Raw genomic sequence first — 53,874 nt, 5'->3', positions numbered from 1 at the left:
CTGGGCCTGCATCTCGCCCATGTCGGCGGCGATGGTCTCCTTGCCGGGACGGCCCTCGAACACGGCGCGCTGGGCGCGGTAGATGTGGACGGCGGCGTATTCCCCGGCGTGGTCGACGCGCAGGATCTCGGCCCGGCGACGGCGGCTGGCGCCCCGGCCGGGATGCGGCAGGCGGACGGGGCGCGTCGACGCGGCTTCGGGCGAAGGGTCGCGAATGGGGTCAGGGGCGCGGGGCGCGGGCATCCTTGGGCCTCTTGGCGGCGAGCAGGCTGAACACGGCCAATGCGACGGAGATCAGCACGTTCCATCCTGCCATGGACAGGCCGAGGAAGCGCCACGTCACCGCGTCGCAGAGGACAGGTCGCTCGACCGGGCCGGTGCCGAAGGCGATGGCGGCCAGCTTCTCGAGATCGACGTCGCCGCCGCCGGCGCAGGCCGCCGGCAGGGTCCACCACTGGTTCTCGCCGCCCATGTGGAACAGGGCCGTGATCGCCCCGGTGGTGAAGACCACGGCCAGCAGGAAGGCGGCGATGCGCGGCGTGCCGCGGCTGCCCCGGCTGACGAGGTGCCAGACGGTGGCGACGAGAGCGATGGCGACCGCGCCCCAATAGACCTCGCGCTGCTTGAGACAGAGGTTGCAGGGCGCGAGGCCGCCGAAGCGCTCGAACGCATGCGCCGCCGCCAGCATCGCCAGCGAGGCGGCGAGGGCGAAGGCGGTCCACCACCGCGTCAGGAGTCGATACAGGCGTCTCATCGGACGTTGTTCATAGCGGCGCTGGAGGCCGGCGTCGATGCTATCCTCCCCCAGCGTAGCGCCCGGGGGATAGGGACCGCCGAAGGGTGTTGGAGGGAAGTTGAAAAGGGCGCCGGAGCCCGCCGCAGGCCCCCTCCACCGCGTCGCGGTCCCCCGCCCCCAAAGGGGAGGATCTAGAGCATCTTCACCGCCACCACCGCGCCGACCAGCACGACGATGCCGATGATGCTCCACATGGCGAGACGCTTCTCGACCTGGGCCAGCACGGCCGGCCCGAAACGCTTCAGCACCCAGGCCTCGGCGAAGAAGCGGCCGCCCCGGGTAATGGCGCAGAGGGCAACGAAGAGGGGGAAGTTGAACTGGAAAATGCCCGAGGCGATGGTGATCAACTTGAACGGGATGGGGGTGAGGCCCTTGATCAGGATGACCCAGGCCCCGTGCTGCTGGAACAGGACCTTGGACGCCTCGAAGGTGTCGGCCTTGCCGAGCCAAGACAGGATCAGCATGCCGACATCGGTCAGATAGTAGCCGATGGCGTAGCCCAGCATGCCGCCGAGCACCGAGGCGACAGTGCAGACCGTGGCGTAGAAATACGCCTTCTCCGGCCGGGCCAGGATCATCGGCGCCAGCATCACGTCGGGCGGCACCGGGAAGAAGGAGCTTTCCGTGAAGGAGACCACGGCGAGGGCGGGCGTGGCGTGTTTGCTGCGGGCCAGAGAGAAGACCCAGTCGTAAAGCTTGCGGAGCATGGAGTTCCCGACCTCGGCCCCGGAGGGCGGCAGACCCCGCCTCTAGCAGGGGTCGCCGCGCCGCGCACCTGCCGAAACAGGGCGTGAGTCGCGGTCGCGGCCATCGGTCGCTATAGAGGCCGCCTCCCGCCTCTCCCCAAGGACCGGAAGACCATGCGCTATCTGCACACCATGGTCCGCGTGACGGACATCGACGCCTCGCTGCGCTTCTACGTCGACCTGCTGGGTCTGGAGGAGGTGCGCCGGATGGAGAACGAGGCCGGCCGCTTCACCCTGATCTTCCTCGCCGCCCCGGCCGATCGGGCCCGCTCCGACGCCGAGCGGTCGCCGGAGCTCGAACTGACCTTCAACTGGGACCCGGAGACCTACGACGGCGGACGCAATTTCGGGCATCTGGCCTACAAGGTCGCGGACATCTACGCCGCCTGCCAGAAGCTGATGGACGGCGGCTTGGCGATCAATCGCCCGCCGCGCGACGGCCGCATGGCCTTCGTCCGGTCGCCGGACGGCATTTCGATCGAACTGTTGCAGGAGGGCGAGCCGAAGCCGTCCGCCGAGCCTTGGGCCTCGATGCCCAACACCGGGAGTTGGTAAGCTGAGACTTCCTCTTTCCGCCGTGCTGGCGCTGACGGGCCTGACCCTCGCCGCCTGCGCCTCGACCTCCGAGACCAATCCGTCGCGGACCGCCACCGAACAGCTGCTGGTGGCCCGCGCCGCCGACCGCGCCGTCGAGGGCCTGACGCTGCCGATCCCGCGCGGCACGCGGGTGTTCGTCGACGACGCCTATTTCCGCGCCGAGAACGCCCCCTATGCGGTCAGCGCCATTCGCGCGGCCCTGTCCGAGGCGGGCTATTCGCTGGCCGCGTCGAAACAGGACGCCGCCGCGGTGCTGGAGCTGCGGGCCGGCGCCCTGTCGCTGGAGCAGATGCGCCGTGTGTTCGGGCTCCCGGAGATGCGGGTGCCGATCAACGACAATTTCAACGTCGTCTCCCTGCCGGAGCTGTCGGTCTACAGCCGCCGCGACCGGGTCGGCGTGGCCGAGTTCTCGGGCTTCCTCTACGAGCCGACCACCGGCGCGCCGCTGGGCGCCGTCATGCCGATGACCGGCGAGTTCCGCATCCGCAGCCACAAGCTGCTGATGATCGTGGCGTGGGGCCAGCAGCGGGTCGATCCCGGCGAGCGCGATCCGGGCGACAGCTGGCGGGAGTTCTAAGGGAGAGCCACCTGAGGCCGCCGTAGCTTGCGCCGCGCCGCGCCAGCGACGATGGTCCCGGGCTGAAGTTTCCGGGAGGGTTTCCATGCGTCGTCTGCTCGTCTCCACCGTCGCCGCGGTCGCCGTTCTGGCGGGCGCGCCCGTCGCGGTCCTGGCGCAGGAGGCGGCCGCCCCGGCGGCCGCCGCCCAGAGCGAGGACGCGCGGTTGGCGGCCTTCTTCGAACAGGCGTTTCAGGAGCAGATCGCCCTGTCGCCGCAGACGATGACGGCGCTGGGCATCAAGCGGGACTACGACAAGCTGAACGACACCACCGACGCGGCGGCGGAGCGGTCGCTGGCCCTGTCGGAGCGGCAGCTGGAACAGCTGAACGACCGGTTCAATCCGCGCACGCTGAGCCCGGAGAGCCGGATGTCGTGGCGGCTGTTCGAATACGGCGTGGAGCAGGCCCGGCTGGCCAACCGCTGGCGCGACTGGGGCTATCAGTTCGCGGCCAACGGCAATCCGACCACCGGCCTGCCGGTGTTCATGATCAACAACCACCGGGTCGACAGCGTCAGCGACGCCGAGGCCTATGTCTCGCGGCTGAAGGAGTCGGAGCGGGTCATGGGCGAGATCGCGGCCGAGCTGCGCGACCGGGCCTCGAAGGGCGTGATCTCGCCGAATTTCGTGTTCGAGCCGGCGATCGACAATACCCGCAACATCATCACCGGGGCGCCGTTCGACGACGGGGCCGACAACCCGGTCTGGGCCGACTTCCAGAAGAAGGTCGCGGCGCTGGAGACCGATCAGGCCTCGAAGGACCGGCTGCTGGCCGAGGGCCGGGCGGCGCTGACGGGCGAGTGGAAGCGCGGCTACGAGCATGTGCTGGCGACCCTGGCCGAGGTGCAGGCGCAGGCCCAGGCCATGCCGGACCGGGACGGCGGGGTGTGGCGGCTGCCGGACGGCGAGGCCTATTACAACGCCCGCCTGCGGCTCTCGACGACGACCGACCTGACGGCGGACCAGATCCACCAGATCGGGCTGAACGAGGTCGAGCGCATCCACGCCGAGATGCAGACGATCATGGACGAGGTCGGGTTCGAGGGCTCGCTGCAGGAGATGTTCGCCCTGCTGAAGACCGATCCGCGCTTCCAGTATCCGAACACGCCCGAGGGCAAGGAGCAGTATCTGACCGACGCCCGCGCCTTCGTGGCCCAGGTGATGGCGGCTTCGCCCGAGTGGTTCAGCGACCTGCCCGAGGCGGCGCTGGAGGTGCGGGCGGTGGAGGCATGGCGCGAGGCGACGGCCTCGATCGCCTTCTACAACGCCCCGGCGCCCGACGGGTCGCGGCCCGGCATCTATTACGTCAACCTGTCGGACATGACACAGGTGCTGAAGCCCCAGATCGAGGGCATCAGCTATCACGAGGGCGCGCCGGGCCACCATTTCCAGATCGCCTATGCGCAGGAGATGCAGGGACTGCCGTCGTTCCGCCGCTTCGGCGGCTACGGGGCCTACGCCGAAGGCTGGGGGCTGTACGCCGAGCGGCTGGGCAAGGAGATGGGCTTCTATCAGGACCCGTACTCGGACTTCGGCCGGCTCTCGACCGAGCTGTGGCGGGCGGTGCGGCTGGTCACGGACACCGGCCTGCACGCCAAGCGCTGGAGTCGCGAGGACGCCATCGCCTATTTCCGCCAGAACTCGCTGCTGAGCGAGCGCGACATCGTCAAGGAGGTGGAGCGCTACATCACCAATCCGGGCCAGGCGACCAGCTACAAGATCGGCGAGCTGAAGATCATGGAGCTGCGCCAGCGGGCCCGCGACGCCCTGGGCGACCGCTTCGACATCAGGGACTTTCACGCCGTGGTGCTGGGCTCGGGCTCGGTGCCGCTGGACGTGCTGGAGGACCAGGTGGACAGCTGGATCGAGTCCCAGCGGTAGGGCGCTAACGCTCGCGACGCGGTCGCTCGCTGCTTGAGCGCGATTGCGCTATGAGCCGCGCCATGACCGCCCGCCCGCCCTTCACCGCCACCGTCCTGACCATGTTTCCGGAAGCGTTTCCCGGGCCGCTCGGCGTGTCGCTGATCGGCACGGCGTGGCGCGAGAAGGGGCTGTGGAGCCTTGAAACGCTTGACATTCGGGCGTTCAGCGAGGATAGGCGCGGCTTCCTGGACGACACCCCAGCGGGTGGCGGCCCGGGAGCCGTGCTCAAGGCGGACGTGGTGGCGAGGGCGCTGGACAGCGTATCCGGACCGGCGCGGCCGCTTTTGTACATGAGCGCCCGGGGTCGGCCCCTGACCCAGGCGCGCGTCAGGGAATGGGCCAATGCGGACGGGATCACCGTCCTCTGCGGCCGGTTCGAGGGGGTGGACCAGCGGGTGCTCGACGCGCGCGGGTTCGAGGAGGTCTCCGTCGGAGACGCGGTGCTCGCCGGCGGCGAGGCGGCGGCCATGGTGGCGATCGAGGCGTGCGTGCGACTGATCCCCGGGGTGCTGGGCCAGGCAGACAGCCTGGGTTCGGAGAGCTTCGAGGACGGGCTTCTGGAATATCCGCAGTACACGCGACCGCGGACGTTCGAGGGGCTGGAGATACCCGAGGTTCTGCTGTCCGGAGACCATAAAAAGGTCGCCGCATGGCGCGAGGAGCAGCGGGAGAAGACCACGCGGGAACGGCGGCCAGACCTCTGGGCGGCGCACCTGCAGAAGACCCAAGCGGGGAAAGACCCCGCCAAATCACAGGTAAAGAGCGCAAAAGCTCGAGGAGAATGACATGAACATCCTGCAGACGATCGCAGCCGAAGAAAAAGCCCGCCTTGTCGAAAAGCGCGCCATCCCCGACTTCCAGCCGGGCGACACCCTGCGCGTCAACGTGCGGATCAAGGAAGGCGAGCGCGAACGCATCCAGGCCTTCGAGGGCGTCTGCATCGCCCGCGCCGGCGGCGGCGTGAACGAGAATTTCACCGTCCGGAAGATTTCCTTCGGCGAGGGCGTGGAGCGGGTCTTCCCGATCCTGTCGCCGAACATCGAATCCATCGAGGTCAAGCGTCGCGGCGTCGTCCGGCGCGCCAAGCTCTATTACCTGCGCGATCGCCGCGGCAAGTCGGCCCGCATCGCCGAGCGCCAGACCGTCCGCGCGCCCAAGGGTGTCGTCGTCCCGGAGACCGGCAAGGCCGAAACCCCGGACGTGGCGGTCGAGAACACCGAAGGCTGATCCCTTCACGGTGCTGAGATGACGAAGGCCCCGGCGGTGACGCCGGGGCCCTTTTCATACGTCGTGGCTAATGCGGGAACAGCGGGTTGGAGGCGTCGCGCTGGCCTTCGAGGCTGTGGCGCAGGTCGTGGAGGCCCTCGCTCCCTTCACTGACGCGGGCGAAGGCGCGGCGGATCGTCTCGCGGGTGGTGGCCGAGATGTGGCTGTCCTCGAGGGCCTTTTCGAAACGGCCCCGCAGCGCATCCTCGGCGCTCTCCACCGCCCCGACCATGCCGGCCTCGTCACGCATCAGGGCGTGTTTGATATCGGCGAAGGCGCGCTGGGCCTTGGCCAGGACCGAGCCGTCGTCGGCGGGGTCGCCGCCGAGGGCGCGGACGGTGGACTGGAGCTCCTCGGCGACCTGCCGGCGTTCGTAGCTGCGCCGGCCGAACAGGTCGCGATGGCCCGGATCGGCGGCCTCCGTCGAGGCCTCGCGGTAGCCGTCGGCGCTGTCGATGGCGGTCTGGATCAGGTTGTTCAGGACGTGGATGTCGTGGCGATTGGCGTTGGACATGACGGAATCCCCGTTGGGTCTTCCGATTGAAACCCCGCCTCGCCCGTATTGGTTGCCTGTTCAGCCGGCCGGGACCTCGGCGCAGCGGGCGGCGAATTCCGCCACGGCGGCGGGTTGCACAGCCTGCAGCGGGCCGATGGCCTGGCGGCCATAGAGGGCGCTGACCGGTTCGCCGCGGACCAGACGAGCGAGCAGATCGGCGTCGGCCGGCCCGCCGGCCACGATCCCCTCGCCGGGCGCCTGCAGATCGGCGGCGAAGGCGAAGGCTTCGTCTCCGGCGCCGAGGGTCAACCGGTCCTCGCTGCCGATCCGCTCGAAGGACGGCACGGCGACTTCCATCTTGCCGTCGCTGCACGCGATCGACAGGCGAACCACGGCCCCGGCGTCAACGAAGGCGACCCGGCCCGACGCCTTGGTCGACGCCGGAGGAAGCGGGGCGGCGGGTTCCGAAATCGCGGTCGGCTCGGGCGAGGCGGCGGGGGCCGGCTCCCGGTCACACGCCGCCAGGCCCAGCAGGGCGATGGTCAGCAGGGCGGCGCGCATCAGGACCTCCTTCAGAGTTTGGTGCGTAGGGACCACAGCTCCGGAAAGCAGCGGCGCTGCAGTGTCTCGGTAAGATAGGAAACCCCCTCGGTGCCGCCCGTTCCCCGGCGACGGCCGATGATGCGTTCGACCGTGACCACATGTTTGTGCCGCCAGGTCAGCAGGGCGTCGTCGAGATCGACCAGTTTCTCGGCCAGCTGATACAGCGGCCACCAGCGGGCGGTGTCGCGATAGACCTCCAGCCATGCCGCCTCGACGGCCTCGGACGCCTGCCAGGGCTGGCTGACGTCGCGGTTCAGACTCTCGGCCGGGATCGGCAGGCCGGCGGCGGCCAGCTGGGCCAGGGCGTCGTCGTAGAGGCTGGGCGCCGCGAGCGCCGCCTTGAGCGCGGCGTGGGCCTCGGGCCGCTCCTCGTGGAAGCGCAGGAAGCGGTCGTCCTTCAGGCCCAGCATGTATTCGAAGCGCCGGAACTGGTCGCTCTGGAAGCCCGACGATGAGCCCAACACGCCGCGGAAGCGCAGATATTCCGCGGGTGTCATGGTCGCGAGGATATCCCAGCTCATGGTCATCACCGCCTGGATGCGGCTGACGCGGGCGAGGCTCTTGTAGGCGGGGACCAGGTCGCCGGCGCGGACCAGGGTCTGGGCGAGGGCCACCTCGTGCAGGATCTGCTTGAGCCACAGTTCCTTGGTCTGGTGGATAACGACGAACAGCATCTCGTCATGCTCGTCCGAGATCGGGTGCTGAGCCGCCAACAGGTCGTCGAGTGCGAGATAGCCGGCGTAGGTGAGGGTCGAGGGGCGCGGGTCGCTCGTGTCGGTCATCAGCGACCTATCGCGCGCCCGGCCCTCGCGCTCAAGGCTCGTCGTCCGGTCGCCCGCCCGGATCGAGGCTGTTGTCGACCCGTTCGTCCCAGCCCTCGCGGCTCGACTTGAAGGCCAGCGCCATCAATCCCCAGGCGAGGCCGATGATCCCGGAGAGGCACAGCACCAGGGCGATCCATCCATGCGTCGTCAGCTCGGCGCCGCCCATGGCGTTCCACGCGGCGTTGATCCCCAGCGTGGCGGCGACGGCCACCCCCACGGCGATGAGCAGGTTGCGAACGAAGCGGGTCAGGCGGGCCGACATCGTTTCAGGATAGACCCGCCCGTGGAGCGCGGCGAGGCGTCAGTGCGCCGCCGCCGCGCCCGGCAGATGGCTCTTGTCGTGCCTGCCGACCCGGTCGACGAGGGTGCGGGCCGCCTTGTTCATGCCGCTGACGTCGACCTCCGCGCCCTGGCGGCGATAGCGGAACACCACCTTGTCGACCGCCGCCACACCGGTCAGGTCCCAGAGATGAGCCCCGCTCATGTCGATCTGAACCCGGGCCGGGTGGCCGTGATATTCGAAGGCGGCGGCGAAGACGTCGGCCGAGGCGAAGAACAGGTTGCCGGTGACGCGGTAGCGCAGCACGCCGTCTTCGGGAGTCTCGATCTCCTCGACGACGATGGTCTTGCCGACCTTGCGCATGAAGAAGATGGCCGAGAGCACCACGCCCAGCACCACGCCCTTCGACAGGTCGTGGGTGAGGACGACGGTGGCGGTGGTGGCGACCATGACGATCGACGACTGCAGCGGCGTCGAGCGCAGCCGCAGCACCGAACCCCAGTCGAAGGTGCCGATCGAGACCATGATCATCACCGCGACCAGCGCCGCCATCGGGATGCGGGCGACCCAGTCCTGGAGCACGAGGATCAGGAAGAGCAGGAACAGGCCGGCCCACAGGGTCGACAGCCGCCCGCGCGCGCCGGAGGTGACGTTGATGATCGACTGGCCGATCATGGCGCAGCCGGCCATGCCGCCGAACAGCGGCGACAGGACGTTGGCGATGCCCTGGCCGCGCGTCTCGCGGTCCTTGTCGGACGGCGTGTCGGTGATGTCGTCGAGCAGGTTGGCGGTCAGCAGGCTTTCGAGCAGGCCGACGAAGGCCAGGGTGGCGGCGACCGGCCCGATGATGGTCAGGGTCTCCCAGGTCAGCGGCACATTGGGAATATGGAACATCGGCAGGGTCGACGGCATCTGGCCCATATCGCCGACGGTGCGGACATCGACGCCGCTCCAGATCACGAAGCCGCTGAGCAGGACGATGGCGACCAGCGGCGACGGCACGGCCTTCGTGATGCGAGGCAGGCCGTAGATGATGACCAGCGCCGCGCCGACCAGGGCGAAGGTCTGCCAGTTGGCGCCGATCAGCTCCGGCATCTGGGCGAGGAAGATCAGGATGGCGAGCGAATTGACGAAGCCGGTCATCACGCTGCGCGAGACGAATTTGATGTAGCGGCCGAGCCGGGCCAGGCCGACGACGATCTGGATCAATCCGCACAGCAGGGAGGCGGCGAACAGGTATTCGAGGCCGTGGTCGCGCACGAGGGTGACCATCAACAGGGCCATGGCCCCCGTGGCGGCGCTGATCATGGCCGGACGGCCGCCGACGAAGGCGATGGTCACGGCGATGACGAAGCTGGCGTAGAGGCCGACGGCCGGGTCGACCCCGGCGATGATCGAGAAGGCGATGGCCTCCGGGATCAGGGCGAGGGCGACGACGGTGCCCGCCAACAGGTCGCGGCGGGGATTGGCGAGCCATTGCTGGCGCGCCGAGGCGAAGACGGACATGACCTACAGACTGACGCTTGCGCGAGCCGGCCGGGGCGGCGGGCTCGCTCAGGTTTCCCGGCGGATCGGCGGCCGGGCTAGCCACCCGGTCGGACCGGGTCCTTGACGGCGGTGCTCTTCCACCATCGGGCCGCCGGGATCAAGCGTCGATCAGCGCCGGACCCACTGGCCTGCGGAATTCCGGTACCATTCGCCGGAGCTGATGCGCGGCAGCAACTGGCTTTCGAACATCCGCGCGCCGGCCACGGCGCCGGTGGTGCCGGCGGCCTGGCCGCGGCGGGCGTAAGCCTCGCGGCGGGCTTCGTTGGTGACGGTGACCGCCTCAACGAGAGCCGGGTCGGAGGCGGCGACCCGGAAGCCAAGGTAGCCGTCGGCCTGCTCGCCGACCACGCCTTCGACCTTGGCGTTGTCGATCATCGACTTCTGCTGCGCGGTCTGCGCGAAGGCGGCTCCCGCGGCCACGCCCAGCGCGGCGACGGCGGCGGCGACGACGAAGATCTTGCGGAAGGACATCGGGGGCGACTTTCGCATCAGAACAGGTTCGGGTTCTCGGCGAGGAGGTCCTGAAGCTCCTTGTCGAGGCGGACGCGCACATCGGCGTCCAGCTTGGCGTAAATCTGGATCGGGTCGACCTGCAGCCGGACCGTGGGCGTGCAGGCGCTCGCGCCGACGGCGGCGATCAGGCCGATCAGGGCGAAGCGCATATGCGTCCGGGTCATGGCGTGGGTCTCCGTTGGTCCACCCCCATCTAACGCGGGGCGGGGTGAATGGGTTCTGAACGGCCAGGGCGGCGCGATCAAGGTCGATCGGAAGGCTCGCCGTTGCGAGCGCGGTTGAGCTCCAGAAGGTCGCCGACCAACTGGTTCAGATTGAGGGTGGTGTCGAGCGTCAGATCAATGCCGGTGCCCGACGGCAAGGGGAGTTCCCGGTTGAGGAATTCGCGGCTGATGAACTCCGCCAGCGGGATGCGCAGTTCCTGCCGCTGGGGCGGGTCATGCCGTCCCCGGATACGGAACAGCACGCCGATACGGCCCTCGTCGAGGCTGTTGACCTGGGCGGAAAGGATGTCGAAGGACAGGTTTTCCATGGCCTGGTAGGCCAGATCCTGGACGGTGTTGGCGGACACGCCCTCGCCGCCGCCGCCGGCCTCGAGCCCGCTCAGCGCCTCGCGCTTGATCGACAGCCGGCCCGGTTGCACGGCCGCGAGAGACCCCCCCGATATCCGGATGCCCGCCTGTGGATCGGAGGTGAACGGCAGGCGGCCGGACACCACCGCGTCCAGCACAACCTTGTCGCCGAAACCCGAGCCGGCGATGATTTCGCCCAACTGGACGTTCTCCAGCACGATGACGCCGCCGAACGGCTGGCTGCGGTCCAACGGCAGGACGAAGGGCTCGATGCGCACGGTCCCGCCGGCGATGGACAGGTCGCCGCCCTCGATGGTCACACCGGCCTTGTCGAGACCAAAGGTCAGCTCGACGTCGGTCAGGGGCGCGACCGACTCCAGAACATCGGCGGTGAGGCGCTGCCCGGGCGCGGTGACCAGCGGGGCGAGGCTGGTGAAGTCGACGGTCCCCTTCAGCCCCTTGACCGGGCCGGCCGGGCTGACGAAGTCGAGACCGGGAATGGTCAGGCGGCCCGAACTGGAACCCTCGGCGTCGGCAAGCCAGTCGACGCGGCCCGCGAAAGCGACCGAGCCGGTCGCCGGCGAACCGACGAAGTCTCCGGCCAGCGGGCTGAGATCGGCCGGCTGCAGTGCGCCCTCGGCGAAGGCGATGGAGGGCGCGTTGATGGTCAGGCCGCCGGCCCCGGTGGGGCCGTCATGGGCCAGATCGAGGCGGCCGAGGGTCACGCCCTCGCGGGACAGGTTGAAGGCGCCGGTCCAGTCCTCGTCGGCGAGCCGGACCGACCCGGCGGCCTGAAGCGGATGGAAGCGCAGCGGCGTGGTGGCGTCCACGACGGTCGCCGCATCGACCCGGGTGTCTAGACCGAGCCCCGCCGGACCGCCGGTGGCCGCGAACCGGCCCCGGGCGTCGCGGAAATGCAGCGCGAGGAAGGGGGCGGTCGCGTCGACGCCCGCCAGGGCCCCGTCCGCCCGCCAGCGGCCGTCGGCGATGCTGACCAGCGGCCGGTCGATCGGACAGGCCCGTCCGGACAGGTCGACGACATCGTTCTCGCCGAGTTCGAGCCGCTCGACGGTCACCGGGGTGCACGCCGCCGCGACGTAGGTCACGCGACCGCGGGCGGAGGTCAGCCGGCCGCGGGTGTCGAGCGCGATCCCCCGCGCCAGCTCGAAATCGAGGGCGGCGCGGCCGTCGAGGTCGGCGGTGAAGCCGTCCGCCGTGAGCCGCCAGGCGGGGACGGCGAAGGTCGCCTCCGGAAGCCCGCGTCCGCGCGTCGCGGTCAGGGCGAGGGCCCCTCCTCCGCGTTGGCCGGGCGCGGCGGCGAAGATCGGAGCGGCGACCGGGCGGAGGGTCAGCACGCCGCCGTTGGCCGGGCGCAGGGTCGCGGGCCGGTCGAGCGTCACCCGCGTTCCGCCGCCGGAGACGAAGGTGAAGGCGGGCATGTCGACGGCGAAGTCGGCCAGCGCCCGCTTCATCTCCCTCAGGTCTGCGCCGTCGCCGCGCGCGGCAGGGCCGAACAGCGGCCAGGCGCCGTGGGGCCCGCGCAGGCCGCCCGAGAGGACGACCCGCAACCCCGCGTCCGAGATCACTTCAAGATCGGCCGACCCCCGGGCGGCGGTCAGCGACAGGTCGCCCCAGCCGAGTCGGTTCGCCCTCAGAGCGAGCGGACCGGTGACCTCGAAGGCGGCGCCCCGTCCCCCGGCGGTCAGGTCGCTGGAGGTCAGGGTCACGCCGGCGCCGTCCAGTCCGGCCCCGGAGGCGCGGGCGGCCGAGGCCCGGGCGGGCCCGTCGATGCGCCACACGACGCCGCTCTCGCTCCGGGCCAGGACGGCGCGGGCGTCGCTCCAGCGCAGGGCGGCAGCGGCGGCGTCGAGCCCCGGACTATCCAGCCGTGCAGCCCGGAAGTCGGCGTCGGCCGCGCCTTCGATGCGGAAGGTCTGGAGCCACCCCGTGGTCTGGCCGTCGAAGCCGATATCAGCGACAGCCCCGCGGGCGGTCATGTCGCCGACGTCGAGGCGGGCGGCGACGAGACCGATGTCCAGCCGGGCCCGGCCGTCGCCCTGGCGTTGTTCCAGATCCGGATAGGGCAGGTCGCCGGTCACGGTTAGGCGGGTCCCGGAACCGGAGACCCCCGGCAGGGACGCCTGGTCGGCCGTGGCTGCGGCGCGGAGGGCCAGCCGATCCCCGGTCGTGGTCACGGCGAGGCTGGCGGCGACGGCGCGGCCTTCGATGTCGCCGCTCTTCAGGTTGGCCGACGGCATGCGCGCGGTGAGGCGGATCAGCCTGCCGTCGTCGATGCGCGCGTCGCCGAGCACATTGACGGGGCCGTATTCCGTATCGAGCCGGACCCTGCCCTGCTCGACCAGCACCAGGGGACCGCGCGCGTCCGGCTGCGGTGGACGGCCGGTGAACCGCTCGACCAGGGGATCGAGGCTGCCGAGCGAGAACTCGCCGTCGCGGAACGAGGCCCGCAGCACCGGCCGGACCAGCCGGATGCGGGTCGGGGTGACGCCGAGGCCGGCCTTCGACCAGGGAGCGCCGATGGCGTAGTCGACCTCGACGCGTTCGACGACGGCGTCGGGATTGCGCGGATCGCCGATGCGGATGCGGGCGACGATGCCGTCCAGCTCAACGCGTTCGATCTCCATCTCGGCAGGCACGCCCTGCCGCTCCAGCCAGCCCACGAGGATCTGGCGCGTCGCGGCGCGGCGATTGAGGTAGAGCAGGCCGGCGAGCACCGCGAGCACGCACAGGGCCACGCCGAGACCGAACAGGATGCGGCGCGCAGTTCCACCCCGGCGCGCCGGCGGGGGTGCGGGCGCGATGGCGGGGGTGTCGCTCATGCCGAAACCTGGACGATGAACAAACCGGACTCCTGGAACAGCACAGCAGGCGTGACTATGGAAACACAGTAGAGTGGCGCGACGGCCACCTTGAATGCAGAGGCGACGATATCAAGGCGGAGCGGCGGATTGATCCCGAATACCCTGCCCAAACGCCATGAATACACTGTTCGCTCCCGGCGATAAGCTGAGGGAGTCAACAGTCTTTACCGTTGATAACGGCGCCGGTTAACGGTCTGTAACGATCTCCCTTCCCATGATGGGATCGACGGGTTATACGGCCTGTCTCGCGTCGGGGGCTTCTTCGGGCGCGATCCTTGCTTCTAGTGGCTTGGGCGCCGGTGGGCGTCGCCAGATTTCGGGGACCGATGGCTCAGTTCGATCCACGTCGCCAACCGATGCGTCTAGCGCCTCACGCCCTTACGGCGGTTGCAGCGCTCTCGGTGGCCCTTCTCGCCGGTCGTGTTTACCAGCCCGCGCAGGCTGAAGAGGTTCCGCCGCTGACCGCGGAACAGATGGCCCAGATCGAGGCTCGCGCCTTCGCCGCCGCCGGGACGCCCGCCGGCCTCAGCGCTCCGGAAGCCATTCCCGTCCAAATTCGCCGCGGCGAGACCTTCGAACAGGCCGTCCGCCGCACCGGCATCCCCGCCGAGGAAGCCTCGGCCATCGCCGCCACCCTCTCCAACGCCATGGACATGAGCGAGATTCGCGCCGGTCTGCGTTTCGAAACCGCCATCGCCAAACCGCGCGGCGGCCGGGGCGATCCGCGCCTGATCGGCCTGACCATGCGCACCGGGCCCGCCAGCCAGGTGACCGTGTCGCGGACCTTCGACGGCGCCCTGCGTCTGCGCGCACTGGAAGAGAAGGTCTCGCACGAGATCGTGGTCCTCAACGGCAAGGTCGAGGGCTCGCTGTCCCGTTCGGCCCAGCGCGAGGGCGTCCCCGCCGCCGTGCGCCGCAAGGCTGGCCAGCTATTCTCTCACCGGTTCGATCTGGACCGCGACATCCGAGCCTCGGACGACTTCACCTATGTCTACGGGCGGACGGTCACCGAGAACGGCCGCACCATCGGCAACGACGGCCTGCTGTACGCCGAGCTGAAGGGCGTGGCCTTCTATCGCTTCCAGCCCGAGGGCTCGAAGGAAGCGCAGTATTTCGACGCCACCGGCAAGAACACCCGCTCGGCCTTCATGCGCACGCCGCTGGAGCGCGGGTTCCGCGTCTCGTCGTCCTACGGCTTCCGCCGGCATCCGATCGCCGGCTATCGCAAGATGCACCAGGGCATCGACTTCGCCGCCGGCACCGGCACGCCGGTCGTGGCCCCCGCCGACGGCGTGGTGGTCGAGGCCCGGCGCTGGGGCGGCTATGGCAACTGGCTGCGCATCCGTCATTCGAACGGTCTCGAGACCGGCTACGGTCACCTGTCGCGCTACGCCTCGGGCATGCGCGCCGGCCAGCGGGTCCGTCAGGGCCAGGTCGTGGCCTTCGTCGGTTCGACCGGCGCCTCGACCGGCCCGCACCTGCACTATGAAATCTGGCGCGGCGGCCGGCGGATCAATCCGGCCGGCGTGAAGACCACCGAGGGCGTCGTCCTGTCGGGGGCCGACCTGGCCGCCTTCCGCGCCGAGAAGGCCCGCATCGACCGCATCATCGCCGCCGGCGGCGAGCGGCGCCCGCAGGTCCAGCAGGTCAGCGCCGAAGGCCTGCGTCCCGCCCAGGGCTGACGTCCGACATCAGCTTTCTTTAGCGGCCCCAGCCACGAGCGCGTCGTCGATCTCGCGCGCCCGGATCGCCGCCTCGCGCCCTGACAGACGCGCCGCATAAGCCGTGAAGGCATCCCGGGCGGGCAGGGTCCCGAACTGCAGGCCCCACATGATCTGGCTGCCGACGTAGACGTCGGCCGCCGAAAAGCGATCGCCCAGGATCCACGGGCCGGGCGCCATCGCCTGTTCCAGCGCGTCCACCGTCTGCTCGAAACTGCCGTAACCGGCCATGACCGCCTTGTCCGCCGGGGCCAGAAGGCCGAGCGCCTTGGCGGTCACCGCCGCCTCGAGCGGTCCGGCGGCGAAGAAGAGCCAGCGCAAATACCGCCCGCGCTCGGGGTCATCGCACGCCGGGGCCAGGCCCGACTCCGGAAAGGCGTCCGCCAGCCAGGCGCAGATCGCCGCGCATTCGGTGACCGTGACGTCGCGCCAGGTCAGCGCCGGCACCTTGCCCATCGGATTGATGGTCAGATAGTCGGGCGCCTTCATCGTCGTGCCGTAATCGAGCACCACGGTGCGGTATGGCCGGCCGACCTCCTCCAGCATCCAGCGCACGATCCGGCCGCGCGACATGGGGTTGGTGTAGAAGACGATTTCGTCGTCGGACGGCTGGATCATCTGGACCTCCCAAGGGGTTCTGGAGTCGACTTTCTGGAACGATGACGCTGTGGAACTCAGGCGAGACATTCTCAAGGGGCTGATCGGCAGCGCGACGCTGGGCCTGGGCGCGGCTTCGCCAGCATGGGCGCAGACGGGCTTCCGGTCGAGCCGCATCGTGGTCGAAACACGGGGCGAGGGGCCGGATCTGATCCTGATTCCGGGGCTCGCCTCGACCTCGGCGGTGTGGAGCAGAACGGCGGGCCAAATGTCCCGGAGCCGGCGGCTGCATCTGGTCTCGGTACGCGGCTTCGGCGACCTGTCGGCCGGGGCCAACGCCAACGGGGCCGTCATGGGCGCGGTGGCGAGGGAGGTGCGCCGCTACATCGCCGAGACCGAGCTGACGGCGCCGGCGGTGATCGGCCACTCGATGGGGGGCCAGGTGGCGCTGCGGGCCGCGGCGGACGGTCCGGGGCGGATCGGGCGACTGATGACGGTCGACGCCTCCCCCTTTTTCCCGGCCCTGATCAGTCCTGGCGCCACGGTCGGCGATGTCGAGCCGATCGCCCAGGTCGCCTATCAGGCCATCCAGTTTCTCGGTGACGAAGTCCTGAAGACCCGCGGCCGGAGCCTCGGTCTGGACCTTGGCGGCGCGGCCGATGCGGTATTCGATTCCATGGGCTGGCAGGGCGGCGACCGCCGGGTGCTGGCCCAGGCCCTCTATGAGGTGATGACGGTGGACCTGCGCCACAGGCTGCCGGACATCGCCGCCCCGGTGACGGTGGTCTACGGCTGGAGCCGGGACGAGGCCTCACCGCGCAGCCGCGCCGACCGGCTGTTCCGCGGCGCCTACGCCTCCCTGCCCCGTCCCGCCGTCTTCGAACGCATCGAAGGCGCAGAGCATATGGTCATGATCGACCAGCCGACCCGCTTCCTGGCGGCGGTGGAGCGGTTCATGAGCTAGATCGGGCAGTCGGTGGGCGGTCGAGACTCAGCCCTATGGGTGGCGCTGCCCGAAAAGCCGTTGCGGCGTGACCGCCTGCCAAAGAAGAACCGCCGCGAATAGCTCCGCGGCGGTCCCAACTCTAGTCAGATCGGCGTGTCAGTCGTCGTCGTCGTCATCATCATCGCGATCCCGACGATGCTCACGCCAGCGGCGGTCATCGCGCCGATCGTCACGTTCCCAACGGTCGTCGCGGCGACGATCCCAATGGCGATCAAGCCGGACGATCTGACCCGTCCGGGCATCGACGCGGAGCGTCACCCGGGAGCCGGAGCGATCCCGACCGACAAGGTCGTAGCCCGGCCCGCGGCGGTTCGCCGATGACACGCGGATCCCCTGGCTTTGCGCAATACGGATAGCCTGGCGCTCGGAAATGCGCTGATAACGGTCATCGTAGCGATGATCGTAGCCGTGTGAGTTGTAACCCGCATGGGTGTTGAACTGAGACTGTACAACGGCGCCGATGATGTCCGACCAGCTCTGCGCCGCGACGGTGGTTGCAGGAATGGTCAGGGCCGTTGTGGCGGCGATGAGGAGGATACGATGCTTCATGGCCTTACTCCTTTGTTTCAGACCGAACGCTTCGGAGGCTAGTGATCGCGCGGTGAACCCGATCTGAATGCAGCCGTCATCCTCTCGGCGGATCGCCGTCGGTCGCAGCCTGCTTCACCAGATCAGCGATCCGGCGCCGGAGCGGTCGGACCGAACGGCTGACATGACGCGGAAGCCGCTGGCTGCAGACGGCCTCGGGAGGTTACGCTGCCGGCCGCGTGCAGTCCGCGTCCGGCTGGTTATCCGGGTGTGCCGCGACGAAGGCCGGATGCTGCGCCGCCGCCGCGTCGATGGCCAGCAGCCGCCGGAAGGCCTCGAGCGGGACGTTGAAGCGGCGGGCCGAATAGATCTGCGGGATCAGGTAGGCATCCGCGAGGGTCGGCGACGCGCCGAAGCACCAGCCGTCGCCGTGAACGCCGACCAGTCGCTCCAGCGCCTCGAACCCGGGCGTGATCCAGCGGGCGGCCCAGGCGTCGACGGCGGCCTGGTCGGCGCCGAAGGTCTCGCGCAGGGCCTTGCCGACGCGCAGGTTGTTGAGCGGGTGGATATCGCAGCCGATCAGGGCCGCCATGGCCCGGATATGGGCGCGGCCGACCGGATCGGCGGGCAGCAGAGGCGGCGCCGGGTGGGTCTCCTCCAGCCATTCGAGGATGGCCGGGCTCTGGGTCAGGACCGCGCCGTCGACCTCCAGAGCCGGCACCATGCCCTGCGGATTGAGAGCCACGAAGGCCTCCGACCGCTGGGCCCCGGTGCGCAGGTCGACGCCGTGCTGGTCGTAGGTCAGCCCCTTGAGTTTGAGGGCGATGCGGACCCGGTAGGCGGCGCCAGAACGCCAGTAGCCGTGCAGAATCATCGCGGCCTCAGGGTGAAGTGAAGGGGTTCGAGGCCGCCGATCGACGCCTCCACCCGGTCGCCGGGCTGGAGCGGGCCGACGCCTTCGGGCGTGCCGGTGAAGATCAGGTCGCCGGGCCGGACGTCCCACAGCGTTCGCGCCTTGGCGAGAATCTCCCCGGGCGCCCAGACCATGTCATTCAGCCGCCCCGACTGGCGGGTCTCGCCATTGACCGTCAGGGTGATCGGCGCGGCGGGGTCGGGCAGGGCGCCGAGGGTCAGGGCGCCGCAGGGGGCTGACTGGTCGAAACCCTTGGCGGCGTCCCACGGGCGGCCCTTGGCCTTGGCCGCGGCCTGCAGGTCGCGGCGGGTCAGATCGCAACCGACCGCCCAGCCGGCGATGCCGCCGTCCCCGCCGATGGCGCAGACCAGTTCGACCTCGTGGTGCAGGTCGACTGTCGCGAGGGGGAACAGGGGGTCGGCGCCGTCGGCGACCAGGGCGTCGGCCGGCTTGGAGAAGAAGAAGGGCTCGGCCCGCTCATGACCCATCTCGCGGGCGTGGGCCGCGTAGTTCTGGCCGACGCAGAGGATGCGGCGGACGGGCAGCCGACCGGTCCGGCCGCTGATCGGCAAGGACGGCGTCGGGGCGGGGGGGAACAGCCATTCGGTCATGATCATTGTCTAGATCGGGCCGCGAGGTTTCGCCAGCGGGCCCCTGCCGGGCTGCGGAACCCGCATGTGACAGTAGCGTTCCGGCTCAGGGTTCCCTATTTAACCGTAGAGCTTGCAAAGCGGAGCGCGCACATGGCCACGACCAAGGCGGCACGGACAGCCGTGAAGAACGACATCAACACCCTGAAGGACGACCTCAAGACGCTGGGGGCTGAGGAGAAGGCCGCCCTGCGCGAAAAGGCGACGGCCGCCGAGACCCGGCTCCGCGCCAAGGCGGCTGAAACCGAGGCCCGCCTGCGCGAACAGTCTGAGGTCCTGCGCGAACGCGCCCGGGGTTATTACGACACCGCCCGCGTGCGCGGCCAGGAGTACTACGACGAGGCGTCCGAGCGCCTCGACGAGGCGCAGCGCTATCTGACGGAGCGGGTGCAGGAGCGCCCGATGCAGTCGACCGCCATCGCGCTCGGCGTCGGCGTCGTGCTCGGCCTGTTGCTCGCCGGCCGTCGCCGCTGATGTTGGGCGGAGGCCTGGCCCGCAAAATGGCGAGGAAGGCCGTCGCGGCCGCGGTGGCGGCCGGCGCGGCTCTCGTCGCCGTGGTCGCTTTCGGGGCCACGATCTTCTACGCCCTGTGTCTGGTCGTCCCGCCACTCGCCGCGGCGGCCCTGACCATGTTGCTGTTCGCCCTGGTCTCCCTGGCCGTGGTGATGATCGCCCTGCGGCGCGAGGCGCACGACGAAGACATCGAGGACGACGAGCCGATGGGCCTCGGCGAGCGGGCATACACCCTGTTCCGCAACCGGCCGATCCTCGGCACGGCGGCGGCGCTGGCGGGCGGCTGGATCTTCCTGCGCAACCCGGCCCTGGCGACCATGGTGGCGGCGGCCTTTACCGAGAAAGGCCACGGACGGCGTCGACGTTGAAGCGGAACGTCACTGCTGCGGGAACGTTGATCTGACAGGCGCGGCGGTCTTGAGCCGCTCCTTTGGATCAACATTCCGGGAGTACGCTCATGCTCAAGTGGGCCCTTATATTCCTCGTTCTCGCGATCGTCGCCGGCGCCCTCGGCGCGGGCGGTGTCGCGGGCCTGTCGATGAACATCGCCTATGTGCTGTTCGTCATTTTCCTGATCCTGCTGGTGGTGCACTTCGTCCAGGGGCGAAAAGGCATCACCTAGCCGGACAGGCTTGATCTCGAAGAGGGCCGCGGTCGTTGATCGCGGCCCTTTTCATGTCCGCAAGGCGCGTCAGCCGTTCGCCTGTTCCCGCCGGCCAGGGCCCGCCACAGCCGGCGCCGTCGCCTGCCGGCGGGTGTCCTGACGACGCGGCAGCCGCCAGCTCTGACCCGGTTCGAAGCGGTCGCCGGTCCAGGTGACGGCGGTGACGACGATCTCTTCCGCGTCCCAGTCGATCTGGTTGAAGCTGGGCGGCGCGCCGCGCTCGCGATGCGACAGCGTTCCGCAACCCACCGCATAGGAGCTGTGGTCGCCGAGCTCGATCGGAAGGGCGAACGGGACGTGGACGTGGCCCGTGGCGATCAGGTCGACGCCGGCCTCGGCGAAGATGTGCGCCGCCGCCTCGCCGCGCTTGACCTCGCCGGTCATCGGAGCGCCGATCATTTCGATCAAGGGGTGGTGGCAGGCGAGGATGCGCAGCGCGCCCGCCGGCGCCTGTCGCAGGGCCTCGGCCGCCTTGCGGGTCTGGCCTAGATCGATGACGCCCTTGGACCAGTTGAGCCGCGCCTGCCAGCCCCGCGCGGTGACCACCCCGCGGACCATGAGCGTGTCACTAAGGAACTGATGGTCGTGAGCGGGGTGGCCGATCGCCCGCTCGAACGCCCGCCATGGCTGGAACAGGCGTGCAGGCAGGCTCCAGTAGGGCACGTCGTGATTGCCGACGATGACGAAGGTCGGCTCGGGCATTTTCCGAATCCAGTCTCCGGCGGCCGCGAACTCGTGGGGCAATCCCTGCTGGGTCACGTCGCCGGTGATCAGGACGAGATCGCTGGGGGTGGCGTGGGCGAAATCCAGGGCAGCGGCACAGGCGTCACGGTGTTCGCGGCCGAAATGCACGTCGGAGAACTGAAGCACGCGCCCCACTAGACGCTGTCCTCCGCCGCCGCCGGGATCGGCGCCAGCGCCCGGAATGCTTCGGGGATGAAGCGCACCGTCGCCTCCTGGCGCAGCAGCAAGGGTTCGCCGTCAATGACGGCCGGCACTCTCGAACGGGCGCGAATCTGGACCAGCCGTGTCGCCCGGGTTGTGACCGCGGGGTCCTGGCGCCAGTCGTCGAGCACGGCGTGGGCGGCGAGGCGGAAGGCCTGGGCGGCGTCGGAGGGGTTCATCGCCGCGGCCTCGAGCCCGGTGTCCTCGTCCATCGCCTGCGAGATCATCGGGCTGATCAGCACCAGCGCCTCGGCGCGGCGCTGCGGCTGGGCGTCCAGACTGTATCGAATCTGGCCCGAAAACGCGCGCCTGAGGGCCCGGCGGGCATAGGCCCATGCCAGTCTCAATTGACCGACCCGGACCGCCTCGCGCGCGGGCGCCCACAGCGCCGGCGAGCCGAATATGGCAGCGCAGAAGAAGGCGCGCGTGGTGTCGCCGTCGGTCACCTCGCCCCCGGCCACCGCCTGGGGCGCGCCCTCCTCCAAGGCGACCTTCAGGGCCGCTTTCCAGTCCGCCGTGCCGTAGAGCGCCCGCGGCAGCATGTTCATGGTGCCGCCCGGCAGGGGCGCGACCAGCGGCCCGTCGGCGCCCGCACGGGACGCGATGGCGCCGGCCGTGCCGTCGCCGGCGAGAACAAAGAGCACGTCGGGGCGTGCCTCAAGCGCCGCCTCGATCTGGGCGTCGAACTGTCCCGCCTCCAGCGTCACCACCGAGGCTTCGCAGGCGTAGCGTTCGAGGATGGCCTCGGCCGCCGCGGCCGCGCCCTCGCCCACCCCGCCGGATAGCGGATTGACCAGCATCATCACCCGCCTGAGCGGCGCGTGGCGGGTCAGGACGCAGTCCTCCCCGCCCGGGGTCTCGGACCTGGCGTCCGACGCGGGCGAAGGATCGTCCGCCGGGATCAGGGTAGCGCTCATTCCGCCCGAACGCCCCGCCCGGGGCGATGTTCCGGGTCGGCCGTAGAAGCGTGGCTGTTTATTGTTTCAGTTCGTCCGAGACGGCGGCAGCGCCCGCCTGGGCCGCGTCGCCCGCCTTGGCCGCGGCGGCGCCGGCCGCCTCGCCGGCCTGGTCGGCGACCTTGGGCGCTTCGCCCCGCACCTTGGCGACGGCGCTGGAAATCCAGCCGTCCATCAAGGCTCCGCCCTCGGCCAGAGACTTCTCCTTGACGCCGAGGACGGCGGTCAGGACGCCGAACAGCGCCAGAAGCGTCACCAGCAGACTTATGAACGGATTGCCGCGTCGCCGCTTGCTGCGCGCCCACACGGGACTGTGATCGGCGTCATCCGCCATGCGGACCGGTTGAGAAAAACGCATACGAACCCCCGTCTCTGGCCACGCCGTGGGCTGCCACACCCTCCGCGCGACGTACTGCAAAGCCTGTTACAGGCTGAACCAGCAGCATAACGCGGGAACCGTCACGCTTATCCAGCATTATCACCCGTGGGGCGAACCCGAGGGATGAAGGACATACCCATGAAAAGAGCAATCATCGCCATCGCCGGCGCCGGCCTGCTGGCCTCCGCCTGCGCCAGCGATCCGTACGGCGGCACCAATCAAACCGTCCGCCAGGGCGCGATCGGCGCCGGTATCGGCGCGGTCGCCGGAGCCATCATCGGCAACAATGTCGGCGACGGCAACGCCGGGACCGGCGCGGCCATCGGTGCGGTTGTCGGCGGCGCAGCGGGCGCAGTCCGCGGCTCACAGCAGGACCGGGCCAACCAGCAGCGCTACCGCGACAGCCAGGGCCGGTACTACTACTGCTACGATAATCGGCAAACGGAATGCTATTGGGAGAACGGTCAGCGCCGTTACTAGGCGCGCCGGGCTTTCGTGAGAGATCAGGGCGGTTCGTCGAGGCGGGCCGCCCTTTTTCGTGGAAAGGACAGGGATGAAGCGGCTGATCGTGGTGATGGGGGCCCTTGTGGCGGGGTGCGCGGGGACGCCGTGGGACCGGAGCGACCTGGTGACAGAGCCGGGGCTCTGCACGCCGCAGCGGTTCGACGTCTATTTCCGGAACGGAGAGGCGGGGCTGACCGATGCGGCCCGGCACGCCATCGGCCTGACGGCGACCAAGCTGCAGGACTGCGACATCCGCAAGGTGAATGTCATCGGTCTGGCCGACGCGCGCGGCGGGTCGGAGGCCAATATGGATCTGTCCGAGCGGCGGGCGCTGGCGGTGGCGGAGGCGCTGCAGGCGGCGGGGTGGCCCTCGCCGGTGTTCAGCCTGGTGGGTGCGGGCGACTCCGGCTCGGTGACCGCCGCCGGGGCCAGCGAGCCGATGCGTCGCCGGACCGAGGTGCTGGTCGAGGCCGCTCCCCGCTGAGGCGCCGACTGGGACAGCACGCCGCGTGACGCAACCGCGCGGACATGGCTAAGGTCGCCCGGTGATCCGCCTCCTCAAGCACATTCTCATCCTGGCCCTGCTCGGGCTGCCGTCGTTGGCGGCGGCCCAGGACGGGCGCGTGCAGCGCACCGAGCGGATCGCCGCCGAACTGGTGGCGATGTCTGAATGGGCCGCGCCCGGCTCGACCGCGATCGTGGCGGTGCGACAGGACATCGAGCCGGACTGGCACACCTACTGGCGCAATCCCGGCGATTCCGGCGGGGCCACGACCCTGACCTGGACCCTGCCGGGCGGCGTCCGGGCGGGCGACATCGTGTGGCCCCTGCCCGAGCGCCAGCGGCTGGCCGGGCTGATGAACTACGGCTATTCCGGCGAGGTCTATCTGCCGGTCCCGGTGGAGATTCCGGCCTCGGCGCGGGCGGGGGCGACGCTGTCGCTGACGGTGAAGGCGCTGTTCCTGGTGTGCAGCGCCGAGATGTGCGTGCCGGACGAACTGACGCTGAGCCTGGACCTGCCGGTTCGCGACGGCGCGGCGCCGCTGGACCCGCGCCACGGCGCGGCGATCCAGTCGATCCTCGAGACCGCGCCCCGCCCCGCGGGGATCGAGGCGCGGACCGCGCTGGAAAACGGCGTGCTGACGCTGAGCGCGACCGGCGGGCCGCTGGCCGGAAGCGATCCCGGGCCGAGCTATTTCTTCCCCTTCGAGGGAGGGGTGATCGAACATCCGGCGCCGCAGAGCGGGGCCTGGGGTCCGGAGGGGCTGACGCTGCGGACGCAGGCGGGCGGCGAGCTCAGAAGCACGGGGCTGCAAGGTCCCATCTCCGGCGTGCTGGTCACGGCGCGCGGCGCCTGGGAGATCACCGCCGAGCCGGGACCCGGCCTGCCCGGAAGCGCCGGGTCTGGCGATCTGGCGCCGGCGGACGACGGTCCGGCCGAGACGGGGCCATCGGAAGGCGTAAGTCTGGCCGGCTTCGCCCAGGCGGCCCTGTTCGCCCTGTTCGGCGGCTTGATCCTCAATCTGATGCCCTGCGTCTTCCCGATCCTGGCGATGAAGGCGGCGGCCCTGACGAAATCGGCCCACGACCCGGCCCATGCGCGGCGGGACGGGCTGGCCTTCCTCGCCGGGGTGTTGACCACCTTCCTGCTGCTGGCCGGTCTGCTGCTGGCCCTGCGCGCGGCGGGCGAGGCCGTGGGCTGGGGCTTCCAGCTGCAATCGGCCCCGGTGACGGCAGGGCTGGCCCTGCTGATGCTGGCGGTGGCGCTGAACCTGTCGGGGGTGTTCCACGTCGGCGCCGGACTGCAGGGGGCCGGATCGGGACCGCTGGCGCGGCTGCCCGGCGGTCTCGGCGCCTTCTTCACCGGGGCGCTGGCCGTGGTCGTCGCCGCGCCGTGCACCGCGCCCTTCATGGCCTTCGCCCTCGGCGCGGCCCTGCTGATGCCGTGGCCGATGGCGCTGGCGGTGTTCCTGATGCTGGGCCTCGGACTCGCCCTGCCCTTCCTGATCGTCAGCCTGACCCCGGGCCTGCTGTCGCGCCTGCCGCGTCCCGGCCCGTGGATGGAGCGGCTCAAGAGTCTGCTGGCCTTCCCGATGTACGGCACGGCGGCCTGGCTGGTCTGGGTCTTCGCTCGCCAGAGCGGATCGGAGGCCCTCGGCCTGCTGCTGCTCGCCGCCGTGCTGACCGCCTTCGGCCTGTGGCTGGCCGGCGTAAATCAGGCGCGCCGGGCCGAGGGCGGAACGGCCGTGGTCAGCGCCGTCGCCGCAGCCGTCGCCCTGGTTTCCGCCTTCGCGCTGGTTGGCGTCGCCGCGCGCATGCCGCCGGAGACGGATGTCGGGGCCGCCGGCTCATCGTCCCTGCCCTCGCAGCCCTGGTCGACGGCCGCGGTCGAGGCGGCGCTGGCCGAGGGCCGGCCGGTGCTGGTCAATTTCACCGCCGACTGGTGCGTGACCTGCAAGATCAACGAGCGGGCGGCGCTCGGTTCGGCGCGGGTGGAAGCCGCCATGGAAGCCGCCGGCGCCATCTATATGGTCGGCGACTGGACCCGGCGCGACGACGCCATCACCGCCGAACTGCAGCGTCACGGCCGCTCGGGCGTTCCGCTGTATCTGTTGTATTCGCCGGAATCGACCGAACCCCGCATCCTGCCGCAGCTTCTGACCGAGGGCGTCGTCATCGACGCTTTCAATGACATCCGTCCGTGAAGGAGTCCGCCGTGATCCGTCTGACCCTGGTTGCTATCGCCGCCCTGACACTCGCCGCCTGCCAGCAACAGGCCGCCGCCCCGGAACCCGCCGACGCCCCGGCCGCGACGACCGCCAAGGCGGGGGCCCCGCCGATGGCGGGTCAGGCGGCGCCGGTCTTCACCCTCGTCGACGCCGAGGGCACGGAGCGCTCGCTGGCGGATTTCCGCGGCAAGACGGTGGTGCTGGAATGGACCAACGAGGGCTGTCCCTATGTGCAGAAGCATTACACCGGGGCGATGCAGGCGTTGCAGCGCGAGGCGGTCGCCGACGGCGTGGTGTGGCTCAGCATCATCTCGTCGGCGCCGGGGACGCAGGGGCATGTCGAGGGCGAGGACGCCCGGCGATGGAAGACCCGCACGAAAGGCGCCTCGACCCATCTGCTGCTCGATCCGACCGGCGAGGTCGGCAAGCTGTATGACGCCAGGACCACGCCCGACATGCGGGTGATCGATGGCGAGGGGCGGCTGGTCTACGTCGGCGCCATCGACGACCGTCCGACCAGCAAGGTCGAGGACCTGAAAGGCGCCGACAACTACGTCCGCGCCGCGCTGGATGATCTGGAGGCCGGGCGTCCGGTGCGGACCGCGTTCGCGACGCCGTACGGGTGCTCGGTCAAGTATCCGGAGACTGCGTAGGTCCCTCTGCCGGTGAGAGAGGGGTCAGACCTCCGGCTGCGGCGGCGCGGTGATGACCTCGACATTGTCGTTGAGCAGGTAGTGGAGTTCGTCGAGGGCGACGCGGCGTTCAGCGGCGGTGGCGGCGGCCTCGACGGCGCCGAGCTTGACCGGAATGTCTTCCGAAATGCCCCGCAGGATGCATTTCAGATCGCCGTCGGTCCCGCGCTCCCTGAGGATCACATGCCCCTGCATGTCGAGAGCGGCGAGTTCCGCGGCGCGGGTCTTGAAGCCGGCATAGTCCGGGCCGGCGAAAAAGTCGGCCCGATCCGCTGCCCCCGCGTCCATCCAGGCGCGCACTTCGCCGCGCAGCCGGCCGGAGCGGAGGACGATGTCGGCGAACAGGGGCTCTCCGGCCACGGACACCGGCGCGTCGGCGACGGCGGCCGGTCGGGCGGCGGCCATGGCCACGTTCGGATCGGAGAGCAGCAGGGAGACGGCCAGGGCGACGCCGCAGGACATGGCGAACCTCATTTGTTTGGCCGAATCACGGGTTTCGGCGTTGAACCGGCTTACGCCTGACCCGTAAACGAGGGTTTACCCTCCCTGCCGCAGAGTCCGCCGATGACCGCCCGTTCCCAGGCCCTGGACATGCTTCGCGCCGTCGCCCGCAAGGACGCCGGCACGCGCATCGCCCATCAGTTCGCTGTCGATCCGAAACGCGTTGAGCGGATGGGTGTCGAGGCGGCGGGCCTGTATCTGGACCTGTCCAAACAAAGCTGGACCGCCGAGGGGTTCGAGGCGGCGCTGGATCTCGCTCGCGCCTGCGACATCGAAGGGCGGCGCGCGGCCCTGTTCGGCGGCGAGGCGGTCAACAACACCGAGGGCCGGGCCGTGCTGCACCCCGCCCTCCGCGCCGCCGACGACGCCGACTTCCGGGCGCTGGGCGAGCCGGTGTCGGAAGAGGTGGCGGCGACCCGGCGCGAGATGGCCCGGTTCGCGGCCGACATTGGCTCGGGCGCCGAGACCAGCGGGGCCAAACAGCCGTTCTCGGCCATCGTCCATATCGGCATCGGCGGCTCGGACCTGGGCCCGCGCCTGCTGTGGGACGCGCTGCGCCCGCTCGACCCGACCATCGACCTGCGGTTCGTGGCCAATATCGATCCGCGCGACATGGGCGAGGCGCTGGCCGGGCTGGACCCCGAGACCACGCTGGTGGTGGTGGTGTCCAAGACCTTCACCACCCAGGAGACGCTGGCCAATGCCGACCTGGCCAAGGCCTGGCTGGCCGCGAACCTGTCGCCACGACGGATGGCCAAACACCTGATCGGCGTCACCGCCGCGCCGGACAAGGCCGAGACCTGGGGCTGCGGCCGGACCTTCGGTTTCCGCGACTGGGTCGGCGGACGCTATTCGCTGTGGTCGGCGGTGTCCCTGTCGGTCGCGGTGGCGTTGGGCTGGGACGTGTTCGAGCGGGTGCTGGACGGGGCCAGGGCCATGGACCAGCATTTTCTCACCGCCGATCTCGAGCGCAACGCGCCGGTGCTGCTGGCGCTGGCGCAGATCTACAACGTCGAGGGGCGGGACCGGCACGCCCGCACTGTGGCCCCCTACGCCCACGGCCTGCGCCGTCTGCCAGCCTTCCTGCAGCAGCTGGAGATGGAGTCGAACGGCAAGCGGGTGAAACGCGACGGCAGGCCCGTTGACACCGCCACCGGGCCGATCGTGTTCGGCGAACCGGGCACCAACGGCCAGCACGCCTTCTTCCAGCAGATCCATCAGGGACCGATGGTCGTGCCCGCCGAATTCGTCGTGGTGCGGCACACCTCCGACGCGGCCATGGACGACCGCGAGGGCGACGCGCCGCTGTGGTCCAATGCCTTGGCCCAAGCCCAGGCGCTGATGATCGGCAAGACCGGGGCCGAGGCGCGGGCCGAGTTGATCGCCGCCGGGGCGTCGGAGGCCGAGGCCGACCGGCTGGCCCCGCACAAGACCTTCCCGGGGGATCGCCCCTCGACGACCCTGCTGATGGACGCCCTGACGCCGGAACGGGTCGGGGCGCTGCTCGCCCTGTATGAGCACAAGACCTTCGTCGAGGGCGTGATCCAGGACATCAACAGCTTCGACCAGTGGGGCGTTGAGCTGGGCAAGGTCCTGGCGAAGGCGATCCTGACGGACGTACAGGCGGGCGAGCCGTCGGCCGGGCTGGATCCGTCGACGGCGGAGTTGATGAAGCGGCTGATGGTGTAGGCCGCGCGGCCCGACCGCTCGGCTGGTGTCGGGACGCCGGCTTCCCGACCATGGGAGTCCGGGAACGATTGACTCCCCATGGCATTTGTCCGCGATGGTTGAAGAGGGCGTTCAGACCGTTACCCTGGGCAAGCAACTCGGCGCCGCCGGCGGCATGATGCTGGTGATGACGGTCGTCCACGCCCTGGGGCTGACCGGGATTTCGAAAGTCCTCGACCTGCGCACGGAGCATCTGAAGGAGATGAGCTTCAGCCTGAAGAGCATCTCGCTGATGTCGGGGATGGGACTGCTGCTGCTGGTTCTGCACACGGTCGAGATCGGGATCTTCGCCGGCTTTTACCTGCTGATCAACGCCATGCAGACGGTGGAGGAGGCGCTGTATTACTCCGCCTCGGCCTACGCGACCCTGGGCCGGACGGCCGATTATTTTCCCTCGGACTGGCGGCTGATCGGCGCCCTGGAGGCGTTGATCGGCTTCATTCTGATCGGCTGGTCGACGGCCTTCATCGTCAGCAAGGCCAACCGGCTGATGCCGGGTTGAGACGGGCGGGCGCGCCGGCCCTCGACCCGAACCGCCCCGCCGCCCGCCCCCCAGGCATGAAAAAGACGGACCCCGTTTCCGGGGCCCGCCTTTCTCGCCCAACCCGGCCAGTACTCACGCGGCCGGGGATAAGGGAGCTGTTCTACCAGCGACGGTCGTAGCGGTAGTCGCGGTCATAGCGGCGCTCGTCACGGCGGTCGCGGCGGTCGTCCCGGCGCTCGTAGCGGTAGCGGGAATCGTAGTCGCGGCTGTTGATGCCGTGCTCGCGTTCCCAGTGACCCTGGTTCCGGTAGCAGCGCCCGCCGCGGTAGTAGCCGCAGTCGTCGCGATTGCCCGCACTGGCCCCGAGCGCGGCGCCGGCCACGGCCCCGCCGGCGATATAGGCCCCGTCGCCGCCGCCGATCAGGGCGCCGGCCAGGGCGCCGACGGCGGCGCCGATCAGCACCTCCTCGGTGCGGTCGTTGCCGCGGTCGCGGTCGCGGTAGCGGCTCTGGGCGTCGGCGGGCGTCGCGGCGGCCAGCGTCAGGGCCAGGGCGCCGACCACGGCGGAGGGGGCGGCGTATTTAACAAGCGTCTTCATGGTCGGTCCTTTCCCGGTGGTCGCGCGAGGTGCGCCGGTGAGGAGCCCTGTATGGACCATTGCGCCTGAACAGGCCGGGGGTCGCCGGTTCATCCCGCGTTCATCGGGCAGCCGGCGGCGCCAAAATTCCGCCCCCGGTCCTTGACGCTGACCGGGGCCGGGCCTAACTGCCGCTCGCGTTAGCACTCGGGGGCAGCGGCTGCCAAAGCCGCGACCGGGCGCTCAATCGAAACTGATTTGGGAGACACTGAAGATGGCGTTTCGTCCGCTCGGCGACCGCGTGCTCGTGAAGCGCGTGGAAGAGGAATCCAAGACCAAGGGCGGGATCATCATCCCCGACACCGCCAAGGAAAAGCCCCAGGAAGGCGAAGTCGTCGCCGTCGGCCCCGGCGCCCGTGACGAGACCGGCAAGGTCAACGCCCTCGAGCTCAAGACCGGCGACCGCATCCTGTTCGGCAAATGGTCGGGCACGGAGGTCAAGCTGGAAGGCGAAGACCTGATTATCATGAAGGAGTCGGATGTGCTGGGCGTGCTTTCGTAAGCACCGGCGTTTCCACGACTTTTTCCTCAGAAACATAGAATTAGGAGCAGCCCCCCATGGCCGCGAAACAAGTTCAGTTCTCTACCGAAGCCCGCGAGAAGATGCTGCGCGGCGTCAACGTCCTGGCCAATGCGGTCAAGGTCACGCTCGGCCCGAAAGGCCGCAACGTCATCATCCAGAAGTCCTTCGGCGCCCCGCGCTCGACCAAGGACGGCGTCTCGGTGGCCAAGGAAATCGAGCTGGAAGACGCCTTCGAGAACATGGGCGCCCAGCTGATCCGCGAAGTCGCCTCCAAGACCAATGACAAGGCCGGCGACGGCACCACCACCGCCACCGTCCTGGCCCAGTCGATCGTGCAGGAAGGCCTCAAGTCCGTCGCCGCCGGCATGAACCCGATGGACCTCAAGCGCGGCATCGACAAGGCCGTCCACGCCGTCATCGAGGACATCAAGGCCTCGTCCAAGAAGGTCAGCGCCAACTCCGAGATCGCCCAGGTCGGCACCATCTCGGCCAACGGCGACATCGAGGTCGGCGAAATGATCGCCCGCGCCATGGAAAAGGTCGGCAACGAAGGCGTCATCACCGTCGAGGAAGCCAAGACCGCCGAGACCGAACTCGACGTCGTCGAGGGCATGCAGTTCGACCGCGGCTACCTGTCGCCCTACTTCATCACCAACGCCGACAAGATGGAGGCCCAGCTCGAGGAGCCGCTCATCCTGCTGTTCGAGAAGAAGCTCTCCTCGCTGCAGGCCATGCTGCCGATCCTCGAGGCCGTCGTCCAGTCCGGCCGCCCGCTGGTCATCATCGCCGAGGACATCGAGGGCGAGGCCCTGGCCACCCTGGTGGTCAACAAGCTGCGCGGCGGCCTGCGCGTCGCCGCCGTCAAGGCTCCGGGCTTCGGCGACCGCCGAAAGGCCATGCTGGAGGACATCGCCGTCCTGACCGGCGGCCAGGTCATCTCGGAAGACCTCGGCATCAAGCTCGAGAACGTCACCCTCGACATGCTCGGCAAGGCCAAGAAGGTCACCATCACCAAGGACGACACCACCATCGTCGACGGCGTCGGTGAGAAGGCCGCCATCGAGGCCCGCATCTCGCAGATCAAGAAGCAGATCGAGGACACCACCTCGGACTACGACAAGGAGAAGCTGCAGGAGCGTCTGGCCAAGCTGGCCGGCGGCGTCGCGGTCATCCGCGTCGGCGGCTCGACCGAGGTCGAGGTCAAGGAGAAGAAGGACCGCGTCGACGACGCCCTCAACGCCACCCGCGCGGCGGTCGAGGAAGGCATCGTCCCCGGCGGCGGCATCGCCCTGCTCAAGGCGACCAGGGCGCTGGAAGGCCTGACCGGGGACAACCCCGACCAGACCGCCGGCATCGCCATCATCCGCCGCGCCATCCAGGCCCCGATCCGTCAGATCTCGGAAAACGCCGGGGTCGAAGGCTCGATCGTGGTCGGCAAGGTGCTGGAGAACAAGGACAAGTCCTTCGGCTTCAACGCCCAGACCGAAGAGTACGGCGACCTGGTCCAGATGGGCGTCATCGACCCCGCCAAGGTGGTCCGCACCGCCCTGCAGGACGCCGCCTCGGTGGCCGGCATCATGATCACCACCGAAGCCGCGGTCGCCGACGCGCCCAAGAAGGCCTCGGCCGGCGGCGCCGGCGGCATGCCCGGCGGCGGCATGGGCGGCATGGGCGACATGGACTTCTGATCCAGACCGGGGCGGGCGAAAGCCCGCTCCGGGACATGTTGTCATCCCGGCCCTGAGCCGGGACGGAAGAGGGCGGGTCCGGCGACGGGCCCGCCCTTTTTTTCGCCAACCGCTGACTAGCTGGTCGGAGGCTTTCCGAACTCTAGTCCCACGGGAAGCGGATGCCGCAAAAGCTAGCCAACACGCAGCTGGATCGGCGTTGTGTTGGCAATCTCAATCTCAGTATGGAGGTCCACGGTTGCATCGTCAGTCGTGATTGAGACGATCAGCGCGTAGCGGGCCTTTCGGTCCCATTGCTTGAGCGAAGTCCGATTCTTCCACCAGCCCGCAATCGGATATACGGCGACAACATTCCGGGCTGCCAGTTCTGCGCCCGGACCCTCCCAGACATCGCAATGCAGGGAACCAGCCGAGATGCTCTGGCTCCCAAAACGCCAGCGATTGTCCGAGTCTGCCTTTGGCCGGACTTCCCCCTTGACCCGTTCGCTCTCGTTGAATCTCCGGATGAAGTCACGGTTGGATTCCGTGGCTCGTTTGAGATCAAACCTAAGGCCAAATGACTGATAGCGGGAAGGCGTGACGGGAGCCAAATCGCCTAGGCTGGGCTCAATGAAGTAGGATAGAACCACCTTAAGCTGAACCTTCTTATCCGCCAGCGCCTCTAGAGCGGCTTTCGGCCAAGGTAGGTCGTAGTAGTGGGCCTCGTTCAGGGAGGGGGCGGCCAAGACCGGCTTACCGTCATCCCCCAGTTTCCTAACCCGCTTGAACGGCGTGAGTTCGCCTTGGGCGATAAGGGCGACATCGTTGCGGGCAGAGGACAGGGCGCGGTCGAGCTGTGGGACACCATAGCCGAACTGCCGAGCCTCTGTGATGCAGTCACGCTTCCTGCCTTTGCAGGCCTTCAGCCGCTCCAGCATCCGTGGGGTCCACTGAGCACTGTGCACGATCAGAGCCCGAACAGTTTCGGGCCAAAGGTCAGGATGTTCGGCCATAATGGAAGCGGCGAAGCTTGCCCCTTGGGCAGTCGCAGGACTCGTCGCCCAAATAGTGGTCAAGGGTAGCTGGTCGAACTGCCGTGCAGTTGTGAGGAGCGACAAGGAGTCCAAGCCAGCGACAATTTCGCTTCCGGACGCATTGATAGCCCTGTTTCCAGCTTCGAACACTACCTCAGGCTTTATCGGCGTGATCGAGTGAAGCCAGTCCACGGAGTTGCGGCTGAAGGGGCTCACGTCGCCTACTACAGCGGCACCCGACCACCCGTCATAGCCATTGTCACGGATATCGACCTTGTCGGTGAAACCACCGATCGAAAGCGCATTCCAAGCTTGAGCAGGGTCCTCGATCGGAAACTCGTCAGGATCCGAAATGTCATCGGGATCGGCACTGTCTTGGATGTTGCCCGCCGACACCACGAACAGGCGTCGCCGCGCTCCCGGTAGGTCATCACCGGGCATGACGCCGGCACAAATTTGATCCAGCGCCGCGCTCCAACTCGTCGGACGCTCGCCCGAGACGTCCTCATTTGTCACCGCCATGCAGTAGACCCGCGCTCTGACGGGCGCAGCGATCTCCGGCAGGGCGATTGCCGCCTGGGTGATGGCCCCATAGTTGCTCGGTTCGGCACGAACGGCTGACGGCGGCTCCAGAAACTTCACAGATTCCAAGCCGTGCAACAGTTCGACCGGCCCTGTGCTGGCAAGCGGATAGGTCAGATCGCCGTAGAGAGCAGTGCCCGCCATACCGGTCCCATGGCCGTCCCGATGATGATCATCGACCAGCCACGCCTCGTCTATCGTGTGGCAGTCAGTGAGGCTCAGACCAACGGCGAGCAATGGATGGTCGTAGGCCACACCACCGTCCAAAATGCAGACGGCTGGCGCATCCGCTGCGGGAGGGACGATCCTAGCCACGAGATCGTCAGCCCAAGCAGACTGTTCCCGGCGAAATACCGTGTTGAACACGTGCGGTGAGTCCTCCGCACGCCGAAGTTCTTCCACGGCGTCGCAGTTCTGCAGCAGGCGCTGGATCTGGGGACGAGAGGCGTAGACCGGAATCACCACGTACTCAGGGAACGTCAGCCGCCGCTCGCTGACGCGCAGGTTCAGGCCCCGCGCTGCCGCGATGAGGTTATGGACCCGATCCTTCCAGCACCAACATTCCCACCAGAGTGTCTCGTCCACGCTTGGAAGTGGGCGCTGGTCAGTCCACAGACTAGCGAGGTTGGCCGGACGGATGTTCTCCAACGGGTCCATCTTCGCTTGATGGCTTGGCTTCTTCCCTTTGGGTTCGCTGCCGTATTCCGAGACCTTGTCGAGAAGGAAGCTGGTATTTGCCAGCGGCACGAACACAGCCCCGACCTCCGAGCCGCTGTCGGTCGTCCTCACCGCGCCAATTCGAATGTCCTGACGTGACCAAGAAAGGTCGGGCAAACTGTCTTTTGCGCGCGATTCGACCTCGACATAGATGCCGGGCCGACCGGCCGCGATCTGTTCGTCACGATGAACGAACCCGGCCCGGCCGGTCATGAAGGCCTCTGTCAGGGCCTGACTTAGCTTCGGGCCATGCGTTTTGTGGTCACGCGCTACAATTGCGTCGCTAAGATCGCGGGAGGGCGGGCTGTAGGCGCCCACGACCCGCCTAGGGTCGATGCGCACATGCTTGAGGTTGTGGCGAGTGGGCTGCGAATCGGCCATGCGACGAATTCATGCACGAACTGGGCCGCTGTCGAGTTCCGATTATCGGCACCGCTACTTTTCAGTGAATGACGCCAACGTTTCGCGGACCATTCGGCGCTCAGTGAGGGCTGCAAGCAGGCTTTCGGTAGAAACTGCCTTTTGATCGTCCAGAATGGCGCCCTTGATCACTTCATCCGCAGCACGGACCAAGTCGGCTTGGCTCAAACCGTGGGCCGCCTCAACGATCTTCGACCAAGCCATTCGGGCACCCTTGAAGCGGCCAAGGCGTGCCGCAAGCACCGCCCGCACAGCGGCGTCGTCAGGCAGGCCATACTCCAACGCATCATCGAACCGCCGAAACAAAGCGCGGTCGAGGAGTTCCGGATGATTGGTAGCGCAGACAACCAAACTGTCGGTGCTGTTCGTCTCTTCGAGAAACTGGAGAAAAGAGTTGAGGACCCGCCGCATTTCCCCGACGTCGTTGCCTGCCGTGCGGTGCCCTCCGATGGCATCGAACTCGTCGAACAGATAGACACCCCGAACGCTTGCAACTTGATCGAACACCAAGCGAAGCTTGGCGGCGGTCTCGCCCATGAAACGGGTGATCAAGGTGTCCAGTCGGATGGTGAACAGCGGCAGCCTGAGTTCACCAGCCAAGGCCGATGCCGTCATGGTCTTGCCGGCTCCGGGCGGCCCAACAAACAGCAAACGGGCGTTAGGAGTCTGATCGTGAGCACGCAGGCGGTCTCGACGGCGCTGCTGCAATAAAACCCGACTCAATCGGTCCTTGAGATCGGGACGCAAAACGACATCGTCCAATCGGGTCCGTGGATAGGTGTTAGTCAGCAGGTTCTGGAGTTCACCCCGCGGGCGAGTGATCGGAATGCTGACCTCGCCTCCCGGAACGACCGCGGGAGACGCTGAACGGCGACGATCGCGCGCTGTATCAACGAGGCGCTTTAGTTCGTCGGCAACTTCCTTGCGGCCGCGGCGTGATTCCGCAGCCGCCACCTGAAGGGCAATCGAGAGGAACTGTTCCTCCTCGCCCTGAACATGGCTGTTCAATAGCGCAACGATTTGTCGAGCAGTGGCCATGCGAAACCCGAATAGTCGGCGCACCATCGGCCGCCGACCCCTAGGGTGAGGTTAACGGTTCCCGCCGCCGACAGCGAGCGCTGGTTGGGCGATTTTCGCACGCTGCTGCCAGAAATCCCGAATCCTGAGATGCGTGAACCCCCGCCCCCGCCGCACGTTGGGCGGCCATGACCAGCCCCCGCGACCCCCACACCTGCCGCCGGGCCCTGCGCGAGATCGGGGAGATCGCGGCGGTGGCGGGGCTGGAGGGCGGGCGGATGACGGACCAGGAGACGCTGGGCAGCATCGCCGCCATCGCCGAATGGGTGCTGGAGACGGCGCCGGGGGCGCGGGCGGACTGCGGCGACGTGGTGCGGCGGCTGGAGCGGATGACGGCGGGGGTCGAGGTCGAGGCGCTGGACGACCGGGCGGCGCAGGCGCTGTTCGGGGCGGTGGTGGGGGTGCTGGAGGGGTCTTCGGCCTAAGACCGGTGCGGGGGTGACAGCCCCCTCATCCGGCCCTCCGGGCCACCCGTCGTCGGATCGCATGCGACCCTCCTCCACCCCCGGTGGGGAGAAGGACAGGTTTGGCCGCGCACCTGTCCTGTGACGCTGTGCTGGCTATTCCGGGAATTATAGTCGGGTTCAGCGCGGGGAACCGTGGGAAATCCGGGGGTTGGGCGAAACTAGAATCGATCTTCCCGCCCCATGACGCGGCGGGGGCAGACTCTGCGGCTGGATGAAGCCGGCAGGGAGAGACCGCGATGGCGGGGACGACGGGGATGGAGCGGCGGCCGTATCGGCGGCGGCCGGAGAGCGAGTGGGCCGAGATCCGGGCGATGTATGTCGCGGGGGCGACGGCCAAAGCGCTGGCGGCGCGGTTCGGGGGGACGGAGCGGACCATCTATACGCACGTCAGCGAGCACGGCTGTCTGAGGCGGGACCAGGTGACGGAGGCCTGTGCGCTGGATGAGGCGGAGGTGCGGGACGCGGTGCGCGAGGCCCGGGGGTGCGAGGCGGACGCGCCGGTGCGGGCGCTGGCCGAGGGGGCGTCGCTGGGCGAGGCGGCGCGGGCGGCGGCGACCACCGCCATCGCCATGCTGAGGGATGCGCAGCCGACGCGATCCTACACCTATGCGCGGCTGGCCGGGACGCTGGAGCGGCTGGCGCGCGGGACCGTGGGGGCGGGCGAGCGCGGGGACCCGGACGGGACCCTGAGAGGGGCGCGGGCGGCGCTGGACTTTTTGCGGCGGGAGGCGGGGGCGGACTGATGGCGGGGGCTCTGGAGTGGGTGACGCCGGAGGTGCTGGGCGAGGCGATGTGGCGGAAGACGGCGCATGACGGACAGCGGGCGCCCGACGGGGACTGGCGGACTTGGGTGTTTCTGGGCGGGCGCGGAGCGGGGAAGACGCGGGCGGGGGCGGAATGGGCGTGGGAGACGGCGGCGCGGCTGGGGGACGGGGGGCGGATCGCCCTGGTGGGGCCGACGCTGCACGACGCGCGCACGGTGATGGTGGAGGGGCCGTCGGGGGTGCTGAACCTGCCGTACCGGACGGGGGCGGCGTATGAGCCGTCGCTGAGGCGGGTGCGGTTTCCGGGCGGGGCGGTCGGGCTGCTGTTCTCGGCCGGGGAGCCGGAGCGGCTGAGGGGGCCGCAGTTCCACGCCGCCTGGGGGGACGAGGTGTGCGCTTGGGCGCGGGGCGGGGAAGCGCTGGCGATGCTCAGGCTGGGGCTCAGGCTTTCGGGGCCGGTGGAGGCGAGCGCGTCTTTAGTGGGCCGCGGTCGTCGGCCCTTCGGGACCTCCCGACCCGACGCGGCCTGGGCTTCGCCACGCCTTGTTCTGACCACGACGCCCCGGCCGGGGCGGCTGATCCGGGGGGTGCTGGCCGAGGCGGGCTGCGCGCGGACCGATGCGCCGACGCGCGCCAATGCGGGGAACCTCGCGCCGGGGTTTCTGGCGGCGATGCAGGACCTGTACGGCGGCACAAGGCGCGCGGCGCAGGAGCTGGAAGGACAGCTGCTGGAGGCCGAGGGGGCCTTGTTCACGAACGCGGACCTTGTCCGCGCTCGCATTCTTGGTGGGGGCTACCGCCCTTCGGGCTACTTGAGCCCGGATATGGAGGCCGCTCTGGCCAACCCGGTGACAGGACCCTGGGAGATAGTCGTCGTGGCGGTCGATCCGCCGGCGGGGACGCTGTCCGGGCGGCCGCGGGACGCCTGCGGGATCGTGGTCGTGGGGCGGCGTCAGGGGCGGCTGAGGGTGCTGGCCGACCGGACGGCGCGGGGGCTGTCGCCCGAGGCCTGGGCGGCGCGGGCGCGGGCGGCGGCGGAGGAGTTCGGCGCCGCGCGGCTGGTGGTCGAGGCCAACAACGGCGGGGCCATGGCCGAGGCGGTGCTGCGCGCCTCGGGCTGGGGCGGGGCGATCCGGCGGGTGCACGCCTCGCTGGGCAAGGTCGCGCGGGCCGAGCCGGTCGCGGCGCTGTACGAACAGGGCCGGGTGGCGCATGCGGCGGGGCTGGAGGCGCTGGAGGCCGAACTGCTGGAGCTGGGCGGCGAGGACGCCGGCGCGGGCTCGCCGGACCGGGCCGATGCGCTGGTGTGGGCGGTGACGGACCTGATTCCCGGACGCTCCCCCGCGGGGCCGAGCGTGCGGGTGCTGTGAATCTCCCCCCTTGTAACCTTCTCGATTTCCGTGCGTTACGGCTCAGCTAGACGATGAGAGACGGCATGACGAAGCGTGAGACGGCGGGGCGGGATCAGGCCGCCCTGGGGATTCCGGGGCTGGACGACATCCTCGGCGGCGGATTGGCCCGGGACCGGCTGTATCTGCTGGAGGGGGCGCCGGGCACCGGCAAGACCACGGCGGCGATGCGCTTCCTGATGGAGGGGGCGGACCGCGGCGAGGCCTGTCTCTACATCACCCTGTCGGAGACCGAGGAGGAGCTGCGCGCCACGGCGGCGGCGCACGAATGGTCGCTGGACGGCATCGACATCTTCGAACTGGTCCCGCCCGAGAGCCTGCTGGACGAGCAGCAGCAGCAGAGCCTGCTGTATTCCTCGGACCTCGAGCTGGGCGAGACCACGCGGATGATCTTCGACGCGGTCGAGAGGGTGAATCCGAAGCGGGTGGTGGTCGACAGCCTGTCCGAAATTCGCCTGCTGGCCCAGGGCTCGCTGCGCTACCGGCGCCAGGTGCTGGCGCTGAAACACTATTTCGCCAAGCGCGGCATTACCGTGCTGCTGCTCGACGACCTGACCACCGACGTCAACGACAAGACGGTGCACAGCGTGGCCCACGGGGTGATCCAGCTGCAGGAGCTGGCCCCGGAATACGGGGCCGAGCGGCGCCGGGTGCGAGTGATCAAATACCGCGGGCGGCGTTTCCGCGGCGGCTATCACGACTTCACCATCAAGACCGGCGGGCTGGAGGTCTATCCGCGCATCGTCGCCTCGGAGCACCGCACCAGCTTCGACCGCAGCCCGGTGTCGAGCGGGGTGGCCGAGCTGGACGAACTGCTCGGCGGCGGGGTCGAGCGCGGCTCGAGCGCCCTGATCCTCGGCCCGGCGGGGACCGGCAAGTCGCTGTTCGCGATCAATTTCGCGGTGGCGGCGGTGCAGCGCGGCGAGAAGGCGGCGCTGTTCATCTTCGACGAGGAGCTGGGCCTGCTGTTCAACCGGATGAAGGGGATGGGCGTCGATCTGGAGGCGATGCGCGACGCGGGCTCGCTGATCATCGAACAGGTCGACGCGGCCGAGCTGTCGCCGGGCGAGTTCGCCGCGCGCGTACGGCACTGCGTGGGCGAGAAGGCGATCCGGACCGTCGTCATCGACAGCCTGAACGGCTACCAGGCGGCGATGCCGCAGGAGCAGTTCCTGGTGCTGCATATCCATGAGTTGCTGCAGTATCTCAACCGCCAGGGGGCCTCGACCTATCTGACCGTGGCCCAGCACGGCCTGGTCGGGGAGATGAAGGCGCCGGTGGACGTGACCTATCTGGCCGACACCGTGATCCTGCTGCGCTATTTCGAGGCGCTGGGCCATGTGCGGCGGGCCGTGTCGGTGATCAAGAAGCGCTCCGGCGGCCACGAGAAGACCATCCGGGAATACGAGATCGGCGGGACGGGATTGACCATGGGCAAGCCGCTGCACGGCTTCCAGGGCGTGCTGCGCGGGGTGCCGAATTTCGTGGGGCAGGGCTCGGGGCTGTTGGGCGAAGCGTCCGCATGATCGAGGGGGGCGATCTGTCGAATCGGGCGCTGGTGCTGGCGCCCACAGGGCGCGACGCCGGCCTCGCCGCCGCCATCCTGAAGGAGGCGGGCGTCCCGGCGCTGGTGTGCGAAACTCTGGATATCCTGCGCGCGCGGCTGGACGAGGGCGCCGGGCTGGCGGTGGTCGTCGAGGAGGCGCTGCGCGACTGCGACCTGACCGGACTGGCGGCGTGGATCGAGGCGCAGCCCTCGTGGTCGGATTTCCCGTTCATCGTGCTGACCCAGCGCGGCGGCAGCGTCGAGCGTAATCCGATGGCGCGGCGGCTGTCGGTCACCCTCGGCAATGTCAGTTTTCTGGAGCGGCCGTTTCACCCCACCACCCTGGTCAGCGCCGTGCGGACGGCCCTGCGCGGGCGCAAGCGCCAGTATGAGGCGCGCGAGCGGATCGAGGAGATCCGGCGCGCGGAGATCACGCTGGAGCGCCGCGTGACCGAGCGCACCGCCGAGCTGGAGGCGGCCAACCGGCAGCTGGCCTCGCAGATCGGGGAACGCGAGAAGGTCGAGTCGGCCCTGCGTCAGGCCCAGCGGCTGGAAGCCGTGGGGCAGCTGACCTCGGGCGTGGCGCATGACTTCAACAATCTGCTGACCGTGATCCTCGGCAATGTCGAACAGCTGCGGAAGAAGGCGGATGATCCGGCCTTGCAGCGGCGGCTGGAGATGATGAGCGAGGCCTCGCATCGCGGCGCCCGGCTGACGGCGCAGATGCTGGCGTTCTCGCGGCAGCAGAAGCTGGAGCCGCGCCCGGTCGATCTGAACAGCACGGTCAAGAGCATGCAGGATCTGCTGCAAAGCACGATCGGCGGCAGCGTGCAGATCGCTCCGCCCCGGCTGGCGGATGATCTGTGGCCGGCGATGATCGATCCGACCCAGATCGAACTGGTCATCCTCAATCTGGCGATCAACGCCCGCGACGCCATGGAGGTCGGCGGGTCGCTGACCATCAGCACCGCCAATGTCGTGCTGCGCGAGCCCGACACGCCCGAAGCCCCGCCCCCGGGCGAATATGTGATGGTCTCGGTCAGCGATACGGGTTCGGGCATGACCGAAGAGGTGCGTGCCCGCGCCTTCGAACCCTTCTTCACCACCAAGGAGGTCGGCAAGGGATCGGGGCTCGGGCTCAGTCAGGTCTTCGGCCTTGCAAAACAGTCGGGCGGCGGCGTCGCCATCGAGACTGAATCGGGTCGCGGCACGACCATCCAGGTGTTCCTGCCCAAGGCCAGCAGCGCGCCGGCCGAACAGGGCGCGGAGACGGAGACGGCGCCGTCCGCCCACGAGGACCATCTGGTCGTTCTGGTGGTCGACGACGACGATGCGGTGCGGGAGGTCACGGCCGGCCTGCTGACCGATCTCGGCTACGACGTCGTCGAGGCCGGAAGCGGCGGGGCGGCGCTGGAGCTGATCGAGCGGAACGAGGACATCAGCGCGGTGGTGCTGGACTTCGCCATGCCCGGAATGAACGGCGCGGACCTGGCGCGGGAAGTCCGCGCCCGGCGGCCGCGAGTGCCGATCCTGTTCGCCACGGGCTACGCCGATGCGGAGGCCCTGACCGGCGTCGGAGACCACCAGATCGTGCACAAGCCGTTCGTCCAGGCGGAACTGGCGCACAAGCTGTCGCGCAGCTTCGCTGCCGCCTGAGCCGGCGGCGTCCTGAACGAATCGCGCGGTCGGGGGTTCGAGTCCCCGAAACCGTACGAGGAGGCGATCATGGCTGCGAGACCGACCTGGCAGGGCCATCTGAAGCTGTCGCTGGTGACGTGCCCGGTGGCGCTCTACACGGCCACGTCCTCGGCCAGCCACGTCAGCTTCAACCTGATCAATCCCGAGACCAACAACCGCATCCGCATGGTGCCGACCGATCCCGAGACCGGCCCGGTGGAGCGGTCCGACCTGGTCAAGGGCTATGAAGTGTCCAAAGACGAATATGTGCTGTTCGACGACGAGGACTTCGACAAGGTCAGGCTGGAGAGCACGCGGACCATTTCGATCGACCAGTTCGTCGACGAGGCCGACATCGACCGGCTGTACTGGGACAGCCCCTTTTACGTGGTGCCCGAAAATGGCGTGGGAGCCGAGGCCTTCGCCGTCATCCGCGATGCGATGCGGAAGGCGGGCAAGATCGCCATCGGCTGTCTGGTGTTGCGCGGTCGTGAACGCCAGATCGCCCTGGAGGTGCGCGGCAAGGGGCTGGTGGCCTACAGCCTTCGCGCCCATGACGAGGTGCGTGACGCGGCCGACTATTTCGACGATATCCCCGAGGTGAAGGCCGACAAGGACATGGTCGAGATCGCCACCCGGATCATCGGCCAGAAGGACGCCGCGTTCGACCCGTCGCAGTTCAAGGACCGCTACGACGAGGCCTTGAAGGCGATGATCAAGGCCAAGCAGAAGGGCGGCAAGGATCTGGTCGAGGCGCCAGAGCCGGACGACACCAATGTGGTCGATCTGATGGAGGCCCTGCGCGCCAGCCTGAAGGGCGCGGCGGGCGGCGCGAAGAAGCCGCCGGCGAAGAAGGCGGCGGGAAAGAAGCCGGCGGCGAAGAAGAAGGCGGCGTAAGTTTCGCTGTCTCTTACCTGTCGCGCAGCGATGGGGAGGTGGCGCGGCGCGAATACGCGCCGTGACGGAGGGGTTCTTTCCGCCGCACGACCGTTGCGCCGCTTGACCCCTCCACCGCTTCGCGGTCCCCCTCCCCATTCGCGAAGGGCGAACGGGGAGGAGACGGCCGCTCAGACGACCTTCTTCAGCGCCGGCTTCAGACTGACCGCGCCGTCGCGGAAATCTTTCCACGGGTCGGGCTTCTTCAGCAGGGCCTCCGCCTCGTGGAGGGTGAAGGCGCGGGGGTCGAGGCCCTTGCGGACCTGGCCCCAGGACAGGGGGAAGGCGATGCCGGCGCCGGGGCGGGCGCGGGGCGACCAGGGAGCGACGGCGGTGGCCATGCGCCCGTTGCGCAAGTAATCGAGGAAGATCTTCCCGCCCCGCGCCTTCTTGGCGAGGGTGGTGGTGAAATGGTCGGGGTCGGCGGCGCGGACGCGTTCCGACACGGCCTTGGCGAAGGCCTTGCACTGGTCCCATTCGATCCGGCTCTTCGCGTCGGCGAGGATGGGGACGACGACGTGCAGCCCCTTGCCGCCCGTGGTCTTGACGAAGGGATTGAGGCCGAGGGCCTCCAGCTTCTTTTTCACCGCCTTTGCAGCGGAAATGACGTCGTCGAAATCGAGGCCCTCGTCCGGGTCGAGGTCGAAGGTGATCTGGTCGGGCGTTTCGGGGTCGCCCGGCTTGCAGCCCCACGGGTGAAGTTCCAGCCCGCCCGACTGGCCGATGGCGACGAGGCCGCCGACATCGACGACACCGATATAGGGTTTGCGCTCCTTCACATCGATCAGCTTCAGCCGGGGGTTGGAGCCGGGCATGGCGTGGCGCTGGAAAAATTTCTGGCCGGTGATCCCCTCGGGCGCGCGGATGATCGAGACCGGGCGGTCGGCGACGTGGGGCAGGATGCGCTCGGCGGCCATTTCGTAGAAGCGGACCAGCTCGGCCTTGGTGATCGCGGGTCGGTCCCCGGCGGCGGGCCACAGCACCTTGTCCGGGCTGGAGATGGTGACCCCGGCGACGACCAGCTTGCCCTTGCGGGGCTTTTCGCCGGGAACGGCCAGGCCAGGCAGGTCGGCGGGCGCGCCTTTTTCCTTCGACGCCGGGGCGGGAGTCCGGGGCCGGTCCGTGACCTCGGCCGGCGGCTTGTCCTCGCGCAGGCCCTTGAAAGCGGCGTGGCGCAGGGTGCCGCTGTCGGTGTAGCCGCCGTGCTCGATCTCGGCGACCAGCACCGGCTTGACCCAGTGGATGTCGCGGCCGCCGCGCGGGGCGCCCTTGCCCTTGAACGGACTGTCGTCGGAAGCCGCGGCCTTGAGGGCGGGCATGAGTGTCTTGAGCAGGGGCTGCGAATAACCCGTCCCGACCCGGCCCAGAGGCCGCAGGCCGCCCTTGTCGTTCACCCCCACGATCAGGGAGCGGAAACGGGACCCGCCTTCGGAGGTCCAGCCGCCGATGATCACCTCGTCCCGCCCGCGGCATTTGGACTTGAGCCAGGTCGCCGAGCGGCCCGCCTTGTAGGCGGCGTCCAGCTTCTTGGAGATGACCCCCTCCAGATCCATGCGGCAGGCGCTTTCGAGGATGGCCTGACCCGTAGTGGCGAAATGATCGACGTAGCGGATGCGGTCGCGGGCCGCCTTGGGGATACGGTCGATGTACGCCTGCAACCGCGCCTTGCGGTGCGACAGGGGAAGGCCGCGCAGGTCCTCCGCCCCCTCGAACAGCAGGTCAAAGGCGAAATAGACGAGATCGGCGGTGTCGCCTTCGGAGATGGCCGTCTGCAAGGCCGAGAAGTCGGGCATGTGGTCGCCGTCCAGCGCGCACAGCTCGCCGTCGATCACGGCGTCGGGCCATGTCGCGGCGTCGGCGGCCAGTTCAGGAAATTTGTCGGACCAGTCGAGGCCCTTGCGGGTGCGGACGGTGGCGCGACCGCCGCCCGCCGCGACCTGCAGGCGGTAGCCGTCGAACTTGATTTCGTGGGCCCAGCCGGCGCCGCGCGGCGGATAGTCGGCGACCTTGCACAGCTGGATGGGGACGAAGGTGTGCGGTTTCTCGGCCTTCGAGGCGACCGCAGCGCGGGCCTTCGGCTTCGGCGGCGGCTTTCGGCCCGTGGGCCTGGATGACGTCCACTGCGTCTTGCCCTCCGCGATTTCGGCGAGGCTTCGGCCGGTCGTGACCGAGGCGTCGATCTCCATATTGGCGTCGCCCTCGCCGGGAACGGCGTGCTCGTCCTTTTCCTTGATCAGCAGCCAGTTGTTGCGCTTGGACGGTTTGCCGCGATCGGTCTTCATGCGGATCAGGGCCCATTTGCCCTGCAGCCGCTCGCCGTGGACGATCATCTTGACGTTGCCGCGCTTGAAGGCGTCCGCGACGTCGTCCTCCTGCGGCTCCCACGTCCCGCGGTCCCACATCTGCACCGTGCCGGCGCCGTAGTTGCCGGCCGGGATGGTCCCCTCGAAGGTCCCGTAGTCCAGTGGATGGTCCTCGGTCTCGACCGCCAGTCGTTTGACCGCCGGATCGCGCGACGGGGCTTTGGTCACCGCCCAGGACTTGAGCACCCCGTCCACCTCGATGCGGAAGTCATAGTGCAGGCGCGTCGCGGCGTGGCGCTGGATCAGGAAGGTCAGGCCGGTCTTGCGCGCCTTGCCCTTGCGGCCCTTCGGCTCCGGCGTATCGCCGAAATTCCGCTTCTTGTTGTAGGTCTCAAGCTCGCCGCGCACCCGGGCCTCCCGTTCGGACGGATGGGAAACGCGCGCGGTGGAGGTTGGCTCAATCCAAAGGGTCGGCGCATCAGTTCGATCGTCTTTGAAGGCCGTGTCGAACTGATGCCGCCGACGGTGTCCAACCACTTGTCCAGCCGCGTTTCGACGGCCCGGCAGGGCGGGATGTCGATCACCTGGGCGATGCATGCGGTTTCGATGACCAGCACCTCGGCGGCCGTGCAGGCGGTGCCCTGACGCCACCGCGCTTCGCTGACGCTACCGCGCCCTTGGCGCCAATGATATTCGCTACCGGCGGTCTGGGGGGCGGCCGGCGGCAAGGCGATAGCGAAGGCGGAGGCCAGCATCCATGGCTACGCCACGTTGCCGCGCATGCGGACCACGAGGTCCGCATAGCTGTGGATCGACAGATCGCCGGGGTAGATCACGTCACCGGTCTCGCGAGACAGCCAGTCGTCGAGACGGGCGTTGATCGGACGACAGGGCGGAATGTCGATCGCCTTCGCGATGCACAGGGTCTGGAGAATCAGCGTGTCCGCGGAAGAGCAAGCCGCGCCGAGGCGCCAACCCAGTTCGCTGAGGCAGCCGCGGCCGTTGTCCCAGTAATGACGGCTGCCGGGATCGCGGCCGTTCCGCCAGAAGAAGGCCGAGCCGGGATCGCGGCTGTTCAGCCAGAAATGAGCGGATCCGCGGCCGTCGCCGGAGACCAGATACCGGATCGAGCCGGCTTTGATCCCATTCTCAAACAGATGGCCCGATGGATAGCCCCTGCCGTTCTCGAAATATTGGCGTGACAGGAAGCCTGTGCCGTTGTCCCATTCGTGCTGGCCCCAGGACGCTGTTTCCTGGGCCGGGGCGACGGTCAGGGCGAGGATGAAAGCCGGGACGAGCATGCGCTATTCGTCGGCAGTCCCGGGCCGCCCGTCAACTGACCGTGGCTGACGACTATTCCGGCTGGGGTTCCTCTCCGGACTTCTCGGCCTTGGCGGCGGCGCGTTTTTCGGCCTTGGCGGCGGCCTTCTCGGCGGCCTTTTTGGCGTCGGCGCGCTCGCGCTCCATGCGTTCGAAACTGTAGTTGGGCTTGCGGGCCATCAGCGGCTAGTCCTTTCCGGCGCGGTCGCGCCTGACGCGCGGGGCGCCGGGAGAACGCCGGGGAAGCGGCGTGGATGCGGACAAGGTGGGGCGCCCCGGCCCCGGCGACAACCGTTCAGTCGACGGCCACGACCTCGACCGTCTGTCCGGCCACCGTCGCCTCGTCGCCGACGCGCTTGCCGATCAGGGCCACGGCGAGGGGTGAAACATGGCTGACCGAGCCCGCATTCGGGTCGGCCTCGTCCTCGCCGGTGATGCGCCAGGTCTGACTGCGGCCGTCCGCGCGCTCAATCGTGACCGAGCCGCCGAAGCGCACGCGGCCGTCGAAGGACGTCTCGACCAGCTGGGCGGTGGCGCGGCGGGCGGACCAGTAGCGCAGGTCGCGGGTGGCGCGGGCCATGGCGGTACGGTCGGCCTCGATCGAGCCCTTGGCCTGGGCGGCGTTGTAGGCCGCGCGCGCGTCGGTCAGGGCGGCCTCGATCTTCGCCAGCCCCTCGAGGGTGACGAGGTTGGGGTGCGGCGAGATCGGGCGGTCGGGGAGGTCGGCGGCCGTGGCCTCCAGGTCTTCCTCGCGGGTAAAGGCGACGCTCATGGGACGGAAGCGTATGCAGGGCGCGGACGTTCCGGTCTAGAACGGGTCGATGGGTTCTTCAGACAAGACAGTGCATGTGATCGGGGCCGGGCCGGCGGGCCTGACGGCGGCCGAGCGGCTGGCCCGGGCCGGCTTGGCGGTGACGGTGCACGAGGCGATGCCGTCCGTGGCGCGCAAATTCCTGATGGCCGGTCGCGGCGGGCTGAACCTGACCCATTCGGAGCCGCTGGATGGGTTCAGCGGCCGCTACGGGGCGGCGTCGGGGACGACGGCGGCGTGGCTGGAGCGGTTCTCGCCGACGCATCTGATCGGCTGGGCCGAGGGGCTGGGCCAGCCGGTGTTCACGGGCTCGTCGGGACGGGTGTTTCCACGGGCGATGAAGGCCTCGCCGCTGCTGCGGGCCTGGCTGGGGCGGCTGGCGGAACTGGGGGTCGAGGTGCGGACGCGGTCGCGCTGGGTCGGTCCCGGCCTTCGCGGGGCTGACGACGGGTTGGAACTGCACTTCCAGACGCCGGACGGCGAGCGGATCGAGCGGCCGGACGCCGTGGTGCTGGCGCTGGGCGGGGCGAGTTGGCCGCGTCTGGGGTCGGACGGAGCGTGGCGTGACTGGCTGGAGGCGACGGGCGTCGATACGGCGCCGTTCCGGCCATCCAACGTCGGCTTCGACACAGCCTGGTCGGAAGTGTTCGCGGAGCGGTTTGCGGGCCAGCCGCTGAAGCCGGTCGCGCTGACGTTCGACGGCACGACGGTGCGCGGCGAGGCGATGGTGACGCGCTACGGGATCGAGGGCGGGGCGGTCTACGCCCTGTCGGCGGCGCTGCGGGATGCGGTGGAGCGGGACGGGTCGGCGGTGCTGACGGTCGATCTGCGGCCCGACCTGACGGTCGAGGCGTTGGCGGGGCGGCTGACCAAACCGCGCGGCAAGGACAGCGTCTCCAACTGGCTGCGGAAGGCGGCGGGGCTGTCGCCGGTCGGCGCAGGCCTGCTGCGCGAGATTCCGGGCGAGCTGCCGGCGGGGGCGGACAAGCTGGCGCGGCGCATCAAGGGGGTGCGGCTGACGCTGACGGGGGTCCAGGGACTGGCGCGGGCCATCTCGTCGGCCGGGGGGGTCAGGCTCGACGCCGTCGACAAACGGCTGATGCTGAAAGCCCTGCCGGGGGTGTTCGTCGCGGGCGAGATGCTGGACTGGGAGGCGCCGACCGGCGGCTATCTGCTGCAGGCCTCGATGGCCTCGGGCGTCGTCGCGGCGGACGGGGTGCTGGACTGGCTGGCCGGGGACGCGGACCGCGGCGTCCCGGCGGCCCCATGACGCGGACCGGGTGGAGCACCGTCTGGCGCGATCTGACCGGACAGAGCGAGCGATGGGTCCGGACTCTGGTCCTGGCGGTTGTGGTCGGACGGTTGTCGCTGGTGGCCCTCGGCATACTGATCCTGCTCGCGTTCGGGGCCGGAGTGACGGATCAGTACAGCGGCATGATCGATGCGGTGACGGCCGAGTGGGTGTTCGCGGGCCTGGTCTTCGCGCCCCTGGTCGAGTCGCTGGCCATACGCCTGGTGGTCTGGCTGTTGGGGCGCCGATGGTCGGTCCGGGTCACGGCCGCTGCGTGCGCCGTCCTGTCCGTCCCTTTCCATGGCCTCGGCCCGCTTTCGCTGGCCGTCGCGCCATTCTTCGCCCTGATGGCGATGATCCAGCACCACTGGATGGAGCGCGGACAGGGTTGGGCCGGGTTCTGGCTGATCACGGCCATTCATGCCGCCGCCAACGGGATCGCGCTGCTCGGAGCCATGTGGCTGGGCATGAGCGCAAGGTGACGGCCGCCATCCGCTTGGCTAGGAGTGAGGCATGAGCGACCTCCCCGAGATTCATGGCCTGTGCCATGCCCGTTTCGCCGCGGTGAAGGACGCCTTCGCGGCCAATTTCACCGATGCGCCGGAGGGGCTGAACGAACTGGGGGCCGGTTTCAGCGTCGCCATCGACGGCGAGACGGTGATCGATCTGCGGGCGGGCTGGGCCGACACGGCGCGGACGCAGCCGTTCGAAACCGACACCCTGGTCCCGGTGTTCTCGACCGGCAAGGCGGTGATGGCGACCCTGATCGCCCTCGCCGTCGAGCGGGGGCTGCTGGACTATGAGCGGCCGGTGGCGAGCTATTGGCCGGCCTTTGGCGCGGCGGGCAAGGACGCGATCACCGTCGGCCAGCTGATGAGCCATCAGGCTGGCCTGCCGGGGTTCGACGGCGACGCCGATCCCACCCTCTGGTTCGACCGGACGGCGGTTCTGGAGCGGCTGTGCGCCCAGGCGCCGATGTGGGAGGCGGGCGCGGCCAGCGGCTATCATCCGATTACCATTGGCTATCTGGCCGGCGAACTGTTCCGTCTGGTCGACGGGCGCACCATGGGGACGGCGCTGCGGGAAGAGTTTCCGGGGTTGGACCTGTGGATCGGCCTGCCGGAGGCGGAACACGGGCGGGTGGCGCAGATGCGCAAGCCGACCGCCGCGCCGGACCTGGGCGAGATCGACGCGGTGAAGCGGTCGGCCTTCCTCGACAAGGGCTCGGCGCCCGGGGGGCGGGGCTCGACGGAATGGCGGATGATGGAGATCCCCTCGGCCAACCTGCACGGCACGGCGAAGGACCTGGCTCGGCTGATGACGGTCATGGCCACCGGATCGTTCGAGGGTCAGGAAATGCTGTCGGAGCCGACGCTGGCGGCGGCGCGTCGCGAGCGCATCCACGGCCGGGACCGGGTGCTGCCGTTTGTAATGGGCTGGGCCGCCGGATGGACGATGAACGCCGGTCTGGACATCTTCGGGCCGAACCCGACGGCGCTGGGCCACTACGGCTGGGGCGGCAGCTGTGCCTGGGCCGACCCGGAGGCGGGGCTGTCGGCAGCCTATGTGATGACCCGGCAGTCGCCGCACCTGATCGGCGATCCAAGGGCGGTGCGGTTGCAGACGGCGCTGTACGCCAGCCTCTGAATCAGACCGGTTTCGCCGCCCGCTTCAGCGCTTCGCGCGCGGCCCGGTGGCGGAAGAAGGCGGCCGCCGCGAAGACGCCGGCTCCGCCCCAGATGAAGGCGAAGGACACCACCCTGAGCGGGGTCAGCGCCTCGCCGGCCCAGACGCCGACACCGAACTGCAGCGTCGGGGCGAGGAACTGGATAAAGCCGATGGTCGACAGCGGCAGACGGCGCGCCGACCAGGCGAACAGGGCCAGCGGCAGCACGGTGGCGGGTCCGTTGGCGAGGGCCCAGAAGGTGTTCACCGGTCCGTCGAAGGCTACGCCCGCGCCGGTGTGCTGGAGCCACAGCACCCAGGCCAGGCCGAAGGGCGCCAGCAGCAGGCACTCGACCAGCAGGCCGGCCTGGGCGTCGATCGGCACGCGTTTGCGGATCACGCCATAGGTGGCGAAGGTGACGGCGAGGATCAGCGATATCCACGGGGGTCGACCGAGGGCGAGGGTCTGGAACAGCACGCCGACGGCGGCGAGGCCGATGGCGATCCAGCCCCAGCGGTCGATCCGCTCGCGGAACAACCACAGGCCTACGACCATGTTGAGCAGGGGGTTGATGTAGTAGCCCAGGCTGGCTTCCAGCGTCGCGCCGTGGGTCGTCGCCCAGACGTAGAGACCCCAGTTGAGCCCGATGAGCGCCGTCGAGAAGGCCAGCCAGGCCAGCGTCTTCGGCGAGGTCAGGACGGTGCGGATCTGCCCGCCCTGCCCCGCCAGCCAGACCAGCAGACCGGCTACCGCCACGGCCCAGAGGGCGCGGTGGGCGAGAATTTCCAGCGAGTCGAAGCCGACCGACGCCTGTCCCATGAAGAACAGGGGCATGAACCCCCACAGCGTGTAGCAGGCGAAGGCGGACAGGAGGGCGGCGCGGGCGCTGTCGGACGGAGCCGGACTCATCCCCTTGTTCCTTTCACACCGTCATCCTCGGGCTTGTCCCGGGGACCCATGGCGGGGAGGCGCATGGGCGGCGGCCATGGCGTGAACCGGCATCGGTTCCTGCGGCGGATGGATGGGTCCCCGGGACAAGCCCGGGGATGACGGCGTCATAGTCGGACGGAGATCAGACCGTGATGCTGCGATATCCTGACGACGGCTTGATCGTCCCGGTCTCGTCCAGCAGCTGGGCGATCTGCACGGCGTTGAGGGCCGCGCCCTTGCGCAGGTTGTCGGAGACGACCCACAGCGACAGGCCGTTCTCGACGGTGTGGTCCTTGCGGATGCGGCTGACGTAGACCGCGTGTTCGCCGGAGGCGTCGACCGGCGTGATGTAGCCGTCGTGCTCCTGCTTATCGATGACCATGACGCCGGGGGCGTCGCGCAGGATGGCGCGGGCCTCGTCGGGCGAGATGGGACGGTCGAACTCGAGCGTCACCGCCTCGGAGTGGCCGACGAAGACCGGGACGCGGACGCAGGTGACGGTCAGCCTGATGTCCGGATCGAGGATCTTGTGGGTCTCATCCCACATCTTGGCCTCCTCGTCGGTGTAGCCGTCGTCGCGGAACGATCCGATCATCGGAATGACGTTGAAGGCGATCTGTTTGGGGAACAGTTTCGGGGTGGCGTCGCCGAGACCGTAGATGGCCTTGGTCTGGTTCCACAGCTCGTCCATGCCTTCCTTCCCGGCCCCCGAGACGGACTGGTAGGTCGAGACCACGGCGCGGGTGATCTTCGCGGCGTCGTGCAGGGGCTTGAGCGCCACGACCAGCTGGGCGGTCGAGCAGTTGGGGTTGGCGACGATGTTCTTCTTTCTCGCGTCCTTGATCGCGTCCGGGTTCACCTCGGGCACGATCAGCGGTACGTCGGGGTCCTTGCGGAAGGCCGAGGAGTTGTCGATGACGATGGGACCGGCCTTGCCGATCTTCTCCGACCACTGACGCGAGACGTCGCCGCCGGCGCTCATCAGCACGATGTCGACCTTCGAGAAGTCGAACGCCTCGATGTCCTGACATTTGATGGTGCGGTCGCCCCAGGCCACCTCGACGCCGCGCGACTTGCGCGAGGCGACGGCGTGCATCTCGTCGACAGGGAATTCCAGTTCCTCGAGGATGTTCAGCATCTCGCGGCCGACGTTGCCGGTGGCGCCGACGATGGCGACTTTGTAGCCCATCTTGGTAGGTCCTTCGGACGCGCTAGAGCTCGACGCGCGGCGTCTCGCTGCTTGAGCGCAAATTGGGGTGGTGCCCGACCGTGCCGGACGACGATGGCTCTATGTGGGCCATCGCGGGCGCGAAGCAATCGCTTTTCAGCGACGGCGGGCGCCGCTAAGCCCGAGATCGATGGGATCACGCATTCGCGCTGCTTATGAGAAGCGGCTGGCCGACGGCCGGCTGACCGCCGATCCGTCGCAGGTTCCGGTGGTCGAGGCGCTGGCGCGGCTGGAGATCGATCTCGGCCGCAAGGGTCTCCTGGGCGGGCTGTTGGGCGGGCCGCCCGAGGTGCGGGGCGTCTATCTGTGGGGACCGCCGGGGCGGGGCAAGTCCATCCTGATGGATCTGTTCTACGCCTGCGCGCCGGAGAAGCGGAAGAAGCGGGCGCATTTCCACGCCTTCCTGGCCCGGGTGCACGGCCTGATCCGGCAGTGGCGCGAGGGCGACGCCGAGGCCCGCAAGGCGGTGTTCGGACAGTACCGTGGCGACGATCCGATCCGGCCGGTGGCCGAGCTGATCGCCTCCGAGGCGCGGCTGCTGTGCTTCGACGAACTGCAGGTCACCGACATCGCCGACGCCCTGATCCTCGGCCGGCTGTTCGAGGCCCTGTTCGAAAACAAGGTGGTGCTGGCCGTGACCTCGAACCGGGCCCCGGACCAGCTGTATCTGAACGGGATCAACCGCGAGCTCTTCGAGCCGTTTATCGCCCTGATCGAGGCGCGCTGCGAGGTGGTGTCCGTCGCGGGGGCGCGGGACTGGCGGCTGGACCGGTTGATGGGAGACCGGGTCTGGTTCACGCCCGCCGACGAGGCCGCACAAGCGGGGTTTGAGGCGCTCTGGTCGGACCTGAAGGGGGAGCAGGAGGAGTGCCCGGCGCATCTGGTGGTGCAGGGCCGCGAGGTGATCATCGAGCGCACCGACGGCGGGCTGGCGCGCGCCACCTTCGCCCAGCTGTGCGGCCGGCCGCTCGGGCCGCAGGACTATCTGGCCGTGGCCGAGCGATTCCACACCCTCTTCATCGAGGATGTGCCGGTGCTGGGACCCGCTAACCAGCAGGAAGCGCGGCGCTTCGTGACCCTGATCGACGCCCTCTACGAGGCCCGGACGCGGTTGGTCGCCCTGGCCGAGGCGGCGCCCGAAGCCCTGTACCGCAAGGGGGTCGGCGCGTTCGAGTTCGAACGGACCGTGTCGCGACTGAACGAGATGGCCGGCGCCGAATGGCTGGCGCGGGAGCGTGACTGACGCGCCGCCGCCTTGCTTTCGCCGCGCATCCGTCGGTAGGTGAGCGCCTGCAGGAGACCCCGATGATCCGTTTCGCGACCCTCGCCGCCGCCGCCGTCATGGCCTTCGCCGCGCCCGCCGCCGCGTCGGCGCCGCCCGCACCGGTCCAGACCGCGACCGATCCGGGCGTCTCGATCGAGGCCGTGCGCGCCTGGCTGACCTCGAAGGGCGGCACGGTCAGCGAGATCAACCGCCGCGAAGGGGAGACCTGGATCGGCGTCTCGGACGGCCCGCTGAACTGGGTGATCTTCTTCTACAGCTGCCAGGCGGACGTCTGCGGCGACATCCAGTACGCGGCCAGCTTCTCCAACCCCACCATCACCCAGCCGATGATCAACGACTGGAACCGCGAGCGCCGCTTTCTGAAGGCCTTCTTCACGCCGGGCGAGGCGGGCGGAGACCCGTCGGGCGTGG

Annotated in this window: 58 protein-coding genes and 1 other annotated feature (2 of these 59 cut by a window edge); of the genes, 30 read left to right on the top strand and 28 right to left on the bottom strand. The window is 69.2% G+C overall.

Annotation, left to right across the window (positions count from 1 at the left end; translation table 11 throughout):
* From HNQ67_RS07480 to HNQ67_RS07470, 3 genes are all read right to left on the bottom strand, one after another.
* Positions 1-243 carry the 5' end (the start) of a demethoxyubiquinone hydroxylase family protein gene (locus tag HNQ67_RS07480; protein ID WP_183253919.1) on the bottom strand. The gene continues 375 nt to the left of window position 1, outside the view, so 243 of the gene's 618 nt are visible here — the first part of the coding sequence; the start codon lies at positions 241-243; its stop codon lies beyond the left edge, outside the window.
* Complete coding sequence (locus tag HNQ67_RS07475) at positions 221-754, bottom strand: disulfide bond formation protein B (protein WP_183253917.1); 534 nt, start codon at positions 752-754, stop codon at positions 221-223. The genes HNQ67_RS07480 and HNQ67_RS07475 overlap by 23 nt, the downstream gene beginning before the upstream one ends.
* 173 nt (positions 755-927) lie before the next feature.
* Positions 928-1,503 carry a YqaA family protein gene (locus HNQ67_RS07470; RefSeq protein ID WP_183253915.1) on the bottom strand — a complete coding sequence of 192 codons (576 nt, stop codon included), beginning with the start codon at positions 1,501-1,503 and terminating at the stop codon, positions 928-930.
* A 153-nt stretch (positions 1,504-1,656) separates the two neighbouring features.
* On the opposite strand from HNQ67_RS07470, the gene HNQ67_RS07465 reads away from it, so the two are divergent.
* The 5 genes from HNQ67_RS07465 (at position 1,657) to rplS (ending at position 5,906) form a co-directional block, all read left to right on the top strand.
* A complete protein-coding gene (locus HNQ67_RS07465; RefSeq protein WP_183253913.1) occupies positions 1,657-2,097 on the top strand; it encodes a VOC family protein in 441 nt (146 codons plus the stop codon).
* A gap of 22 nt (positions 2,098-2,119) precedes the next feature.
* Complete coding sequence (locus tag HNQ67_RS07460; protein WP_343054850.1) at positions 2,120-2,716, top strand: DUF6655 family protein; 597 nt, start codon at positions 2,120-2,122, stop codon at positions 2,714-2,716.
* An 85-nt stretch (positions 2,717-2,801) separates the two neighbouring features.
* A complete protein-coding gene (locus HNQ67_RS07455; RefSeq protein WP_183253911.1) occupies positions 2,802-4,637 on the top strand; it encodes a DUF885 domain-containing protein in 1,836 nt (611 codons plus the stop codon).
* A gap of 62 nt (positions 4,638-4,699) precedes the next feature.
* On the top strand, positions 4,700-5,464 hold the full coding sequence (gene trmD, locus HNQ67_RS07450) for a tRNA (guanosine(37)-N1)-methyltransferase TrmD (RefSeq protein ID WP_183253909.1): 765 nt from the start codon (positions 4,700-4,702) through the stop codon (positions 5,462-5,464).
* A gap of 1 nt (position 5,465) precedes the next feature.
* Positions 5,466-5,906 carry a 50S ribosomal protein L19 gene (rplS, locus tag HNQ67_RS07445; RefSeq protein ID WP_183253907.1) on the top strand — a complete coding sequence of 147 codons (441 nt, stop codon included), beginning with the start codon at positions 5,466-5,468 and terminating at the stop codon, positions 5,904-5,906.
* Positions 5,907-5,973: 67 nt separating this feature from the next.
* On the opposite strand, the gene HNQ67_RS07440 is transcribed toward rplS, so the two are convergent.
* The 8 genes from HNQ67_RS07440 to HNQ67_RS07405 form a co-directional block, all read right to left on the bottom strand.
* Entirely contained in the window at positions 5,974-6,459 is a 486-nt protein-coding gene (locus HNQ67_RS07440; RefSeq protein ID WP_183253905.1) for a PA2169 family four-helix-bundle protein, read from the bottom strand.
* 60 nt (positions 6,460-6,519) lie between these two features.
* The gene (locus HNQ67_RS07435) at positions 6,520-7,002 is read right to left on the bottom strand and encodes a hypothetical protein (RefSeq protein ID WP_183253904.1); all 483 of its coding nucleotides are present in this window, start codon (positions 7,000-7,002) and stop codon (positions 6,520-6,522) included.
* 11 nt (positions 7,003-7,013) lie between these two features.
* Complete coding sequence (locus tag HNQ67_RS07430; RefSeq protein WP_183253901.1) at positions 7,014-7,826, bottom strand: tryptophan 2,3-dioxygenase; 813 nt, start codon at positions 7,824-7,826, stop codon at positions 7,014-7,016.
* 31 nt (positions 7,827-7,857) lie between these two features.
* Positions 7,858-8,130: a hypothetical protein gene (locus tag HNQ67_RS07425; RefSeq protein WP_183253899.1), complete on the bottom strand. Its 273-nt coding sequence runs from the start codon at positions 8,128-8,130 to the stop codon at positions 7,858-7,860.
* A gap of 39 nt (positions 8,131-8,169) precedes the next feature.
* On the bottom strand, positions 8,170-9,654 hold the full coding sequence (locus HNQ67_RS07420) for a SulP family inorganic anion transporter (protein ID WP_183253897.1): 1,485 nt from the start codon (positions 9,652-9,654) through the stop codon (positions 8,170-8,172).
* Between the two features lie 51 nt (positions 9,655-9,705).
* Positions 9,706-9,759 (bottom strand) — a sequence feature (sul1 is cis-regulatory element that is thought to sense ions involved in sulfur or methionine metabolism; They are found in Alphaproteobacteria).
* Positions 9,760-9,804: 45 nt separating this feature from the next.
* Positions 9,805-10,185, bottom strand: a complete 381-nt coding sequence (locus HNQ67_RS07415) for a YdbL family probable chaperone protein (RefSeq protein WP_246347478.1) — start codon at positions 10,183-10,185, stop codon at positions 9,805-9,807.
* Positions 10,185-10,373, bottom strand: a complete 189-nt coding sequence (locus HNQ67_RS07410; protein WP_425486337.1) for a YnbE family lipoprotein — start codon at positions 10,371-10,373, stop codon at positions 10,185-10,187. Before HNQ67_RS07410 ends, HNQ67_RS07415 begins: the two co-directional genes overlap by 1 nt.
* Positions 10,374-10,450: 77 nt before the next feature.
* On the bottom strand, positions 10,451-13,621 hold the full coding sequence (locus tag HNQ67_RS07405; protein ID WP_183253895.1) for an intermembrane phospholipid transport protein YdbH family protein: 3,171 nt from the start codon (positions 13,619-13,621) through the stop codon (positions 10,451-10,453).
* A gap of 398 nt (positions 13,622-14,019) precedes the next feature.
* On the opposite strand from HNQ67_RS07405, the gene HNQ67_RS07400 reads away from it, so the two are divergent.
* Positions 14,020-15,345, top strand: a complete 1,326-nt coding sequence (locus tag HNQ67_RS07400; protein WP_246347477.1) for a M23 family metallopeptidase — start codon at positions 14,020-14,022, stop codon at positions 15,343-15,345.
* 9 nt (positions 15,346-15,354) lie between these two features.
* On the opposite strand, the gene HNQ67_RS07395 is transcribed toward HNQ67_RS07400, so the two are convergent.
* Complete coding sequence (locus HNQ67_RS07395) at positions 15,355-16,002, bottom strand: glutathione S-transferase family protein (RefSeq protein ID WP_183253891.1); 648 nt, start codon at positions 16,000-16,002, stop codon at positions 15,355-15,357.
* Positions 16,003-16,051: 49 nt separating this feature from the next.
* Here HNQ67_RS07395 and HNQ67_RS07390 point away from each other — a divergent pair, with 49 nt between their 5' ends.
* Entirely contained in the window at positions 16,052-16,945 is an 894-nt protein-coding gene (locus HNQ67_RS07390) for an alpha/beta fold hydrolase (RefSeq protein WP_343054849.1), read from the top strand.
* Between the two features lie 138 nt (positions 16,946-17,083).
* On the opposite strand, the gene HNQ67_RS07385 is transcribed toward HNQ67_RS07390, so the two are convergent.
* From HNQ67_RS07385 to HNQ67_RS07375, 3 genes are all read right to left on the bottom strand, one after another.
* Complete coding sequence (locus tag HNQ67_RS07385) at positions 17,084-17,536, bottom strand: PepSY domain-containing protein (RefSeq protein ID WP_183253889.1); 453 nt, start codon at positions 17,534-17,536, stop codon at positions 17,084-17,086.
* 202 nt (positions 17,537-17,738) lie between these two features.
* The gene (gene maiA, locus HNQ67_RS07380) at positions 17,739-18,389 is read right to left on the bottom strand and encodes a maleylacetoacetate isomerase (RefSeq protein WP_183253886.1); all 651 of its coding nucleotides are present in this window, start codon (positions 18,387-18,389) and stop codon (positions 17,739-17,741) included.
* Entirely contained in the window at positions 18,386-19,039 is a 654-nt protein-coding gene (locus tag HNQ67_RS07375) for a fumarylacetoacetate hydrolase family protein (RefSeq protein WP_183253884.1), read from the bottom strand. Before HNQ67_RS07375 ends, maiA begins: the two co-directional genes overlap by 4 nt.
* Positions 19,040-19,171: 132 nt before the next feature.
* Between HNQ67_RS07375 and HNQ67_RS07370 the strand changes: the two genes are divergently transcribed.
* The 3 genes from HNQ67_RS07370 to HNQ67_RS07360 all read left to right on the top strand — a co-directional run bounded on the left by HNQ67_RS07370 (position 19,172) and on the right by HNQ67_RS07360 (position 20,213).
* Positions 19,172-19,552 (top strand): glycine zipper domain-containing protein, encoded by a 381-nt coding sequence (locus HNQ67_RS07370; RefSeq protein WP_183253882.1) that lies wholly within the window; start codon positions 19,172-19,174, stop codon positions 19,550-19,552.
* 26 nt (positions 19,553-19,578) lie between these two features.
* Positions 19,579-19,959, top strand: a complete 381-nt coding sequence (locus HNQ67_RS07365; protein WP_246347476.1) for a hypothetical protein — start codon at positions 19,579-19,581, stop codon at positions 19,957-19,959.
* Positions 19,960-20,048: 89 nt separating this feature from the next.
* Positions 20,049-20,213, top strand: coding sequence for a DUF1328 family protein (locus HNQ67_RS07360; protein ID WP_183253878.1), 165 nt, complete (start codon positions 20,049-20,051; stop codon positions 20,211-20,213).
* Between the two features lie 69 nt (positions 20,214-20,282).
* Here HNQ67_RS07360 and HNQ67_RS07355 read toward each other — a convergent pair whose 3' ends face one another.
* The 3 genes from HNQ67_RS07355 to HNQ67_RS07345 are packed head-to-tail and all read right to left on the bottom strand — an operon-like array spanning position 20,283 to position 22,514.
* Positions 20,283-21,125, bottom strand: a complete 843-nt coding sequence (locus HNQ67_RS07355; protein ID WP_343054848.1) for a metallophosphoesterase family protein — start codon at positions 21,123-21,125, stop codon at positions 20,283-20,285.
* 8 nt (positions 21,126-21,133) lie between these two features.
* Entirely contained in the window at positions 21,134-22,117 is a 984-nt protein-coding gene (locus HNQ67_RS07350) for a diacylglycerol/lipid kinase family protein (protein ID WP_183253874.1), read from the bottom strand.
* A gap of 58 nt (positions 22,118-22,175) precedes the next feature.
* Positions 22,176-22,514 (bottom strand): hypothetical protein, encoded by a 339-nt coding sequence (locus tag HNQ67_RS07345; RefSeq protein WP_183253872.1) that lies wholly within the window; start codon positions 22,512-22,514, stop codon positions 22,176-22,178.
* Positions 22,515-22,673: 159 nt separating this feature from the next.
* Between HNQ67_RS07345 and HNQ67_RS07340 the strand changes: the two genes are divergently transcribed.
* The 4 genes from HNQ67_RS07340 (at position 22,674) to HNQ67_RS07325 (ending at position 26,421) form a co-directional block, all read left to right on the top strand.
* A complete protein-coding gene (locus HNQ67_RS07340; RefSeq protein ID WP_183253870.1) occupies positions 22,674-23,015 on the top strand; it encodes a YMGG-like glycine zipper-containing protein in 342 nt (113 codons plus the stop codon).
* 73 nt (positions 23,016-23,088) lie between these two features.
* Positions 23,089-23,523 (top strand): OmpA family protein, encoded by a 435-nt coding sequence (locus HNQ67_RS07335; RefSeq protein WP_183253869.1) that lies wholly within the window; start codon positions 23,089-23,091, stop codon positions 23,521-23,523.
* Positions 23,524-23,701: 178 nt separating this feature from the next.
* Positions 23,702-25,744: a protein-disulfide reductase DsbD family protein gene (locus tag HNQ67_RS07330; protein ID WP_183254042.1), complete on the top strand. Its 2,043-nt coding sequence runs from the start codon at positions 23,702-23,704 to the stop codon at positions 25,742-25,744.
* 11 nt (positions 25,745-25,755) lie between these two features.
* Complete coding sequence (locus HNQ67_RS07325) at positions 25,756-26,421, top strand: thioredoxin family protein (protein WP_343054846.1); 666 nt, start codon at positions 25,756-25,758, stop codon at positions 26,419-26,421.
* Positions 26,422-26,445: 24 nt separating this feature from the next.
* On the opposite strand, the gene HNQ67_RS07320 is transcribed toward HNQ67_RS07325, so the two are convergent.
* Positions 26,446-26,922, bottom strand: coding sequence for a hypothetical protein (locus HNQ67_RS07320; protein ID WP_183253866.1), 477 nt, complete (start codon positions 26,920-26,922; stop codon positions 26,446-26,448).
* Between the two features lie 102 nt (positions 26,923-27,024).
* Here HNQ67_RS07320 and pgi point away from each other — a divergent pair, with 102 nt between their 5' ends.
* Both pgi and HNQ67_RS07310 read left to right on the top strand, forming a co-directional pair.
* Positions 27,025-28,650 (top strand): glucose-6-phosphate isomerase, encoded by a 1,626-nt coding sequence (pgi, locus tag HNQ67_RS07315; protein ID WP_183253863.1) that lies wholly within the window; start codon positions 27,025-27,027, stop codon positions 28,648-28,650.
* Between the two features lie 94 nt (positions 28,651-28,744).
* A complete protein-coding gene (locus HNQ67_RS07310) occupies positions 28,745-29,191 on the top strand; it encodes a two pore domain potassium channel family protein (RefSeq protein ID WP_183253861.1) in 447 nt (148 codons plus the stop codon).
* Between the two features lie 142 nt (positions 29,192-29,333).
* On the opposite strand, the gene HNQ67_RS07305 is transcribed toward HNQ67_RS07310, so the two are convergent.
* A complete protein-coding gene (locus HNQ67_RS07305) occupies positions 29,334-29,771 on the bottom strand; it encodes a hypothetical protein (protein ID WP_183253859.1) in 438 nt (145 codons plus the stop codon).
* Between the two features lie 253 nt (positions 29,772-30,024).
* On the opposite strand from HNQ67_RS07305, the gene groES reads away from it, so the two are divergent.
* Complete coding sequence (gene groES / locus HNQ67_RS07300) at positions 30,025-30,312, top strand: co-chaperone GroES (RefSeq protein WP_183253857.1); 288 nt, start codon at positions 30,025-30,027, stop codon at positions 30,310-30,312.
* Positions 30,313-30,368: 56 nt separating this feature from the next.
* Positions 30,369-32,021 carry a chaperonin GroEL gene (gene groL / locus HNQ67_RS07295; protein ID WP_183253855.1) on the top strand — a complete coding sequence of 551 codons (1,653 nt, stop codon included), beginning with the start codon at positions 30,369-30,371 and terminating at the stop codon, positions 32,019-32,021.
* Between the two features lie 173 nt (positions 32,022-32,194).
* Here the strand turns inward: groL and HNQ67_RS07290 are convergent, their stop codons facing one another.
* The gene (locus HNQ67_RS07290) at positions 32,195-34,546 is read right to left on the bottom strand and encodes a S8 family peptidase (RefSeq protein ID WP_183253853.1); all 2,352 of its coding nucleotides are present in this window, start codon (positions 34,544-34,546) and stop codon (positions 32,195-32,197) included.
* 222 nt (positions 34,547-34,768) lie between these two features.
* Positions 34,769-35,791 (bottom strand): AAA family ATPase, encoded by a 1,023-nt coding sequence (locus HNQ67_RS07285; protein WP_183253851.1) that lies wholly within the window; start codon positions 35,789-35,791, stop codon positions 34,769-34,771.
* A 167-nt stretch (positions 35,792-35,958) separates the two neighbouring features.
* On the opposite strand from HNQ67_RS07285, the gene HNQ67_RS07280 reads away from it, so the two are divergent.
* The 6 genes from HNQ67_RS07280 to ku all read left to right on the top strand — a co-directional run bounded on the left by HNQ67_RS07280 (position 35,959) and on the right by ku (position 42,590).
* Positions 35,959-36,255, top strand: coding sequence for a hypothetical protein (locus HNQ67_RS07280; protein WP_183253850.1), 297 nt, complete (start codon positions 35,959-35,961; stop codon positions 36,253-36,255).
* Between the two features lie 278 nt (positions 36,256-36,533).
* Positions 36,534-37,040, top strand: coding sequence for a hypothetical protein (locus HNQ67_RS07275; protein WP_183253847.1), 507 nt, complete (start codon positions 36,534-36,536; stop codon positions 37,038-37,040).
* The gene (locus tag HNQ67_RS07270) at positions 37,040-38,431 is read left to right on the top strand and encodes a phage terminase large subunit family protein (RefSeq protein ID WP_221247773.1); all 1,392 of its coding nucleotides are present in this window, start codon (positions 37,040-37,042) and stop codon (positions 38,429-38,431) included. Before HNQ67_RS07275 ends, HNQ67_RS07270 begins: the two co-directional genes overlap by 1 nt.
* 65 nt (positions 38,432-38,496) lie before the next feature.
* Positions 38,497-39,996, top strand: coding sequence for an ATPase domain-containing protein (locus HNQ67_RS07265; RefSeq protein WP_183253845.1), 1,500 nt, complete (start codon positions 38,497-38,499; stop codon positions 39,994-39,996).
* Positions 39,993-41,672 (top strand): response regulator, encoded by a 1,680-nt coding sequence (locus tag HNQ67_RS07260; protein ID WP_183253843.1) that lies wholly within the window; start codon positions 39,993-39,995, stop codon positions 41,670-41,672. Before HNQ67_RS07265 ends, HNQ67_RS07260 begins: the two co-directional genes overlap by 4 nt.
* Before the next feature lie 69 nt (positions 41,673-41,741).
* Positions 41,742-42,590 (top strand): non-homologous end joining protein Ku, encoded by an 849-nt coding sequence (gene ku / locus HNQ67_RS07255; protein ID WP_183253841.1) that lies wholly within the window; start codon positions 41,742-41,744, stop codon positions 42,588-42,590.
* A gap of 170 nt (positions 42,591-42,760) precedes the next feature.
* Here ku and ligD read toward each other — a convergent pair whose 3' ends face one another.
* Complete coding sequence (gene ligD, locus HNQ67_RS07250; RefSeq protein WP_183253838.1) at positions 42,761-45,340, bottom strand: DNA ligase D; 2,580 nt, start codon at positions 45,338-45,340, stop codon at positions 42,761-42,763.
* Between the two features lie 21 nt (positions 45,341-45,361).
* Here ligD and HNQ67_RS13620 point away from each other — a divergent pair, with 21 nt between their 5' ends.
* Positions 45,362-45,577 (top strand): hypothetical protein, encoded by a 216-nt coding sequence (locus tag HNQ67_RS13620; RefSeq protein ID WP_183253836.1) that lies wholly within the window; start codon positions 45,362-45,364, stop codon positions 45,575-45,577.
* Between the two features lie 116 nt (positions 45,578-45,693).
* Here HNQ67_RS13620 and HNQ67_RS07240 read toward each other — a convergent pair whose 3' ends face one another.
* From HNQ67_RS07240 to greA, 3 genes are all read right to left on the bottom strand, one after another.
* Positions 45,694-46,233: a hypothetical protein gene (locus HNQ67_RS07240; protein ID WP_183253834.1), complete on the bottom strand. Its 540-nt coding sequence runs from the start codon at positions 46,231-46,233 to the stop codon at positions 45,694-45,696.
* Positions 46,234-46,285: 52 nt separating this feature from the next.
* Positions 46,286-46,432, bottom strand: coding sequence for a hypothetical protein (locus tag HNQ67_RS07235; RefSeq protein WP_183253832.1), 147 nt, complete (start codon positions 46,430-46,432; stop codon positions 46,286-46,288).
* A gap of 115 nt (positions 46,433-46,547) precedes the next feature.
* Complete coding sequence (greA, locus tag HNQ67_RS07230; protein WP_183253829.1) at positions 46,548-47,024, bottom strand: transcription elongation factor GreA; 477 nt, start codon at positions 47,022-47,024, stop codon at positions 46,548-46,550.
* Positions 47,025-47,073: 49 nt separating this feature from the next.
* On the opposite strand from greA, the gene HNQ67_RS07225 reads away from it, so the two are divergent.
* From HNQ67_RS07225 to HNQ67_RS07215, 3 genes are read left to right on the top strand one after another with little or no spacing between them, the layout of a single operon-like run.
* Positions 47,074-48,333 (top strand): BaiN/RdsA family NAD(P)/FAD-dependent oxidoreductase, encoded by a 1,260-nt coding sequence (locus tag HNQ67_RS07225; protein ID WP_183253826.1) that lies wholly within the window; start codon positions 47,074-47,076, stop codon positions 48,331-48,333.
* Entirely contained in the window at positions 48,330-48,836 is a 507-nt protein-coding gene (locus HNQ67_RS07220) for a hypothetical protein (protein WP_183253824.1), read from the top strand. The genes HNQ67_RS07225 and HNQ67_RS07220 overlap by 4 nt, the downstream gene beginning before the upstream one ends.
* 31 nt (positions 48,837-48,867) lie before the next feature.
* Complete coding sequence (locus HNQ67_RS07215; protein WP_183253822.1) at positions 48,868-50,001, top strand: serine hydrolase domain-containing protein; 1,134 nt, start codon at positions 48,868-48,870, stop codon at positions 49,999-50,001.
* Position 50,002: 1 nt separating this feature from the next.
* On the opposite strand, the gene rarD is transcribed toward HNQ67_RS07215, so the two are convergent.
* Together rarD and HNQ67_RS07205 are read right to left on the bottom strand one after the other, a co-directional pair.
* Positions 50,003-50,929, bottom strand: coding sequence for an EamA family transporter RarD (rarD, locus tag HNQ67_RS07210; protein WP_183253820.1), 927 nt, complete (start codon positions 50,927-50,929; stop codon positions 50,003-50,005).
* 163 nt (positions 50,930-51,092) lie between these two features.
* Positions 51,093-52,139, bottom strand: a complete 1,047-nt coding sequence (locus HNQ67_RS07205; protein ID WP_183253818.1) for an aspartate-semialdehyde dehydrogenase — start codon at positions 52,137-52,139, stop codon at positions 51,093-51,095.
* A gap of 169 nt (positions 52,140-52,308) precedes the next feature.
* Between HNQ67_RS07205 and zapE the strand changes: the two genes are divergently transcribed.
* The gene (gene zapE, locus HNQ67_RS07200; protein WP_183253816.1) at positions 52,309-53,421 is read left to right on the top strand and encodes a cell division protein ZapE; all 1,113 of its coding nucleotides are present in this window, start codon (positions 52,309-52,311) and stop codon (positions 53,419-53,421) included.
* A 62-nt stretch (positions 53,422-53,483) separates the two neighbouring features.
* A protein-coding gene (locus HNQ67_RS07195; protein WP_183253814.1) for a YbjN domain-containing protein crosses the window boundary here: on the top strand, positions 53,484-53,874 show its 5' portion. 122 nt of this gene lie beyond the right edge of the window; only the first 391 of its 513 coding nucleotides appear in the window; the start codon lies at positions 53,484-53,486; the stop codon falls past the right edge of the window.

Origin of the sequence: Brevundimonas basaltis, assembly GCF_014202075.1 — a bacterium.
In the GTDB taxonomy this organism is placed as follows: domain Bacteria; phylum Pseudomonadota; class Alphaproteobacteria; order Caulobacterales; family Caulobacteraceae; genus Brevundimonas; species Brevundimonas basaltis.
Note: the sequence above shows the minus strand (reverse complement) of the source record. Positions and strands in the feature narration are given on the sequence as shown.

Coding starts and splice junctions, on each gene's coding strand:
- HNQ67_RS07475 (WP_183253917.1), bottom strand. CDS start 754: ATGAGACGCCTGTATCGACTCCTGACGCGGTGGTGGACCGCCTTCGCC.
- HNQ67_RS07470 (WP_183253915.1), bottom strand. CDS start 1,503: ATGCTCCGCAAGCTTTACGACTGGGTCTTCTCTCTGGCCCGCAGCAAA.
- HNQ67_RS07465 (WP_183253913.1), top strand. CDS start 1,657: ATGCGCTATCTGCACACCATGGTCCGCGTGACGGACATCGACGCCTCG.
- HNQ67_RS07455 (WP_183253911.1), top strand. CDS start 2,802: ATGCGTCGTCTGCTCGTCTCCACCGTCGCCGCGGTCGCCGTTCTGGCG.
- trmD (WP_183253909.1), top strand. CDS start 4,700: ATGACCGCCCGCCCGCCCTTCACCGCCACCGTCCTGACCATGTTTCCG.
- rplS (WP_183253907.1), top strand. CDS start 5,466: ATGAACATCCTGCAGACGATCGCAGCCGAAGAAAAAGCCCGCCTTGTC.
- HNQ67_RS07440 (WP_183253905.1), bottom strand. CDS start 6,459: ATGTCCAACGCCAATCGCCACGACATCCACGTCCTGAACAACCTGATC.
- HNQ67_RS07435 (WP_183253904.1), bottom strand. CDS start 7,002: ATGCGCGCCGCCCTGCTGACCATCGCCCTGCTGGGCCTGGCGGCGTGT.
- HNQ67_RS07430 (WP_183253901.1), bottom strand. CDS start 7,826: ATGACCGACACGAGCGACCCGCGCCCCTCGACCCTCACCTACGCCGGC.
- HNQ67_RS07425 (WP_183253899.1), bottom strand. CDS start 8,130: ATGTCGGCCCGCCTGACCCGCTTCGTTCGCAACCTGCTCATCGCCGTG.
- HNQ67_RS07420 (WP_183253897.1), bottom strand. CDS start 9,654: ATGTCCGTCTTCGCCTCGGCGCGCCAGCAATGGCTCGCCAATCCCCGC.
- HNQ67_RS07415 (WP_246347478.1), bottom strand. CDS start 10,185: ATGCGAAAGTCGCCCCCGATGTCCTTCCGCAAGATCTTCGTCGTCGCC.
- HNQ67_RS07410 (WP_425486337.1), bottom strand. CDS start 10,373: ATGACCCGGACGCATATGCGCTTCGCCCTGATCGGCCTGATCGCCGCC.
- HNQ67_RS07405 (WP_183253895.1), bottom strand. CDS start 13,621: ATGAGCGACACCCCCGCCATCGCGCCCGCACCCCCGCCGGCGCGCCGG.
- HNQ67_RS07400 (WP_246347477.1), top strand. CDS start 14,020: ATGCGTCTAGCGCCTCACGCCCTTACGGCGGTTGCAGCGCTCTCGGTG.
- HNQ67_RS07395 (WP_183253891.1), bottom strand. CDS start 16,002: ATGATCCAGCCGTCCGACGACGAAATCGTCTTCTACACCAACCCCATG.
- HNQ67_RS07385 (WP_183253889.1), bottom strand. CDS start 17,536: ATGAAGCATCGTATCCTCCTCATCGCCGCCACAACGGCCCTGACCATT.
- maiA (WP_183253886.1), bottom strand. CDS start 18,389: ATGATTCTGCACGGCTACTGGCGTTCTGGCGCCGCCTACCGGGTCCGC.
- HNQ67_RS07375 (WP_183253884.1), bottom strand. CDS start 19,039: ATGACCGAATGGCTGTTCCCCCCCGCCCCGACGCCGTCCTTGCCGATC.
- HNQ67_RS07370 (WP_183253882.1), top strand. CDS start 19,172: ATGGCCACGACCAAGGCGGCACGGACAGCCGTGAAGAACGACATCAAC.
- HNQ67_RS07365 (WP_246347476.1), top strand. CDS start 19,579: ATGGCGAGGAAGGCCGTCGCGGCCGCGGTGGCGGCCGGCGCGGCTCTC.
- HNQ67_RS07360 (WP_183253878.1), top strand. CDS start 20,049: ATGCTCAAGTGGGCCCTTATATTCCTCGTTCTCGCGATCGTCGCCGGC.
- HNQ67_RS07350 (WP_183253874.1), bottom strand. CDS start 22,117: ATGAGCGCTACCCTGATCCCGGCGGACGATCCTTCGCCCGCGTCGGAC.
- HNQ67_RS07345 (WP_183253872.1), bottom strand. CDS start 22,514: ATGCGTTTTTCTCAACCGGTCCGCATGGCGGATGACGCCGATCACAGT.
- HNQ67_RS07340 (WP_183253870.1), top strand. CDS start 22,674: ATGAAAAGAGCAATCATCGCCATCGCCGGCGCCGGCCTGCTGGCCTCC.
- HNQ67_RS07335 (WP_183253869.1), top strand. CDS start 23,089: ATGAAGCGGCTGATCGTGGTGATGGGGGCCCTTGTGGCGGGGTGCGCG.
- HNQ67_RS07330 (WP_183254042.1), top strand. CDS start 23,702: ATGTCTGAATGGGCCGCGCCCGGCTCGACCGCGATCGTGGCGGTGCGA.
- HNQ67_RS07320 (WP_183253866.1), bottom strand. CDS start 26,922: ATGTCCTGCGGCGTCGCCCTGGCCGTCTCCCTGCTGCTCTCCGATCCG.
- pgi (WP_183253863.1), top strand. CDS start 27,025: ATGACCGCCCGTTCCCAGGCCCTGGACATGCTTCGCGCCGTCGCCCGC.
- HNQ67_RS07310 (WP_183253861.1), top strand. CDS start 28,745: ATGGTTGAAGAGGGCGTTCAGACCGTTACCCTGGGCAAGCAACTCGGC.
- HNQ67_RS07305 (WP_183253859.1), bottom strand. CDS start 29,771: ATGAAGACGCTTGTTAAATACGCCGCCCCCTCCGCCGTGGTCGGCGCC.
- groES (WP_183253857.1), top strand. CDS start 30,025: ATGGCGTTTCGTCCGCTCGGCGACCGCGTGCTCGTGAAGCGCGTGGAA.
- groL (WP_183253855.1), top strand. CDS start 30,369: ATGGCCGCGAAACAAGTTCAGTTCTCTACCGAAGCCCGCGAGAAGATG.
- HNQ67_RS07290 (WP_183253853.1), bottom strand. CDS start 34,546: ATGACCGGCCGGGCCGGGTTCGTTCATCGTGACGAACAGATCGCGGCC.
- HNQ67_RS07285 (WP_183253851.1), bottom strand. CDS start 35,791: ATGGCCACTGCTCGACAAATCGTTGCGCTATTGAACAGCCATGTTCAG.
- HNQ67_RS07280 (WP_183253850.1), top strand. CDS start 35,959: ATGACCAGCCCCCGCGACCCCCACACCTGCCGCCGGGCCCTGCGCGAG.
- HNQ67_RS07275 (WP_183253847.1), top strand. CDS start 36,534: ATGGCGGGGACGACGGGGATGGAGCGGCGGCCGTATCGGCGGCGGCCG.
- HNQ67_RS07270 (WP_221247773.1), top strand. CDS start 37,040: ATGGCGGGGGCTCTGGAGTGGGTGACGCCGGAGGTGCTGGGCGAGGCG.
- HNQ67_RS07265 (WP_183253845.1), top strand. CDS start 38,497: ATGACGAAGCGTGAGACGGCGGGGCGGGATCAGGCCGCCCTGGGGATT.
- HNQ67_RS07260 (WP_183253843.1), top strand. CDS start 39,993: ATGATCGAGGGGGGCGATCTGTCGAATCGGGCGCTGGTGCTGGCGCCC.
- ku (WP_183253841.1), top strand. CDS start 41,742: ATGGCTGCGAGACCGACCTGGCAGGGCCATCTGAAGCTGTCGCTGGTG.
- HNQ67_RS13620 (WP_183253836.1), top strand. CDS start 45,362: ATGGGAAACGCGCGCGGTGGAGGTTGGCTCAATCCAAAGGGTCGGCGC.
- HNQ67_RS07240 (WP_183253834.1), bottom strand. CDS start 46,233: ATGCTCGTCCCGGCTTTCATCCTCGCCCTGACCGTCGCCCCGGCCCAG.
- HNQ67_RS07235 (WP_183253832.1), bottom strand. CDS start 46,432: ATGGCCCGCAAGCCCAACTACAGTTTCGAACGCATGGAGCGCGAGCGC.
- greA (WP_183253829.1), bottom strand. CDS start 47,024: ATGAGCGTCGCCTTTACCCGCGAGGAAGACCTGGAGGCCACGGCCGCC.
- HNQ67_RS07225 (WP_183253826.1), top strand. CDS start 47,074: ATGGGTTCTTCAGACAAGACAGTGCATGTGATCGGGGCCGGGCCGGCG.
- HNQ67_RS07220 (WP_183253824.1), top strand. CDS start 48,330: ATGACGCGGACCGGGTGGAGCACCGTCTGGCGCGATCTGACCGGACAG.
- HNQ67_RS07215 (WP_183253822.1), top strand. CDS start 48,868: ATGAGCGACCTCCCCGAGATTCATGGCCTGTGCCATGCCCGTTTCGCC.
- rarD (WP_183253820.1), bottom strand. CDS start 50,929: ATGAGTCCGGCTCCGTCCGACAGCGCCCGCGCCGCCCTCCTGTCCGCC.
- HNQ67_RS07205 (WP_183253818.1), bottom strand. CDS start 52,139: ATGGGCTACAAAGTCGCCATCGTCGGCGCCACCGGCAACGTCGGCCGC.
- zapE (WP_183253816.1), top strand. CDS start 52,309: ATGGGATCACGCATTCGCGCTGCTTATGAGAAGCGGCTGGCCGACGGC.